Origin of the sequence: Streptomyces sp. NPDC018031 (assembly GCF_044327625.1) — a bacterium.
Lineage (GTDB): Bacteria > Actinomycetota > Actinomycetes > Streptomycetales > Streptomycetaceae > Streptomyces.
Genome location: NZ_JBIRFT010000003.1, coordinates 440,771 through 496,644 on the forward strand (window position 1 = coordinate 440,771; position 55,874 = coordinate 496,644).

Here is a 55,874-nt window from a genome sequence, read left to right on the forward strand (position 1 = left end):
GGTCCGCCAGGGAATGCCCTGGTCCGTGATGTGCGCGGTCATCCCCGCCCCCCGGACCGGGTCGTCGGCGACCACCTGGGACAGGCACAGATGGCTGCCCGGCGCGGCCTGGTCGATGATCGAGCGGAGCACCCGCCGGGGCTGGTCGGCGTCGGTGAGGTGGTGCACCACGGAGAGGAACAGCACCGCCACCGGCTCGCCGAAGTCGATCAGGCGGCGTACCTCCGGGTGGTCCAGGAGCGCCTGCTGGTCACGCATGTCGCCGGTGATGACGGTGGTGCCGGCGTCGTCGGCCAGCAGGGCCCGGCCGTGTGCGAGCACGATCGGGTCGATGTCCACGTAGACCACCCTGGCGTCGGGGGCGAAGCGCCGGGCGACCTGGTGGACGTTGTCGTCGGTGGGCAACCCGCAGCCCATGTCGATGAACTGGCGGATCCCCGCCTCCCGCGCCAGATAGCGCACCGCCCGGAAGAGGAACCGGCGGTTCTGGCGGGCGATGTCCACACACTCGGGGAAGCTGGGCAGGGTGCCTAACAGGAAATCGCGGTCGATCTCGTAGTTGTCCTTGCCACCGAGCATCCAGCCGTAGGCCCGCGCCGAGGTCGGCCGGTCGTTGAGCCGCAACGGGATCTCGGGACGGTTCTCAGGGGTCACGCCACACTCTCCACCTTCTCCCGCCGGGCGCGGGGCCGGGTCACCGCACCGAGCCTACCCGGGATGATCATCGGCAGACGGCGCGTCCACCGGCGGACGCGCCGGCCGAACCGCCCGGCGCGCGGGGGCCGTTGAGGTCGGCCGGCGGCGCGCACCGGCAGTCGGCGAGGACGGGTCGGCGACGGTCGGCAGGCACCGGCGAGCGGCGGGAACGGGTCAGCGGCGGTCCGGGGGGCCGTGACCGGCGCCCCGGGCACTCCGCCCGTCGCTCCGGTCGCACCCGGGGCCCGGACGGCGAGCGGCCCGCCGGGGGCGGCGGCGACCGCCGGGGGTCGCGGCCGGGCCCGGTCAGAGCGCTGCCACGCCCCGCTCCCGCAGGGCCCGGCCGTACTGCTGGAGGACCCACAACTCGTTCTGCACCGCGTCCAGTTGACCCGGGTCGCCGTGCGCCCCGGCCAGCCGGGTGAAGGTGCCCTGGAGGTCACGCACCCGCTGGTTCACCGCGGCCAGCCGGACCGCGACCAGCTGCACGCCCGCGTACGCCTCGTCGGGGTCCCGGCGGGTGTGCGGCGGCTCGACGGCCAGCTCGGTCACCATGGCGCGCACCGTGTCGTCCGGGGCCGCGTCCCGGACCCGGGCCAGGTAGTCGCCGTCGGCGGTGCCCGCGCCGCCCGCGTCCTCGATGGCGCGGCGCACCGCGGCGTACGGAGCGGCGGTGAACTCGTCCACGCCGTACGCGTCGAAGGCCGGGGACACCAGGTCGGGGCGCTGGAGGGCGAGCTTGAGCAGTTCCCGCTCGACGCGGTGCGCGGGGCTGCGCAGGTTCAGGGCGGGGCCGCGGGGGGCGGGCGGGGCCGCCGGGGCCGCCGGCGCGGGGCCGCCGTGCTGGGCGGTCCGGGCGCGCTGGTCGCCGCGCCGGCCGGGGGACGCGCCGCGCTCCCGTGCCCAGCGGGCGAGCTGGGCGACGCGCTTGACCACGAACTGGGTGTCGAGGATGCCGAGCATCCCGGCGAGCGAGACGGCGTACTCGTGCTGGATGGAGCTGTTCTTGATGTTGGCGACGATCGGTGCGGCCTCCTCCAGCGCGGCGGCGCGGCCCTCCGCGGTGTCGAGGTTGTGCCGGGCCACGATGTGCCGGATGGCGAAGGCGAAGAGCGGGGTGCGGCTGTCCACCAGGGTCTTGACCGCGCCGTCGCCCTCGGCGAGCCGCAGTTCGCAGGGGTCCATGCCGCCGGGAGTGATGGCGATGGAGGTCTCGGCGGCGAACTTCTGGTCGTCCTCGAAGGCGCGCAGCGCGGCCTTCTGCCCGGCGGCGTCGCCGTCGAAGGTGAAGATCACCTCGGCGCCGGAGTTGTCCATCAGCAGCCGCCGGAGGATCTTGATGTGGTCCCCGCCGAAGGCGGTGCCGCAGGTGGCGATGGCGGTGGTGACCCCGGCCAGGTGGCAGGCCATGACGTCGGTGTACCCCTCGACGACCACGGCCTGGCTGGTCCGGGCGATGTCCTTCTTGGCGAGGTCGATGCCGTACAGGACGTGGGACTTCTTGTAGATCGGCGTTTCGGGGGTGTTCAGGTACTTGGGCCCGTTGTCGTCCTCGCGCAGCTTCCGGGCGCCGAAGCCGACCACCTCGCCGGTGATGTCGCGGATCGGCCACATCAGACGGCCGCGGAACCGGTCGATGGGGTTGCGGCGGCTCTCCTGGGCGAGGCCCGAGACGATCAGCTCCTTGTCGGTGAAGCCGCGGCCGCGCAGGAAGCGCACCAGGTGGTCCCAGCCGGCCGGGCTGTAGCCGACACCGAAGTGCTGGGCGGCGGCCTGGTCGAAACCGCGTTCGGCGAGGAAGCGGCGGCCGATCTCGGCCTCCGGGCCGTCCAGCTGCTCGACGTAGAACTGGGCGGCCGCCTTGTGCGCCTCCACGAAGCGGGTGCGCTCGCCCTGCTGGCGGCCGGGGGTGGCGCTGCCCTGCTCGTAGCGGAGGGTGATGCCGGCCTGGGAGGCGAGCCGCTCGATGGTCTCGGCGAAGGAGAGGTGGTCGATCTTCATCACGAAGTCGACGGTGTCCCCACCCTCCTGGCAGCCGAAGCAGTAGAAGAGCCCCTTGCTCGGGCTGACCTGGAAGGACGGCGACTTCTCGTCGTGGAAGGGGCACAGCCCCTTCAGGTTCCCGCCGCCGGCGTTGCGGAGCTGGAGGTACTCGGATACCACGGCGTCGATCGGGACCGCGTCCCGGACCGCCCGCACGTCGTCATCGTTGATCCTGCCTGCCACGCGTGAATTCTACGGTGGGCCGGGGACACCGGGTCCGCCGCCGGGGCCCCGCCGCCGCGGGCCGCGGCGGCGGGGCCCCGGCAGGCCGGCGGCGGGACGCGCCGGAGCCAGGGCGGGCACCGCTGGAGCCGGGGGCGGGAGCGCCGGAGCCTGGCCGCGCGCCGCCGGAGCCAAAGCACACACCACCGGAGCCTGGGCGGGCACCGCCGAAGCCGGGGCGGGCGGGCCCGCCACAGCCTGGCCGCGCGCCACCGAAGCCGAGGCAGGCACCACCGAAGCCTGGCCGCGCGCCGCCGGAGCCAAAGCACACACCACCGGAGCCTGGGCGGGCACCGCCGAAGCCGGGGCGGGCGCGCCGGAGGCTCGGGGCGGCGGGCTCAGCCGAGGGAGTCCAGTGGCACGGACGGGTCGGCCAGGGCGACGGGGTCGAGCCGGGCGCCGGAGCGGATGAGCCGCTGGATGGATTCGGTGACGTCCCACACGTTGACGTTCATCCCGGCCAGCACCCGCCCCTCGCGCAGCCAGAAGCCGATGAACTCCCGCTTGCCCACGTCGCCCCGGCAGATCACCTGGTCGTAGGCGCCGGGCGGCGCGTAGCCGGAGTACTCCAGGCCGATGTCGTACTGGTCGGAGAAGAAGTAGGGCACCCGGTCGTAGGACACGTCCTGGCCGAGCATGGCGCGGGCGGCGGCCGGGCCTCCGTTGAGGGCGTTGGCCCAGTGCTCCACCCGCAGCCGGGTGCCGACCAGCGGGTGGTCGGCGGCGGCCGCGTCGCCGGCGGCGAAGACGTCCGGGTCGGAGGTGCGCAGCGCGGCGTCCACGGCGATGCCGCCGCCGTGCCGCCGGTCCACGATGTCCAGCCCGGCGGCCTCGGCGAGCGCGGTGCGGGGGGCGGCGCCGATGGCGGCGAGCACCGCGTGCGCCGGGTGCTCCTCGCCGTCGGAGGTGCGGGCGGCCAGCACCATGCCGTCCTGCCCGATGATCTCGGTGAGCCGGGCGCCGAAGTGGAAGCGGACACCTTGCTCGCGGTGGATCTCGGCGAAGAGGGTGCCGAGCTCCGGCCCGAGGACCCCGTGCAGCGGGGTGGGCTCGGGCTCCACCACGGTGACCTCGGCGCCGTAGCCGCGGGCGGCGGCGGCGACCTCCAGGCCGATCCAGCCGGCCCCGGCGATGACCAGCTGGCCGTTGTCCCGGCCCAGGGCGGCGAGCACGCCGCGCAGCCGCTCGGCGTGGGCGAGCCGCCGCAGGTGGTGGACCCCGGCCAGGTCGGTGCCGGGGATGTCGAGCCGGCGCGGTTCGGCGCCGGTGGCCAGCAGCAGCCGGTCGTAGTGGATGCGGGTGCCGTCGCCGAGGGTGACCGCCTTGGCGGCCCGGTCCAGGCGGACGGCGGGCTGGCCGAGGTGCAGCTCGATGTGGGCCTGGGCGTACCAGGCGGGCTCGTGCACGAAGACGCTGTCGCGGTCCTCGTTGCCGGTCAGGAAGCCCTTGGACAGTGGCGGTCGCTCGTAGGGGTGGTCGCGCTCGTCACAGATGAGGATCACCCGGCCGGTGAACCCTTCCGCGCGGAGGGTCTCGGCCGCCTTCGCCCCGGCCAGGCCCCCTCCGACGATGACGAATGTCAGGTGTGCGTCGACCACTTGCTGCCTCCTCGCCGCCGCGCGCAACTCTGCGTCCGGCTACCTGCTGGTCACTTGTCCCACCCGTGAGCGTCCCGCACCGAGCCGCCCTTAAGGAAGAGGCAGTACGCCGGACGGGCCAGTGGGCGGGGCCCCCGGCCCCGGCGTACGGCGGGGTCAGCCGGCCGGCGGTGCGGTCAGCCGGGCGTGCAGGGAGCGCGCCGAGGCGTCGGTGAGCGCCGCGATCTGGTCGACGACCACCCGCAGCCGGGCCGTGTCGTCCGCCGCCCGGGCGAAGAGCGACCGGAACTGCGGGTCGAGCCCGTCGGGGGCGCGGGCGACCAGCCGCTCGCCGAGTTCCGCGATGATGACGCGCTGCTCGGCCCGGAGCAGCTCCTGGTCCTCGCGCTGCATCACATAGCGGTCGGCGACCGCTTTCAGCACCGCGCACTCCAGCCGGGTGTCGCGCGGCACCACCAGTTCGGCGCGGTAGCGGGTGAGGCGGCCGGTCCCCCAGGTGGCGCGTGTGGCCGCCTCGGCGGCCAGGCAGAAGCGGCCGATCAGCTGGCTGGTGGCGTCCTTCAGCCGGGCCTGGGCGACCGCGGTGCCGTCGTAGCCGTGCGGCCACCACTCCTGGTCCAGCAGCCGGTCCAGCGCCGCGGCGAGTTCCTCGGGGTCGGCGCCGGGCGCGTACCGGTCGGCGGCGACCGCGAACACCTCGCGCCGCTCGGGTTCGGCGAGCAGGCAGGCCGGGTCGAGGTGGCCGGCGTGCAGGCCGTCCTCCACATCGTGCACCGAGTAGGCGACGTCGTCGGACCAGTCCATGATCTGGGCCTCGAAGCAGGTGCGTTGCCCCGGGGCGCCCAGCCGGATCCAGTGGAAGACCGGCAGGTCGTCCTCGTAGACGCCGAACTTCCGGGAGGCGGGGTCGGCGGGGTGGCCGCCCCGGGTCCAGGGGTACTTGGTGGCGGCGTCCAGGGCGGCCCGGGTGAGGTTGACGCCGACGCTCACCGCCTCGCCGGTCTCCGGGTCGGTGATGAACCGTTTCGGCTCCAGGCGGGAGAGGAGCCGCAGCGACTGGGCGTTGCCCTCGAAGCCGCCGCAGCCGGCCGCGACCTCGTCGAGCGCCTGCTCACCGTTGTGCCCGAACGGCGGGTGCCCCAGATCGTGGGCGAGGCAGGCGACCTCCACCAGATCCGGGTCGGCGCCCAGGGCGGCGCCCAGCTCCCGGCCGACCTGGGCGCACTCCAGGGAGTGGGTCAGCCGGGTGCGGGGGGAGGCGTCCCAGGAGTGCGCGCTGGTGCCGGGGGTGACCACCTGCGTCTTCCCGGCCAGCCGGCGCAGCGCGGCCGAGTGGAGGACCCGGGCCCGGTCGCGCTGGAACGCGGTACGGCCCGGCCGCTTGTCGGGTTCGGCGGCCCAGCGCTCGACGTCGGCGGCGTGGTAGCCGAGCGGGCCGGCCGTCCACGGCACACCGGCCGCCGGGGCCTCGACGCCCGAGGCGCCGGCGGCGCGGGCGGGCGGGCGCGAGCCCGGGGCGGCGGCGGGGGGACGCCCGGCGCCGCCGGGGTGGTCCTCGCGGCCGGTGTCGCTGGTGGACAGGGTGCCCGCGAGGTCGAACGTCGGCTCCTCGGCCGGGGCCGGCCGGGCGGGGCCGGGCGTCCGGGTGGACGGGGCCGGCCGGCCGTGGCGCGGCTCGCCGCGGCCGCGCTCACCGGTGCCGCCGGCCGGACCGGCGGGGTCCTCGGCGTCGTCGGGTCCTGCTGGATCGGGTGCCGTCGGTGATGTCCCGTTCATACAGCGACGGTAACCGCCTCGGGTGCGATGGGGGCGGTGGCGAGCGCCTCGGTGTACCGGTGCAGGACCAGTCGTGCCAGGGCCGGGTGGTCGCCCAGCGGGTCCGCCGCGACCCCCGGCGCGGCGGCGGCGCACTGCGCGGAGAACCGCCCGGGGGCGACGAAGCAGGAGGCCACGGCCGGCCGCGGGCGGCCGTGCGCGCCCAGCGCCCGTACCGCCCCGTCGACGGTCGGTCCGGCGCCGCCGGCGTAGCCGGGGAGCACCGGTATCCCGCCGAGCCGCCGGCTGAGCAGGGCGGCCGTACGGGCGGTGTCCAGGGCGGAGTCCGGGTCGCGGGAGCCGGCGGCCGCCAGCACCACCCCGGCCCCGGCCGCGGCGGGGGTCCGCCACCCGGCCTCGACCAGCCGGGCGTGCAGCGCCTCGGCGAGCAGCGGGTGCGGACCGAGCGGGCGGGCGGTCCGCAGCGTGAGCCGGGCGCCGGGGCTCCGGGCCCCGGGCACCGCCGCCGGCCGCGGTGCGGTGGCCCCTGCCGGCCCGGTGGCCCCCGCCGGTGCGGCGGCCCGGGCGGGCCGGTCCGCGGCGAGCGCCGCCGCGGCCATCGCCGGGAGGTCGTGCTTGACGTGGTACCCGCGCGACAGCAGCAGCGGCACCAGCACGGCCTCGCCGCGCAGCCCCGCCAGGGTCTCGGGGAGCAGCGGCCGGTCGATCTCGATGTGGCCGAGACGCACCGGCAGGTCCGGGCGGAGCGCCCGGACCCGGTCCAGCAGCGCGGTGACGGTGCGCAGCGCACGCGGGTCGCGGCTGCCGTGGGCCACGGCGACCAGGGTGGGCGGGCGGCGGGCGGTGCCCGGGCCGAGCCGGCCGAGCCGGGCGGAGAGCCGGGTGCTGATCTGGTTCATGAGCTGCGCCGTACTGTCGAGGGGGCCGGATCCGGCTGGACCGGCGGGGCCGGGGTGGGGCGACGCCGTCATGGAAGGAGCCTGGCAGCGGCACGTTGCCCCGCCGTTGCACCGCGGTGACGGGTGGTTTCGCCGACTTCACGGCTCCCCGCGGCCGGCGCTGAGGTGCGGTTACCGGGTCCGTAACGCGGGCGGGCCGCGGGTGTAACACGGGCGTAGCACGCTGCCGTCCATGAGCGAGGTCACCGACACCCACTGCCCGTACTGCTCCCTGCAGTGCGGGATGTCGCTGCGCACCGGCCCGGAAGCCGGCCGGGGCGGCGCCACGCCCCCCGGCGGCGGGCCGGCGGCGGGGCCGGACGTGGTGGAGGTGGTGGAGCGGACCTCGTTCCCCGTCAACCGGGGCGCGCTGTGCGGCAAGGGCCGCACCGCGCCCGCCGTGCTCTCCTCCCGGGTGCGCCTGACCGAGCCGCTGGTTCGACGACGCCCTGGCCCTGGCGGCCTGGAACCGGCCACCTGGGAGGAGGCCCTGGACACGGTCGCCCGGGGGCTGCTGCGGACCCGCGCGCGGTACGGCGCGGACGCGGTCGGCGTGTTCGGCGGCGGCGGGCTGACCAACGAGAAGGCGTACGCGCTGGGCAAGTTCGCCCGGGTCGTGCTGCGCACCTCGCAGATCGACTACAACGGCCGGTTCTGCATGTCCTCGGCGGCGGCCGCGCACCAGCGGGCGTTCGGCCTGGACCGGGGGCTGCCGTTCCCGCTGGCCGACGTGGCCCGCACCGGCTGCGTGATCCTGGTGGGCTCCAACCTCGCCGAGACCATGCCGCCCGCGCTGCGCTACCTGACCGAGCTGAAGGAGAACGGCGGCACGCTGATCGTGATCGATCCGCGCCGCACCCGCACCGCCGACCACGCCGACCTGCACCTGGCGCCCCGGCCGGGCACCGACCTGGCGCTGGCGCTGGGCATGCTCCACCTGGTGGTGGCCGAGGGCCGGGTGGACGAGGAGTTCGTGGCCGCCCGTACCAGCGGCTGGGAGGAGGCGCGGGCGTCGGCCATGGCCCACTGGCCGGAACTGGTCGAGCGGATCACCGGGGTGCCCGTCCCCGAGCTGCGGCGCGCGGTCGACATGTTCTGCGCCGCCGGTACGTCCATGGTGCTGACGGCGCGCGGCCCGGAGCAGCAGTCCAAGGGGACCGACACGGTCGGCGCGTGGATCAACCTGTGCCTGGCGACCGGCCGGGCCGGCCGCCCGTTCTCCGGCTACGGCTGCCTGACCGGTCAGGGCAACGGCCAGGGCGGGCGGGAGCACGGCCAGAAGGCCGACCAGCTGCCCGGCTACCGCAAGCTCACCGATCCGGCGGCCCGGGCCCATGTCGCGGCGGTCTGGGGGGTGGACCCGGCGGACCTGCCCGGCCCGGGGCGCAGCGCGTACGAGCTGCTGGACGCGCTCGGCGGCGACGCCCGGGACGGCGGGGAGCGCAGCCCGGCCGAGGACGGCGGGAGCCGGTCGGGAGGTGTCCGGTCGCTGCTGCTGATGGGTTCCAACCCGGTGGTCTCCGCGCCGCACGCCGGGCACGTGGAACAGCGGCTGCGCTCACTGGACTTCCTGGCGGTGGCGGACGTGGTGCTCTCCGAGACCGCCGCGCTCGCCGACGTGGTGCTGCCGGTGACCCAGTGGGCGGAGGAGACCGGCACCATGACCAACCTGGAGGGCCGGGTGCTGCTGCGCCGCGCGGCGCTGACCCCGCCCCCCGGTGTCCGCTCCGACCTGGAGGTGCTGCACGGCCTGGCGGCGCTGCTGGGCTGGGAGAAGGGGTTCCCCACCGACCCGGAGGAGGTCTTCGACGAGCTGCGCCGCGCGTCGGCGGGCGGCCCGGCGGACTACTCGGGGATCACCTACCGGCGGATCGCCGAGGAGGACGGCGTCTTCTGGCCGTGCCCTGAGGAGCCGGCGGACCCGGCGGACGGGACGGACCCGGCGGACGGCCGCGCCACCGGGACGGACGGGCGTGCCGCCGGGCCGGGCGGCCCCGCCGCCGGGACGGACGCCGCGGGTGCCGCCCACCGCCCGGGGCACCCCTCGGGCCCGGCCGGTCCTCCCCCGGCCCACCCCGGTACGCCCCGGCTCTTCCTCGACCGGTTCGCGACCGAGGACGGCCGGGCCCGCTTCGTACCGGTCGCCCACCGCCCGTCCGCCGAGGAGCCGGACGCGGAGTACCCGGTGCTGCTCACCACCGGCCGGGTGCTGTCGCAGTACCAGTCCGGCGCGCAGACCCGCCGGGTCGCGGAGCTGAACGCCGCCGCGCCCGGCCCGTTCGTCCAGTTGCACCCGCTGCTGGCGGAGCGGATCGGGGCGGCCGAGGGCGACCCGGTGGCGGTGGTCTCCCGCCGCGGCCGGGCCGTCGGTCCGGCGCGGATCAGCCGGGACATCCGGCCGGACACGGTGTTCATGCCCTTCCACTGGGCGGGCGAGGGCCGGGCGAACAGCGTCACCAACCCGGCGCTCGATCCCACGTCGCGGATGCCGGAGTTCAAGGTGTGCGCGGTGCGCCTGGAGCGGTGCGCCGGGTCATGAACCGGCCGGCGGGTCCGCCGGCGGGCAGAACTCGGCGGACACCACGTTCTTGCCGCCGCCGACGAAGTCGCCGTTGAAGTTCAGCGCGATCATGTGCCGGCCGTCCTTGGTGCCGAACGCCTGCGTCGAGGAGCCGTGGATGCCGCCGGAGTGGCCCCACACCTTGACGCCGCAGGTCGTCTCGTACTCGATGAGGCCCAAGCCGTAACGCTGCCGCGGCAGGTTGCCCTCGGTGGAGACGGTGGTCGTCATCTGGGCGAGCTGGGCGGGCCGCAGCAGCTTGCCGCGGAACAGCGCGGTGTAGAAGCGGTTCAGGTCCCCGGAGTTGGTGACCATCTCGCCGGCCGCCCAGGCCCAGGACGGGTTGAGCTCGGTGACGTCGTAGGTCTTCCCCGGGTCCTCCTCGAAGGTGGAGTAGTGCCGGGTGGGCGCGGGGATCTCCGGGTCGGTGCCGGGGAAGTGGGTGGCGCGCATCTTCAGCGGCCTGGTGATGCGCCGCTCGACCTCCTCGGCGTACGGGTTGCCGGTCACCTTCTCGATGATGAGCCCGACCAGGAGGTAGTTGGTGTTGGAGTACTTCCAGGAGGTGCCCGGCTCGAACTGCGGCGGGTTCTTCAGCGCGAGGGCGATGACCTGCTGCGGGGTCCAGTCGTCGTACCGGGTCTCCAGGAAGTCGATGCCCATCACCGTCTTCTGGAAGGTGGCGTCGTCGGTGAAGTTGAAGATGCCGCTGGTGTGGTTGAGCAGCTGGCGGACGGTGATCTTCGTGCCGTCGTGGCCGTTGCCCCGCACCAGGCCCGGCAGATAGCTGTCGACGGTGGCGTCGAGGTCGACCCTGCCCTCCGCCTGGAGCTGCAGCATGACGGTCGCCACCAGCGACTTGGTGGTACTGCCCGCCCGGAACCGGTCGCCGTTGCCGCGCGGCTCCCGCGTGGTGAGGTTCGCGACGCCCGCGGTGTCCTTCCACACGCCGTCCGCGTCGCGCGCCTCGGCCACGATGCCGGGCACACCCGCCGCGACGGCCGTGTCCATGGCGGCCCGGGTCGCGGCGTGCCCGCCGTCCTCCGCGGCGGCGGGTGCGGCGCCCGCCGCCGGGGCCGTCAGCACGGCCGCACCGACCGCCGCCATCGCGGTCACGCTCACCAGCGTGGTGCGTATCAGGCGTGTCGACATCCTCATCAACCCTCTCCGGTCCGGCCTTTGACGATCTTTCTTCCCGCACCACACACCGTCGGCCCGGGCCGGGACAACGCCTCGGCACAGAAAGTCGATCAATGTGTCAGGGGTCACACGCCGGGGTCCGGGCGCCGCCCTGACCGGTCATCCGGCCTGCGTCCGCCGCGCGGCGGGGAAGCCGTGGGCCCGGGCGCCGACCACCACGAGCAGGACCGGCACCAGCAGGACCAGGACGCTCCAGGGCAGCGAGCCGGCGCCGAGGACGTCCAGCAGGACCCCGCCCGCGACCCCGCCGCCGGCCATGGCCACGTTCCACAGGGTGACCAGCATGGCCTGCGCGGCGTCCGCCGACTCCCCGCCCGCGTCACCCGCGGCGGTCTGCAACAGCGTGGGGACCCCGCCCCAGCCCAGGCCCCACAGCGTCACCGCGACGTAGACCGGCGCGGTGCCGTCGGCGAACAGCGCCAGCACCGCGGCGCCCACCGCGACCAGCAGCGCGCCGGCCACCGTGAGGGCCCGCAGCCGGCGGTGGATCAGCACGCCCACGACCCAGATGCTCACCAGGGAGGCGGCCCCGAAGGCCAGCAGCACGAGGTCGGTGGAGCCGCCCATGCCCAGCCGGTCGAGGAAGGTGGCGATGTACGCGTAGAGGACGGTGTGCGCCAGCACGAAGACCAGGGTGACGAAGAGGACCGGCGCCACGCCGGGCACCCGCAGCGCGGACCGGACCGGGGCGCGGGAGTCCTGCCGCCGCCCGGGGTGGTCCGGGACGGCGGCGGCGATCCAGCCGAGCAGTACGACGGTGAGCGCGGTCATGCTCCAGAACGCCGCCTGCCAGCCGAGGGCCTGGCCGAGGAACGTCCCGGCGGGCACCCCCAGGGACAGCGCCACCGGGATGCCGGCCATGGCGATCGCGATCGCCTTGCCCTGGAGGTGTGCGGGTGCCAGCCGCCGGGCGTAGCCGGCCAGCAGAGCCCAGGCCAGCCCCGCGGCGACCCCGGCGACGAACCGGGCCACCATGGTGAGCAGGTAGTCGGTGGAGACGGCGGTGACCGTGTTGGCGAGCGCGAACCCGGCCATCGCCACGAGCAGCAGGCGCTTGCGCGGCCAGCCGGCGGTGGCCGCGGTGAGGGGGATCGCGGTGAGGGCGGTCCCGATCGCGTACACCGTCACGGTCTGCCCGGCCGCGGACTCGCCGACGCCCAGGTCGGCGCTCATCCCGGGCAGCAGACCGGCGGGCAGCGTCTCGGTGAGGCTGGTGACGAACACGGCGGTGGCCAGCGCGAGCAGCGCCGCCATGGGGAGTCGCGGATTCTCCGGCGGTGCGGCGGGGGCGGCCTGACCGGTCGTCGGCCGGGGGGTGTGAGTGGTCATGCCGCGTATGCTCGAACCATCACATTGATGTGAAGGTCAACGCGACCCCATGTGAGGTGGACCACATGCGCATCGGAGAGCTGTCGGAACGCACCGGCACGCCCCGCAGGCTGCTGCGGTACTACGAGGAGCAGGGCCTGATCGTCGCCGACCGCGCCCCGAACGGCTACCGCCGGTACGACGAGTACAACGTCGACCGGGTCATGCAGATCCGGGGACTGCTCGACGCCGGGCTGCCCACCCGCATCATCAAGCAGATCCTGCCCTGCCTCGACAAGCCGCGCGCCATCCACTTCCCCGACGCGACACCGGAGATGCTCGCCACCCTGGAACACGAACGCGACCGGATGGACCAGCGCATCCGCTGCCTGGAGCGGAACCGGGACGCCATCGCCGAGTACCTCGACGTGGTGCGCGCCAACCGGAGCCCGGAGGCGGCGGCCGGCCCGGTGGCGACCCCCTGAGAGCGGCCCGCCGGCCGGCCGCGCCGCCCTTCGGCGTGTCCGGGAACGCCCCGGCCGCGGCGGCGTCCGACGTTCCCGGTGCACCGGCGCAACCGGCGCATCCGCGGCATCCGGCGGCAGAACGCGACCGAGCCGGCCCCGGCCCGGCATTTCGCTGGACAACCCCCGGGCGCCGGTGATCACACTGGCCGCCATGACCACTCTGATCCGCCACATCACCGTCGACTGCGCCGACCCGTACGCCCTGGCCGGGTTCTGGTCCGGGGTCCTCGACGCCCCCATCTCCGACGAGGACCAGCCCGGTGACGACGAGGTCCTGGTGACCGCCCCCGGAGCCGGGCTGCTGTTCATCCGGGTCCCCGAGAAGAAGACCGTGAAGAACCGGGTCCATCTCGACCTCCAGCCCCAGGAACGCAGCCGCGACGAGGAGGTCGACCGCGTCCTCGCGCTCGGGGCCACCCTGGTCGCCGACCACCGCCGCCCCGACGGCAGCGGCTGGGTGACACTCGCCGACCCGGAGGGGAACGAGTTCTGCGTCGAGCGCAGCGCGTCCGAACGGACCGACTGACGCGGCGGGCGGACGAGGACGCACCGCCGTCCGGCCCAGGGGCCACCGGTCTTCCGCTCACATCTCCGGGGGCCGGTCCCCCGCCGGGCTTCGAGGCGCGTACGGGGTGCGTCGTCGGGCCCGCTCGCGGGCTCGATATCCCGCACGGGCTTCGCACCGGTCGTCCAGCGGTGGCAGCGGTAACAGGTTGCGAACGAGGCTCAGCCGGAGCGGGCGTTCGGCGTGGCTCGGGTGACGACGCGCAAGGCGACCGCGGCACTGCGCAGCGAGGGGCTGATCACGACGAGGCAACCGCGTGACTACGCAGCGCGCTACGGTTGCAACGACCGTGGTTTTCAAGAGCTTTAAGCGGCTGCCGTCGGAGGACCCAGTGGGCACACGCACGCCGAACGAAGGGTTGGCGAGGCTGTACCGCGAGACCGGATGGACGCTGCGGCAGTTCGTCCAAGCGGTGAACCGTCTCGGGACGGAGTGCGGGACCCCGCTGCGGTACCGCGAGCCGTCCGCTCATGGCTTGGGGGCAGCTTGCCCAAGGAGCCCGTCCCGGCGCTGATCGTGGAAGCCCTGGCCCGCCGGCTCGGACGACCGGTCACGATGGCCGAAGCCGGATTTCCGCACCCTCCGAGTGAGTCGAACAGCCATCCGGGCACCAGTACCGTTGAGGATCTGGTCGATCTCGGGAGGCAGGACGTGGTGGATCCGTCCCGTAGAAGCGTCATCGGCGCAAGCCTGTTTACCGTTGCGCTGACCATTCCGGATTGGCCCGACGTGGTGGGACGCATGGAAGCGGCACAGACGGGCGCGGCTCCACGCATAGGGATGCCAGAAGTCCATATGGTCACGGCCATGACGGAGCGAATTTCCGAGCTTGACGACCAGTTCGGCGGACGCCATGCGCGCCCCATGGCTGCCGCATTCCTGGTCAGCTCGGTTGCTCCCTATCTGCGGGCCGAGGCTCCCGAGAATGTCCGTAAGGCCATGATGTCGGCGGCGTCTGACCTTTGTTACCTCACGGGGTACATGGCGGTAGACGAAGGACTGCATGGGCTCGCACAGCGCTACTACCTGAAGGCGCTGGAGCTTGCCGGCGCGTCGGAAGACCATCTGACGTACTGCACCACACTCCGCGGGATGAGCGTCCAGGCTGTGGACCTCGGCCATGGTCGGACAGCGATGCGGCTTGCTGATGCCGCTGCTGCCGCGTCCCCTGCCGCCGGTCCGCGCATGCGTGCCTTTCTCGCGGGGCAGCAGGCCCATGCCGCTGCGCAGACCGGGGACCACGCACGCGCTCTGACCTATCTACGCGAAGCCGAAACGTCAATGGACAAAGCCGAGTCCAGGGAACGAGCATTCGGCTCCTATGACCCGGCAGCACTCAACTACCACACCAGCCAAGTGCGCTTCGAAATGGGGGACATGCGTGGAGCTGTCGAAGCGATGCAGCAGTCGGACAAGCTGCGTTATGACATCTACCGACGCACTCGCGTGAAAGAGCGTGCGATCCTCGCCGAGCGCCAATTCGCCGTTGGCCACCTGGAAGCGGCGTGCGCGACGTGGTCCAGCGCGCTGAATGACTACCCACTCGTCCAGTCCGGGCGAGCCGACCAGCGCATGAAGAAGATGCTCAGCCTGCTGCGTCCACACGTGAAGAATCAGGTGGCGCGAACGCTGCACGAGCGGGCAAGGACGATCGTTCCCGCTCACCTCCGGGGCTGACGCCGCATCGACCTCCACCGGAACGGTCTGATGAGCAGCGCAAGGCGCATCCGCTGGACCTCGCCGCGCCGGCCCGACCCGGAAGCCGCAGGTTCACACGCCCCTGCGGCACTGCTCGCACCGGCCGGAATACGCCCTCGTGGTCGCCGGTTGCAGCGGAACATGCACCAGCCTCAGGAGCCGCCCAGCGGCATACACCCACTGCTTGCCGGGCGCTTCAGCCCCTACCGGTTCGATCCGTCGGCGATTGTCGACGACCACGCCCTCGGGCTGCTGCTGGAAGCCGCGCGATGGGCACCGTCGGCAGGGAACTCCCAGCCGTGGGGCTTCTTCACCGGCAGGCCCGGTGAGCCGGAGCACGACCGGGTGCTCCCTCACCTCGCGCCGAGTTCGGCCCGCTGGGCGACGGATGCGGGCCTGCTCGTCGTCACGCTGACGCGTCGGCACGTCGATGGGACGCAGCTGCTCTACTCCGAGTTCGCGGACTACGACCTCGGCCAGGCCGTCGCACACCTGACCGTTCAGGCCCAGGCGATGGGCCTGGCCGCGCACCAGTTCCGGGCCTTCGACCTGGAAGGGCTCACCAAGGAGTTGGACCCCAACCCGGGCTGGATGATCGTCTCCATGGTCGCGGTGGGCAAGGCCGCCGACGGACCTCCGGAGGGGCGCGTCCGGCGCAGCGTCGCGCAGTTGCGCTCCGCGCCCTGGTCACCGGCGGAGTAGCAGCCGCGTCGTGATCACGGAGCGGCCCGGGCGAGGTCCTTGATCCGCATCATCGGCGTGCCGCGGATGGGGCCTGACCCCGTGGATACGATCAGCAAGCCACCAGCTGTCCGTATTGCGGCATTTCAGAGAGCCCATCGTACCCTGGGACCCGGAAGCCGCAGCCCGGACGTCATCTCTCTTCGCACGTAGTACGGGAATGAGCGTCGTTGACGATCCGGGAACTCGGGTCCACCAACGGCATCGTGGTGGACAGGCAGCACGCCGCCCCCGCTAACCTCCGGCATGGCTCGCGCAGTTTCCGCAACCGACGCTGAAGGGGCTGCCCGTGAAGGCCGACCACTCCACCCCCGTACTGGACATCCGCGTCGGCGGCTTCCGTATGACGATGCAGCGCGTGCCCGTGAAGCTCCTGACGCTGCTGACCGCTGCCGCGTGCTCGGGCTTCACTGCGTGGCTCACGAGCCGGTGACGTCCCGTTCGCCGGCTGGGGACACCCGGGAGCGGGGTTCGCGCCCGGGTGCCCGGCGGTTCACTCGTCGCGCCGTTCGGCCAGGGTGTGGGCGACGAGCGCGTTGGCGTGACCGTGGCCCAGGCCGTGTTCGGCCTTGAGCCAGGCGACGAGTTCCATGTGCTTGGTCAGGGGCGATGAGCGGATGAGGTCCTGCCAGTGCGCGATCGGGTGGCCGTACTTCTTCTCGATCGAGGGGAAGTAGCTGGCGGGGCCGTTCACCGGTGCGGTCATGTCGTGTCTCTCCCATGTGCGTCTCGAGTGGTCCGAAGGATCTTCGTGGTGCTCGCCGTCGAACGGCGGGCCGGGCCGTCGGTCACGGCCGGGCGGCCGGTGCCGGGCCGGACAGCCGGATGCTGACCGCCGTGAGCCAGAGGAGGCCGAGCCCCGCTCCGGCGGTGAAGGCCAGTACGGAGGCGGAGGAGGCGGCGAAGCCTGCGAGGACGCCGACCGGCACCAGCCGGCAGGCGACGCCCCATCCGCGTCGGTGCTGCGCCGTGAAGTGCCGGGCGAGCACGAGGAAGGCGGCGCACAGCGCGAGGAACCCGACCCCGGCGCTGAGCATGTGGAGGGCGCCCTGTGTGCTCAGTGAGGCCGGCGCGACCTCGGGGGCCCCGGCGGGGAATCCGGCGCCGGGGTCGGCCGGGAAGACGGCCGCGGCGAGGAACGAGGCGCCGAACAGGCCGATCAGGCGTGGCGCCCAGGTGCCGCCGGGGGTGTCGCGCAGTCTCTCCCGCATTCCGGCCGCGCAGGCGAGGGACAGGACCCCGGTGGCCACGAAGGCGGTGACCTGGATCCAGCCCAGGGAGCCGAGGCTGAGCTGGCTGAGCGCGTTGCGGGTGAAGTCGAAGCCGTCGCGGGTCAGGCCCTGGACCAGGCCGGCGCCGAGGAACAGCGGGCCTGCCGCGATTCCGCCGGCCAGCAAGGCGCGCTTCCCCGGTGCCGCGGAGGCGGCGGGCGCCGGCCCCGCGAGGGTGGAAGGAGTGGTGGTCGGAGCGGTGATCGTGTGGGTCATGGGGCTCTTCCTCGGTCGCTGCTCACCAATGCGAGAACTAGACGGTTCAGTACTCGGGAACTGGACGGTACAGTACTCACACAGGAACTAGACTGTCCAGTACTCTCGATCGAGGAGGTCGGCATGGAAGCGAACGAGCAGGGCAGGTCGGCGCGCAAGCGGCAGGCGATCATGGAGGCCGCGACCCGGACCTTCATGACGAAGGGGTACTCCGGCACCAGCATGGACGACATCGCCAAACAGGCTGCGGTGTCCAAGCAGACCGTCTACAAGCACTTCGCCGACAAGGAGAAACTGTTCGCCGACATCGTCCTGGCCACCACCGACCGCATCGACGGCATGGTCGACCTGGTGTCCGGCTTCCCCGCCGACGGGGACACACTGGAGGAGGATCTGACCCGGCTGGCCCGTCAGTTCCTGACCGCCGTCACCCAGCCCCAGGTCCTCCAGCTGCGGCGCCTGGTCATCGCCAACGCCGACACCTTCCCCGAACTGGGCGCCAGTTGGTACGAGCAGGGCTTCGAACGGGTGCTGGTCACGCTGGCGGCCACCTTCGAGCGCCTGGCCGACCGCGGGCTGCTCAAGACCGACGACCCGATGCTGGCCGCCCACCACTTCTCCGGGCTCCTGCTGTGGATCCCGGTGAACAAGGCCATGTTCACCGGCAGTTCTCAGCACACCGAGGCCGAACTCGACCACTACGCCGCGGCCGGCATCCGCGCCTTCCTCGCCGCCTACCGCTGATCCGGCTGACCCGGCGGGCCCCGGACGCGGGGTCAGCCGCCGTGGACGATCTCCCGCTCCCAGGCCCGGCGGGGCTGGGCGTGCAGTCGCCAGTAGTGCTCGGCGATGTCCTCCGGATCGAACGCCGTGCCCGGGGCCACCGGGCCGGCCACGGTCACGGTGGCCACGTGGACACCCGAAGGGCCGTACTCCTCGTCCAGGAGCGCGACCAGCGTCCGCACGCCGGCCTTGCCGAGGGACAGGCTCGTGTACTCCGCCTTGGGTTCGGGCATGCCGCCGGTGACGATGAAGGTCCCGTGCCCGCGGTCGGCCATCCCCGGCGCGACGTGCGCGGCGGCGGTGAGCGCTCCGACCACGTTGACCGCCCAGGCGTCCAGGTGGGCCCGTACGGACAACTCCCCGGGGGAGTCCGGCCGGATGAGCGCCGCGTTGTACACCACGACGTCCGGCGGCCCGAGTTCCTCCGCCATCGCGTCGAGGGCGGCCCGCAGCGCCGTCTCGTCGGTACTGTCGGCGACCCGCGCCGTGACGCGCGGGCCGACGGGCTCGACGGCGGCGGCCACCGCCGTCGCCGTCCGGCGGGTGCGGGCGATGACGCCGACGGGCATCCCCTCGCGCGCGAACCGGCGGGCGACCGCCTGCCCGATCCCCGTCCCCGCTCCGATCACCACGGCTCCCGGCATGACCGCCTCCTCATCACTCGTCAGTGGCTCGGAGTCACGCTAAGGTCTCACATCCATGTGAAGGTCAAGCGCGGGAACGGAAGCGCATGAAGATCAGTGAGGCGGCACGCCGGACCGGGGTCAGCCAGCGGCTGCTGCGCTACTACGAGGAGCAGGGGCTGCTGCGGCCCCGGCGGCTGCCCAACGGCTACCGCGAGTACACCGAGCGGGACGTGGCGGCGGTCCGGCACATCCGCGCACTGCTGGACGCCGGGCTGAGCACCGCCGTGATCGCGCCTCTGCTCGACTGCGTCCACGAGGGCCCGGCCGGCACGGTGCTGTCGTCGTGTCCGGGGACGGTCACCCGGCTCCGCCGCGAGCAGGCCCGGGTCGCCGAGGCGATCGGGCGGCTGCGGACCTCCCAGCGAGCGCTGGACTCCCTGCTGACCGCCGCCTTGCACGGCGCCGGGCCGGACGCACCCGCCGGCCCGGTCACGCGGCGCTGAGCACACCCGGGGCGACCGGGCCGGGTGCCGGGCGTCCGGTCCGCCGCCCGGTCAGGGGCGGAACGTCGCCCGCACCGCCTCGGCGATGCGCGCCCCCTGGCCCGGGGTGAGCGCCGGGACGTCGCCCCCGCCGAACCGGTCGGCGGCCCGCGCGTCGACCGCCGCCTGGTCCCCTTCGGCCCACCGGGCGTCGTTGCGGACGTTCTGCTTCCGGCTCACGGCCTTGTCCCCGTCGGCCGCCAGGGGCCGGGTGGACCTCCCCGGTGACACCCGCACGATCGGCACACGACTGCCACGCGGGCGGCACCCGCGGCGCGGGCCGGGCCGGGCCGCGCCCGTTCGGCGGCGGCGGCGTCAGTGGTGCCAGGCCCGGCCACCGGTGTTGTGGATGAAGCGCTGCAGCACCTTCAGGGTGGTCAGGTACTCCTCGTCGGAGATGCCCGCGTGCCGTTCCGCCCACAACCGGTCCTGGACCGCCGCGGCGCGGGCGTAGAAGTCCTCGCCCTCGGCGGTGAGTTCCAGGTGCCCGGCCGCGTCCTCGGTGAGCCAGCCGTGCGCGATCGCGGCGTCGATCTCCGATCCCAGCAGCCCGTCCCCCACGTCGAGGTAGCCCTCCAGGGTGGCGGTCACCTCGCTCCGGGTCCTGACCCGCTCCGCCCTGGCGACCTGGGCCAGCACCCACCACTGCGGCTGGGTGAGGCCGAGTTCGGCCAGTGTGGCGCGGGTCCGGTCGACGACCGCCTTGTACGCGGCCCAGCTCCAGTAGCCGATGGGCTGCTTGATCAGCTCGGTGTCGCTGTGCGAGTACTCCATGGTCCGCGCTCCCCGCTCGGGCCGGTGTCCGCCGGCCGGTGTCCGTGATGACACCACCGAACCTAGGACTTGAACCTTACTTGAGGTCAAGCGGAACGGTCAGCCGCGGTGCGCGTCGACCTCCCGGAGGTACCCGGCGCGGGTCTCCTCGTCCAGGAAGGAGGCGCGGAAGGAGTTGCGGGCCAGTTCCCGCAGCGTCTCCCGGTCCAGGCCGAGCGCGTCGCGCAGCGCGGTGAAGTTGTCGTCGGCGTAGCCGCCGAAGTACGCCGGGTCGTCCGAGTTGACCGTCACCAGCAGCCCCGCCGCCAGCATCGCCGGGAGCGGGTGGTCGGCGAGCCGGTCGACCACCCGGAGCCGCACGTTGGACAGCGGGCACACCGTCAGCGGCACCTGGTCCGCGACCAGCCGGGCGACCAGCGCCGCGTCCTCCAGGGAGCGCACTCCGTGGTCGATCCGGTCCACGCCCAGCACGTCCAGCGCCTCCCAGACGTAGGCGGGCGGGCCTTCCTCCCCGGCGTGGGCCACGCACTTGAGGCCGGCCTCCCGCGCGAGCCGGTACACCTCGCGGAACTTCGCGGGCGGGTTGCCCACCTCCGCCGAGTCCAGGCCGACCGCGGTGATCCGGTCCAGATACGGGCGGGCCGCCTCGAACGTGGCCAGTGCCGACTCGGCGCTGAGGTCGCGCAGGAAGCACATGATCAGACGGGTGGTGATGCCGTGCCGCCGGGGCGCCGCGTCCAGCGCGCGGCCGAGCCCGTCGATGACGGTGCCGATCGGGACGCCGCGGGCGGTGTGGGCCTGCGGGTCGAAGAAGATCTCGGCGTGCCGGACGCCCTGCTCGCGGGCGCGGGCCAGATAGGCGTCGGCGAGGTCGGCGAAGTCGTCCTCGGTGCGGAGCACCGCCATCAGCGCGTAGTACAGGTCGAGGAAGGACTGCAGATCGGTGAAGGAGTAGGCGGCGCGCAGCTCCTCCTCGGTGGCGAACGGCAGGATCACGCCGTTGCGCTCGGCGAGCGCGAAGGCCAGGCCCGGCTCCAGGGTGCCCTCGATGTGGAGGTGGAGTTCCGCCTTCGGGATGGCGCCGGAGGCGGCTGCGGAGGCGGGGCCGGGGGCGGCGGCGTCGGGGATGGGGGGCACGGCGGGCTGCACCTGCTCTGCGTCGGCCCGGGACCGGCCGGGACCGGTCGCCGGGGTCGGTGGAAGCGCCGCGCGCCCCCGGGGAGCGTCGCGGATTTCCGGTGAAAGCCCAGGATAGGCACGGTGGACCGGGCCTTCGCGGACGGGCTCACGGCGCCCCGGACGCAACCCGGCCGGGCCGGGGAGCGTCACACTCGGTGACGTCGATCAGAGGGGGCGGGCATGGAACCCACCGAGCCGGAGGAGCGCCGCGACCCGGCGGTGCGCACGGGCCCGGTCCGCGCGCGGCGGATCCGGCTGCCCCGCCCGCGGCTGCCCCGGACCCGGCGCGGGCAGCGGCGGGCCGTGCGGATCGCCGTGTCGCTGTGCGTGCTCGGCCTGCTGCCGGCGACCTGGGTGCGGCTGAGCACCGACGGGCGGGTCCACACCGTCGCCGACGTGCCGTCCGCCCCGGTCGCGATGGTCTTCGGGGCCGGCCTGTGGCGGGGGGAGCCGTCCCCGTACCTCGCCCACCGGCTGGACGCGGCGGTGGAGCTGTACGAGCGGGGGAAGGTCCGCGCGATCATGGTCACCGGGGACAACAGCCGGGCGGACTACGACGAGCCGGACGCCATGCGCGCCTACCTGGTACGCCACGGGGTGCCGGGCCGGCGGATCGTCAGCGACTACGCGGGCTTCGACACCTGGGACTCCTGCACCCGCGCCCGGCGGCTCTTCGGGGTGGACCGGGCGGTGCTGGTCAGCCAGGGCTTCCACATCCGGCGGGCGCTGGCGCTCTGCGAGGCCGCCGGGATCGACTCCCACGGCGTCGGGGTGGAGGAGCCGCGCGACGGCACCTGGCTGTACGGCGGGCTGCGGGAGGTACTGGCGTCGGGCAAGGCGGTGCTGGACGTGACGTTCCGGCCGGACCCGCACTTCCTGGGCCCGCGGGAGCCGGGCGTCGCGGACGCCCTGGCCGCCCCCTGACCCCGGCCGGGTGTCAGGCGATGGTGGTCTGCTCCAGCACCCAGCCGAGGTAGGCGTCGCTCCCGTGGGTCACCGGAGTCGCGATGATCTCCGGGTTGTCGTAGTCGTGCGCCTCCCGGATGTGCGCCTCCAGTTCGTCGTAGCGCGCCGCGGTGGTCTTGAACAGCACCTGCCACTCCGACTCGGTCTCGACCACGCCCTGCCAGCGGTACACCGAGGTCACCGGCTGGCTGATCTGCGCGCACGCCGCGACCCGCGCCTCCACCGCCCCGCGCGCCAGCGCCTCCGCCTTCTCGGGGCTGTCCGTGGTGGTCAGTACGGTCAGGAAGTCCGCCATGCCGCTGGTCCTCTCGTCCCGGGTGCGGGCGCCGCCGGCCGGCGGGCCGGTGTCCGACCGGGTCGGTCGGACGCCACGCACGGCCCGCGACTGGCGGGGTACACGCTAGCCGGTGACGATTGAAGACGTACCGCTGAAACGAGGATGGCCCATGGACGACCTCACCAAGCTCGCCCGCCACCACCTGGACCTGGCCCGGGCCGACCCGCACGGCCGCAGCGCCCACCTCTTCCTGCACGGCGGACCGCTGCGCCAGAGCGTGATCGCGCTGACCTCGGGCACCGAGCTGGACGAGCACAACGCGCCCCCGGCGGCCAGCCTCCAGGTGCTGCACGGGCACGTCCGGCTGACCACCTCCGGCAGCGAGCAGGACCTGATCGCGGGCCAGGTGCAGCTGATCCCCCAGGAGCGGAACGGGCTGCGGGCGATGCAGGACTCGGTGGTACTGCTGACCGCGGTGACGGCGACCACCGGCTGCCCCACCCCGGCCGGGTGAGGGGCGGCGCGGGCGCCGGGCCCGCCCCGCCACGCCTGCCCCGGCCGGACGGCCCGGCGGCGCCGGCGAGCGGCTCGCGGTGGCGGTCCGCCGGCGGCGGGCGGCGGGCCGCGCCTGCCGGTCGCGGAGCGCCGGCGCGCTCGCTGGACGCACGCGCATGCGCACGAGTCTGCCGCGCATGGTCCGGTCGGCCGCCCGCCGGTTGACTGAAGCCATGACGAACAGCAACGACATCCTGGTTCTGGGCGGCACCGGCAAGACGGGGCGGCGGGTCGCGGCACTGCTCGCCGAGCGCGGTGTGCCGGCGCGTGCCGCGTCCCGCGGCGGCGCCACCCGATTCGACTGGCTCGACGACTCCACCTGGGGCCCCGCCCTGGACGGCGCCGGCGCCGTCTACCTCGTGTACCTGCAGGATCTGAGCAGCCCGGACGCCCCGGGTCACATCCAGGCGTTCCTGCGGCTGGCCCGCGAGCGCGGTGTGCAGCGGGTGGTGATGCTGTCCGCCCGGGGGTGGGCGGGCGCCGGACCGGCGGAGGAGGCGGTGCGCGCGTCGGGGCTCGCCTGGACGATCCTGCGGCCCACCTGGTTCGCGCAGAACTTCAGCGAGGACATGTTCGCGCCGTACGTCCTCGGTGGCGAGCTGCGGCTGCCGACGGCGGCCGGGCGGGAGCCGTTCATCGACGTGGCGGACGTGGCGGAGGTGGCGGTGGCCGCGCTCACCGGCGACGGGCACGCCGGGGAGGTCTACGAGCTGTCCGGGCCCCGGCTGCTGGGCTTCGGGGACGCGGCGGCGGCGATCGCCGCGGCGACCGGCCGGGAGTTGCGCTACACCCCGATCTCCTCGGAGGAGTTCATCGCCGACCTGATCGCTGCCGGGCTGACCGCCGAGGAGGCCCCGGTCGTCGACGGGCTGCTGGGCATCATCGCCCGCGACGAGAACGCCTATCTGTCCGACGGCGTGCGCCGGGCGCTGGGCCGGGAGGCGCGGGACTTCACGGCGTACGCGGCGGACACGGCGGCCGCGGGGGCCTGGCGGGGCTGAGCCCGCCCCCGCGCTCCCGCCGGGGCCGCGGGCCCCGGCCCGGGGCGTCCCCGGCACCGGCGGCGGGTCGGCCACCGGCGGCGGGCGGGCCGGGGCACGGCCGCCCGGTCACGCCAGCCACTGGTCGTACGCCAGCTTGCACACCAGCGACACGACGACCACCACCAGCACCGCCCGTACGAAGCCGCTCCCCCGCTTCAGCGCCATCCGCGCGCCGACGGTGCCGCCCGCCAGGTTGAAGACCGCCATCAGCGCGGCCAGCCGCCACAGCACCGTGCCCTGGACGGCGAAGGTGACCAGTGCGCCCAGATTGGTGCAGACGTTGACCACCTTGGCGGTCGCGGAGGCGGTCACCAGGTTCATCCGGAGGGTGGCGACCAGCGCGATGACCAGGAAGGTGCCGGTACCGGGGCCGAACAGCCCGTCGTAGAAGCCGATGCCCCCGCCCGCGACGAGGATGCCGGCGATGATCCGCTGGCGGGTGACCGGGCCGGTGGCGGGTGCGGTGCCGAACGCGGGCCGGAGCAGGACGAAGGCGAGCACGGCGAGGAGCACGCCCATGATGAGCGGCCGGAGCACCTCGCTGTCGATGCCGGCGGCGAAGAACGCCCCGGCCAGCGAGCCGAGGGCGGCGGCCAGCCCGATCCGCACCGCGGCGCGGACGTCGACCAGGCCCTTGCTGACGTAGGTGGCGGCCGCCGCCGAGGTGCCGACCACCGCGACCGCCTTGTTGGTGCCGAGGATGTAGGCGGGCGGCAGACCGGGGACGCCGACGAGCAGCGCGGGGAGTTGGAGCAGCCCGCCGCCGCCCACCACGGCGTCGATCCAGCCGGCCGCCGCGGCGGCCAGGCAGAGCAGCACGATCGCGGTCATGGATATGTCAGGCATGATCGCGACCCTAAGCCGCCCCCGGCGGCCGGCCGTCGCGGGCCCGCCCCCGGGACACCGCCGGGCCGGGGCCCGCGGTGGCCGCGGGACGCTCACAGCGCGGCGCGCCGGGCGCTGAGGGCAGCGTTGCCGCGCGGAAACGGAGGTGATGCCGCCGGGAAACAGGCACATCGCACGCTTCCAGGCATGAGGGTGACTGGAGAGCCGGACGACTGCCACCGGGTGGTGGTGATCGGCGGCGGCATGGCGGGGGCGCGGCTCGCGCAGCAGCTGGCCCGGGTGCCGGAGGTGGCGCTGACCGTGGTCGGCGAGGAGCCGCACCCGCCGTACAACCGGGTGCTGCTCGCCGAGGTGCTGGCCGGGCGGTACGCGCCCGAGGTCATCGCGCTGCCGGCCGCCCCGGCGGACCGGCTGAGCGGGGTGCGCGCGGTCCGCGTCGACCGGGATCGCCGCGTCGTGCGGGTGGACGACGGCCGCGTGGTGCCGTACGACACGCTGGTGCTGGCCACCGGCTCCAACCCGGTCCTGCCGCCGCTGCGCGGACTGTTCCGCCCCGACGGCGGCGCCCCGGAGGCGCCCGGCGGCGGCCGGGAGCTGCCGGCGGGCGTGCACGCCTTCCGGACCATGGACGACTGCCTGGCGCTCGGCGCGGCGGTGCGGCCCGGTTCGCGGGCCGTGGTGATCGGCGGCGGCCTGCTGGGGGTGTCCGCCGCCCGTGCGCTCGCCCAGCGCGGCGCCCAGGTGGTCCTGGCGCACCAGGGCGAACACCTGATGGAGCGCCAGCTGGACAGCGGCGCGGCACGGCTGCTGCACGACCACATGTCGGCGCTCGGCGTGGAGGTGCACACCGAGTGCCGGGTGCGCGGGCTGCGGACCGGACCGCCCGGCCGGGACGGCGAGGCGGCCGCGGCGGACGCCGGGGCCGCGCCGCCCGCGGGCACCGACCCGGCGGGCGCCGGGCGGCCGCCGGTCGCGGTACGGGCCGTGGAACTGGCGGACGGCTACGCCCTCGACGCCGACCTGGTGGTGCTCGCCTGCGGCGTACGGCCCCGGGTCGGGCTGGCCCGGGCCGCCGGCATCACCACGGCACGCGGTGTGGTGGTCGACGACGAACTGCGCACCAGCGACCCGGACGTGTACGCGATCGGTGACTGCGCCGAGCACGACGGGGTGCTCTACGGGCTGGCCGGCCCCGCCCAGGAACAGGCCGATCTGCTGGCCCGGGTGATCGCCGCGCGGGTCGCCGGCCCGCCGGCCGCGGCCGGTCCGGCGGGAGCCGGCCGGCCCCGCTACACCGGCACCCGGGCGCTCACCCGGCTCACCCTCGCCGGCCCCGGCCCGGCACCCGGCGCGGACGCGGCGGCGCCCACCGCCCCCGGCGTACTCGACCTGGCCGCGTTCGGCGATCCGACGCCCGGGCCCGGCGACGACGTCGTCCGTCTCTCCGACGCCACCCGCAACGCGTACCGGAAGGTCGTGGTCCGCGGCGACCGGCTGGTCGGCGGCATCCTCTTCGGCGATCTCGGCACCGTCGGCGCGCTCGCCCGGACCTGGGAGGGCGACGAGCCGCTGCCCTCCGCCCCCCTTCTCCACCTGCTCACCAACGATGGAGGCCCTCGATGACCCCACGGACCCAGCCGACGAAGCCGACGCCGGCGGACCGGACAGCTCCGGCGAAGCCGACGATCGTCCTGGCCGGGCACGGCATGGTCGGCCAGCGATTCCTCGAGGCCCTCGCGGACCGGGGCGTCACCGGCGCCGCGCGCGTGGTGGTGTTCTGCGAAGAGCCCCGTCAGGCGTACGACCGGGTCCAGCTGACCTCGTACTTCTCCGGGCGGACGGCCGAGGACCTGTCGCTGGTGCCGGACGGCTTCATGGCCCGGCACGGCATCGAACTGCACCTGGGCGACCCGGTGGAGGCGGTGGACCGGCAGGCGCGGACCGTCACCTCGCGGGCCGGGGTGACGGTCGGCTACGACACCCTGGTGCTGGCCACCGGCTCCTACCCGTTCGTGCCGCCGGTGCCCGGCAAGGACGCCACCGGCTGCTTCGTCTACCGCACCATCGAGGACCTCCTCGCCATCGAGGAGTACGCCACGGGCCGCCGCTCCGGTGTGGTGGTGGGCGGCGGGCTGCTCGGTCTGGAGGCGGCCGGAGCGCTGAAGGGCCTCGGGCTGACCACGCACATCGTGGAGTTCAACCCGCGGCTGATGGCCCTCCAGGTCGACGAGGGCGGCGGGGCGGCGCTGCGCCGCACCGTGGAGGAGATGGGGCTGGTCGTGCACACCGGCGTCGGCGGCAAGGAGATCGCCGTGGACGGGGACGGCGCGGTGGCCCGGATGGAGCTGTCCGACGGTTCGGCCATCGACACCGACCTGGTGATCTTCTCGGCGGGCGTGCGGCCCCGGGACCAGCTGGCCCGGGAGTGCGGTCTGGACGTCGGCGAGCGGGGCGGGATCACCGTCGACGAGCGGTGCCGGACCAGCGACCCGGCGGTGTTCGCGATCGGCGAGTGCGCGCTGGCCTCCGACGGCCGGGTGTACGGACTGGTGGCGCCCGGCTACGAGATGGCCGAGGTGGCGGCCGGCACCATCGCCCGGGAGCGGGCGGCCGCCGGAGCCGCCGCCGCGGCGGACGCCGGTTTCACCGGGGCGGACACCTCCACCAAGCTGAAGCTGCTCGGGGTGGACGTGGCCTCGTTCGGCGACGCGCACGGCGCCACGCCCGGCTGCCTGGACGTCGTGTACGCCGACTCCCGCGCCGGCGTCTACAAGAAGCTGGTGATCGGCTCCGGCGGCGAACTGCTGGGCGGGGTGCTCGTCGGGGACGCCGACGCCTACGGGACGCTGCGCCCGCTCACCGGGAGCGTGCCGCCGGTCGCCCCGGAGCAGCTGGTACTCCCGGCCGGACTCGGCGCGCCCGCGGCGATCGGCCCCTCCGCGCTGCCCGACGAGGCGGTCGTCTGCAACTGCCACAACGTCACCAAGGGCAGCATCCGGTCGGCGGTGACCGAGCACCGGTGCACCACCGTGCCCGAGGTGAAGAAGTGCACCAAGGCGGGCACCGGCTGCGGCAGCTGCGTGAAGGTGCTCACCACGCTGGTCAACGAGGAGCTGGAGGCGAGCGGCGTCAGCGTCGACAAGGGGCTGTGCGGCTGCTTCGCCTACACCCGCGCCGAGCTGTACGAGATCGTCCGCAGTCTGCGGCTGACCAGCTACGCCCAGCTGCTGGACAGCCACGGCCGGGAGGAGGCGCGGCGCGGCGACGGCTGCGAGGTCTGCAAGCCCACCATCGGGTCGATCATCGCCTCGCTCGCCCCCACCCTCGGCGCCAGCGGTTACGTCCTGGACGGCGAGCAGGCCGCCCTCCAGGACACCAACGACCACTTCCTGGCGAACCTCCAGCGCAACGGCTCGTACTCGATCGTGCCGCGCATCCCCGGCGGTGAGATCACCCCGGAGAAGCTGATCGTGATCGGCGAGGTGGCCCGGGACTTCGGGCTCTACACGAAGATCACCGGCGGTCAGCGGATCGACCTGTTCGGCGCCCGGGTGGACCAGCTGCCGGTGATCTGGGCCCGGCTGGTGGACGCCGGTTTCGAGTCGGGGCACGCCTACGGCAAGGCGCTGCGCACCGTGAAGTCCTGTGTGGGGCAGACCTGGTGCCGGTACGGCGTGCAGGACTCGGTGCGGATGGCCATCGACCTGGAACTGCGCTACCGGGGGCTGCGGTCCCCGCACAAGCTGAAGTCGGCGGTGTCCGGGTGCGCCCGCGAGTGCGCCGAGGCGCGGGGCAAGGACTTCGGGGTGATCGCGACGTCCAACGGCTGGAACCTGTACGTCGGGGGGAACGGCGGCGCCGACCCGCGCCACGCCGACCTGCTCGCCCAGGACCTCGACGACACGGAACTGGTCCGGCTCGTCGACCGGTTCCTGATGTTCTACATCCGCACCGCCGACCGGCTGGAGCGCACCTCCGCCTGGCTGGAGCGGATCGAGGGCGGCCTGGACCACGTACGGGACGTGGTCGTCCACGACTCGCTGGGGATCTGCGCGGAGCTGGAGGCGCTGATGGCCGACCACGTGGCGCACTACCGGGACGAGTGGGCGGCCACCCTGGAGGACCCGGAGCGGCTGCGCCGGTTCGTCTCGTTCGTCAACGCCCCCGACGCGCCCGACCCCACCGTGCGCTTCGTGCCCGAGCGCGACCAGGTCAAGCCCGACCTGACGCTGCTGTCGGGCCCGAGCATCCCCGTCCGTACCGAACGCGCCCTGGAAGGGAGCACCAGCCGATGACCCTGGCACCGGAGAGGACCTCCGTCCGCGTCGAACTCCTCGTCGACCAGCGCTGGTTCGCGGTGTGCGAACTGGCCGATCTCACCCCGGGGCGCGGCGTCGCCGCGCTGCTCCCGGACGGCACCCAGGTCGCGGTCTACCTGGACCGGGCCGGTCGGGCCTACGCGATCGGCAACCGCGATCCGTTCACCGGCGCCCAGGTGCTGGCGCGCGGGCTGCTCGGCGCGGCCGGCGGACGGCCGTTCGTCGCCTCGCCGCTGCTCAAGCAGCGTTTCGACCTGGCCACCGGGCGCTGCCTGGACGACGAGACGGTCACCGTCACCGCCTACGAGGTGCGCACGGTCTGAGCGGCGCGGCCGGCGGCGGTCCGGCCGTCGGCGGTCACCGGCCCGGCCCGCGGCCGTCGGCGGGGCCCCCGGGCCGGCCGCCGCGCGGACCGCCGGGGCCGGCCGTCCCGAGCAGCCGGCGGGCGCCGTCGCCGTCGACCCGGTCGCCCACCGCGGCGAGCACCGCCGCACCGCAGCGCAGCAGGCCCCGGCGGCGGGACAGCCGCGCGCCGCGGTCCAGCTCGTGCCAGAGCAGCGGGTTCGCGGCCAGGACCTCCGGATCCAGCTCCACCCGGTGGCCGAGGACGTCGCGGAGGACCAGCCGGGGGGCCACGCCCTCCGGGCGGCTGACCGAGGTCAGCAGGTCGGTGCGGACCAGCCGCTCGCGGAACATCCCGCGGCTGGCCAGCACCCCTCCCCCGCGGTGACCCGCGGCGGGTACAGCACCGACACCTGGCACACCGCGATCGCCACCCAACAGGCGGTGCGGGGCGGGGTGAGGGTGCCCACCGAGAGATCCAGCAGCACCAGGGCGGCCAGTACGGCGCACGAGGAGCCCACCGCCGTCCGCACCCGGCCCGGCCAGTGCCGGTCCCGGGCGAGCACCGGCCGGGCCGGGCGAGCGGATGCGCCCGGCCCGGCGGGGGCCGTGGCCCCGGCGGTGTCGTCGTTGTCGTCATCGGCAGCCGGGCCGCGCCCGGATCCGCGTCGCATGTCCCGGACGGTAGGGCAGGTGTTCGGGTCGGCGCCCGGGGGTTGACGCGTCGCTGACCTGCCGTTGACCGAACTTGACGCGACGTTGACAGGCGTCGGTCGACCCGCCGCACACCCGCCCCACCGGCCCCGCCCGTCATGGGGTGCGCACCGGCGGGCCGGCCCGGCGCCGACCCGCCGGCCCCCGCCCGGTCCGCCCGGTCCGCCGACCTCCGCCCGCCCGGTGCGCCCGGCCCACCCGGTGCGCCCCGTCCGCCCGGCCCGCCCGGTCCGCCCGGTTCACGGGTACCGGCCGGGGGCCCCGGCCGGTCGGGCGGTCACACGTACATACGTCGGCAATGCCCCTGTCGTAATCCCCCTCCATGGTTGATCGTTGAGACGTACGGCGCACGCACGGCTCGATCTGACAGCGAGGGGGCACCGCCATGTCCATCAGTCGTCGGGGACTGCTCGGTTCGGGCACCGCGATCGCGTTGTCCGGCGCACTGGCCGCCTGCGGCTCGAACACCGGCCGGGACGACGGCGGTCCGGGTGGCCGGCCGCGGCTGGAGCAGTGGTACCACCAGTACGGCGAGCCGGGCACCCAGCAGGCGGTGGAACGGTACGCCGACGCCTACCGCGAGGCGGACGTCCGGGTGCAGTGGCGGCCGGGCAACTACGACCAGCAGACCGCCGCCGCCCTGCTCACCGACTCCGGCCCGGACGTCTTCGAGGTCAACGGGCCCACCCTGGACCAGATCCGGGGCGGCCAGGTGGTCGAGGTGACCGACCTGCTGGACGGGGTGCGCGAGGACTTCAACCCGGCGGTGCTGGCGCCCAAGACGTACCGGGACCGGATCTGGGCCGTCCCGCAGGTGGTCGACACCCAGTTGCTGTACTACCGCAAGAGCCTGCTCGCGAAGGCCGGGGTAGAGCCGCCGAAGACGCTGGACGCGCTGATCGACGCCGCCGCGGAGCTCACCACCAGGGACGTCAAGGGGCTCTTCCTGGGCAACGACGGCGGGCCCGGGGTGCTGATGGCCACCCCGCTGTACGCGGCGGGCCTGCCGGTGATCACCGAGGACGGCGCGGTGGGTTTCGACGACCCGGCGGCGGCCCGCACCCTGGGCAAGCTGCGCCGGCTGCACCGGGACGAGTCACTGCTGCTGGGCGCGCCGTCGGACTGGTCGGACCCGTCGGCCTTCGTCCAGGGGCTGACCGCGATGCAGTGGTCCGGGCTGTGGGCGCTGCCCCTGATCAGGAAGGAGCTGGGCGAGGACTTCGGGGTGCTGCCGTTCCCGGCGGACGGCGCCGGCGGCGCACCGGCGGTGCCGGTGGGCGCGTACGGGTCGGCGGTCAGCGCGCGGAGTGCGCGCCGGGCCGAGGCCAAGGCGTTCGTGAAGTGGCTGTGGGTGGACCGTACCGAGTACCAGGAGGACTTCGCGCTCTCCTACGGGTTCCACATCCCGGCCCGGCTGTCGCTGGCGAAGAAGGCGGCGGCGCTGCGGGAGGGGGCGGCGGCCGAGGTGGTGCGGTTCACCACCGACCACGGGTACGCCCAGCCGCTGCTGTGGACCACCGCGAGCCAGACGGCGTTCAAGGACGCCCTCAGCCGGATCCTCAAGGACGGCGCGGACCCGGACGGTGAGCTGCGGTCGGTGGTGCGGAAGACCGAGGCGGAGCTGCGGCGCGTCCGGAAGGGCGGCTGATGGGACCGGTGCTGCGGGACCTGCCCGGGGAACGCCGCCGGCCCGCCCCGCGCGGGGTGCCGGCCGGCCCGCGGCGGCGGTCGCTGCGGCGCAGGCTGCTGGGGCCGCACAACCGCCATCTGTGGTTCTGGGTGTTCGTCGGGCCGTTCGCGATCGGGCTGACCCTGTTCACCTATGTGCCGCTGGGCTGGAGCCTGTGGCTCAGCTTCTTCGACGCGCACAACACCGTGTCGCCGTCCGCCGCCGACTTCGTCGGGCTGGACAACTACGCCACGATGCTGCGCGACGACGCGTTCACCGACAGTCTGGTGACCTTCGGGCTGTTCACCGCCTTCATCGTGCCGGCGACCTTCGTGCTGTCGCTGGCGCTCGCCCTGATGGTCAACCGGCTCCGGCGGGCCCAGGCGTTCTTCCGTTCGGTGTTCTTCCTGCCGGTGGCGTGCAGCTATGTGGTGGCGGCGCTGATCTGGAAGATGTCCATCTTCAACGGGGTCCGCTTCGGGCTGGCCAACACGGTGCTGGACTGGTTCGGGATGGACCAGGTCGCCTGGCTGTCGACCACCGACCCGCCCTGGTACTGGCTGGTCATCGCGACGCTGCGGCTGTGGCTCCAGGCGGGCTTCTACATGGTGCTGTTCCTGGCCGGGCTGCAGCGGATCTCGCCCCGGCTGTACGAGGCGGCGGCGGTGGACGGCGCCCGGCCCGGCTGGCAGACGTTCCGCCACATCACGTTCCCGCAGCTGCGCGCCACCTCGGTGGCGGTGGTGCTGCTGCTGGTGATCAACGCCTTCCAGGCGTTCGACGAGTTCTACAACCTGCTCTCGGACGCGCGGGGGTACCCGCCGTACGCCCGGCCACCGCTGGTCTACCTCTACTACACGGCGCTGGGCCAGGAGCAGAACCTGGGTCTGGGCAGCGCGGGCGCGGTGATCCTGGCGCTGATCATCGCGGTGGTCACGGTGGCGCAGGCCCGCTGGTTCGGCCTGGGCCGGAAGGAGGAGTAGCCGGTGCGGGACGCCTGGGTACGGGTGGGGCGGGCGCTGCGGCTGGTGCTGCTGGTCACGCTGGCCCTGCTCTTCCTCATCCCCTTCTACCTGCTGGTACGCAACGGTCTGGCGCGCGAGGCGGACATCACGGCGGCGGACTGGACGTTCTTCCCCCGCGACGTGCGGTGGTCCAACGTCGGTGAACTGTTCGACGACCCGAGCGTGCCGATGGCGCGGGCGTTGCTGAACTCCTCGCTGATCGCGGTGGCCACCACGGTGGGGACCCTGCTGCCGGCCTCGCTGGCCGGCTACGGGCTGGCCCGGATCCCGTACCGGTACGCGAACGCCGTCTTCTACTGGATCCTGGGCACCCTGATGGTGCCGGCGGCGGTCACCTTCGTACCGAGCTTCGTGCTGGTCTCCTCGCTGGGCTGGATCTCCACGATGCGCGGTCTGGTCGTGCCGACGCTGTTCAGCGCCTTCGCCGCGTTCGTCTTCCGGCAGTACTTCCTCGGGTTCCCCAGGGAGCTGGAGGGCGCGGCGCGGGTGGACGGGCTGGGCTACTGGCGCACCTTCTGGCGGGTGGTGGTGCCCAACTCCCGTCCGGTGTTCGCGGCGGTCGGCACCATCGTCTTCATCGGGTCGTGGAACTCCTTCCTGTGGCCGCTGGTGATCGGGCAGGACCGGGACGCCTGGACGGTGCAGGTGGCGCTGTCGACGTTCACCACCGCGCAGACGGTGCGGATCCACGAGCTGTTCGTGGCCGCGGCGGTGTCGATCCTGCCGCTGCTGGTGGTCTTCCTGCTGCTGCAGCGGTACATCGTGGCCGGGGTGGAGCGTTCCGGCATCGACGACTGAGCGCGGCGGGCGGTGCGGTGGTGCCGGAGGCCCGGGGCCGAGCGGATGGTGCGCCGGGTCCGGGGCGCGGGTGTCAGCGGGTGGCGGGGCGGCCGAAGGTTGCTCCGGGGGCCGTGCCGGGGCCTCGGAATCATCCCCGCCACTTCACCGCTTGTTGAAGTCATGTCAACTCTGCGCTTCTAGGGTCCCCTCCACGTCACCTCGCCGCCGACCGGCGCCGAGGCCAGACCTCACCTCGTGGAGTGACCGTGGAACGTCGCACTTTCCTGCGCGGAGCGGTGATCGGCACCTCGGCCGCCGCCTTCGGCGGCACCCTGATGCACGGCGCCGCCTACGCGGCCCCGGCGCAGCCCGGCTCCGGCCCGTACGGAGCGCTGCGCCCGGCCGACGCCAACGGCATCCTGCTGCCCAGCGGCTTCACCAGCCGGGTCATCGCCCGGTCCGGGCAGCGGGTCGGCAGCACCTCGTACACCTGGCACAACGCGCCGGACGGCGGCGCCTGCTTCGCCGACGGAGCCGGATGGATATACGTCTCCAACTCCGAGATCAACCCGGGCGGCGGGGCGAGCGCGGTGAAGTTCGGCTCCACCGGTGCCATCACCGGCGCGTACCGCATCCTTTCCAACACCCGGCAGAACTGCGCGGGCGGCCGGACCCCGTGGAACACCTGGCTGTCCTGCGAGGAGGTCAGCCTCGGCGCGGTGTACGAGACCGACCCGTTCGGGGTGCAGCCGGCCGTCCGCCGGGACGCGATGGGCAAGTTCAAGCACGAGGCCGCCGCGGCCGACCCGGTGCGCAGGGTCATCTACCTGACCGAGGACGAGAGCGACGGCTGTCTGTACCGGTTCACCCCCACGACCTGGGGCGACCTCTCCTCCGGCACCCTCCAGGTGCTCAAGGCCGGCACCGCCACCTCCGGCTCGTACACCTGGGCCAACGTGCCCGACCCGGACGGCTCCCCCACCGCGACCCGCAACCAGGTCTCCGGCGCCAAGCGGTTCGCCGGCGGTGAGGGCTGTCACTACGCCAACGACACCGTGTGGTTCACCACCAAGGGCGACAACCGGGTCTGGCAGCTCAACGTGGCCGCCGGCACCTACGAACTGGCCTATGACGACTCCCTGGTCTCCGGCACCCCGCCGCTGACCGGCGTCGACAACGTCACCGGCAGCTCCTCCGGCGACCTGTTCGTCGCCGAGGACGGCGGCAACATGGAGATCTGCATCATCACCCCGGACGACGTGGTGGCCCCGTTCCTGCGGATCTCCGGGCAGTCCGGGTCGGAGATCACCGGCCCCGCGTTCTCCCCGGACGGCAAGCGGCTGTACTTCTCCAGCCAGCGCGGCACCACCGGCAGCTCCTCCGGCGGCATCACCTACGAGGTGACCGGGCCCTTCCGGTCCTGACCGGTCCTCACCGGGCCGGCCGGAGACCGCTCACCGGCCGCGCCGCGCGGGGTGCGTCATACGCGCCGGTGCCGCCGGGCCCCGCCCGGGTCCGGCGGCACCGGTGGTCCGGCGGGCCACCGGCGGCCGCGGGTCAGCGCTCACCGGACGCCGGAGGCCCCGGACGCCGCCCCGGCGAGCTCGACCGAAGATTCGTTCATGCGCTCCACCGGCGCACCACCGCGCAGCAGGGCGGCGCCCAGCGGGGTGAGCGTGTGCAGCACCGCACCGCCCTGCCGCAGCGTCAGCAGCAGCCCGGCCTCCCGCAGCACCGTGGCGTGCTGGCTGGCGGAGGCGAGTGACACCCCGACCCGGCGCGCGAGTTCGCTCGTGGTGCAGCCGCCGCCGACCCCCTGGAGCACCGCGGACCGGGTCTGCCCGACCAGCTTGCTCAGCGAACCGGTGCGCGCGGCGACCGTCGGGGGCTGCCGCAGCGGGCGCGGCGGGGCGCAGGCGGGGGTGTGCTCGACAGGGTAGACCAGCACCGGCGTCAGTTCGGGGCTGAAGAACGTCACCGGGGTGCGCCGGCAGAAGAAGGACGGCAGCAGCAGCAGGCCCCGGCCGCCGAGGAAGAGGTCCCGGTCCACCGGGTAGTCGACCTCCAGGACCGGGGAGCGCCACCGCATGGTGGGTGGCAGCGAGGCGAGCAGCCCGTCCGCGCCGCCGTCCAGCAGCGCGCGTCCCCGGGTGGCCCGGTCGGCCTCGATGCGCGCCTGGATGTGCTGCCAGTACGGGGCGATGGCGGCCCGGTGGTAGGCGCGCAGGGCGCCGATCAGCCGGTCGAGGGCGCGGCTGCCGCCGTCGGCCAGGTCGTGGATCCAGCCCGGCAGCAGCGGGCGGCCGGCGGCGAGCCGGCCGATCTCGGTGCCCAGCCGGGCGCCGGGGGTAGCGCGCAGCGCCTCCATCGCGGTGTCCGCGCCGATTATTCCTTCGGCAGGTGTCAGGAAGTCGGGGAAATAACCGCGGAGCGGAATCAGGGGCGCGAGAAGGCGCGTTTCACCGTTCAAACGGGTGCGGGTTTCGGAGCGCCATTCTCCGTATACGAGCTCCCCCTGTTTGTCCCGGAGCCGGTGGAAACTGAGGACGGTTTCCCAGAGAGCGTCCGGACGGGTCGCCATCCGCAACCGCGCCAGATCGAGTCCGCTGAAGTGAACGCGTAGCACCAGACCCCCACAAAAGTGACATCCGTGGCCACCCCCCGATCACGGACGAGTATGCACACTAACACAGGCAGTCACCACGCCCTTTTGGCCACAGTTGAAACGGGTCGCGGGATCAGTGTGACAAGCGGAATGCTGTAACCAGGAAAGCGCGGGTAAACACCACGATGACAGTGGCGTACGTCCGCAATTCAACAGGCGGTGCTCAGGTCCCGGATGCTCGTTCCCGTGGGGGGTGACGAGTGCGTACCGGCCGCTGAGCACTTTGTTGCCGCTCGGGCCGATGCGGGCGGCAACAGCTCCCGTGGGGGGAGTGAGAGGGGGCGGCACCTCCGCACAGAGTGCCGCCCCCTTGCAAGCCGGAGCCGCGGCCGGGGGGTGAGGGTCAGAGCGTCCCCGCGACGGCTCCGGTGGCTGGGCCTCCAGGGGGCCGGGCCCCCTGGAGTTCGATTCCCGTCCTGACGTTCAGCCCGCCTCAGCGGCTGTCGCTGCCACTGCTCTGCGCCGCCGCCCGGCCGGCCTCCAGCCGCGCCACCGGGATCCGGAACGGCGAGCAGGAGACGTAGTCCAGGCCGACCTCGTGGAAGAAGTGGACCGACTCCGGGTCGCCGCCGTGCTCGCCGCAGACGCCGAGCTTGAGGTCGGGCCGGGTGGCCCGGCCGGCCTCCGCCGCCGAGCGGACGAGGGAGCCCACACCGTCCCGGTCGATGGTCTCGAACGGACTGACGCCGAAGATGCCCTTCTCCAGGTAGGCGGTGAAGAAGCTCGCCTCCACGTCGTCCCGGGAGAAGCCCCACACGGTCTGGGTGAGGTCGTTGGTGCCGAACGAGAAGAAGTCGGCGGACTCGGCGATCTGACCGGCGGTCAGCGCGGCGCGCGGCAGCTCGATCATGGTGCCGAGGGTGAGCCCGAGGGTCACTCCGTGGGCCTGCTCGACCTCCGCGATGACCTGCTCGGCCTCCTCGCGGACGATCTCCAGCTCCTGCACCGTGCCGACCAGCGGGATCATGATCTCCGCCCGCGGGTCGCCATTGGCGGCCACCCGCTCGGCCGCGGCCTCCGCGATGGCCCGCACCTGCATGGTGAACAGGCCGGGGATCACCAGGCCGAGCCGGACGCCGCGCAGACCCAGCATCGGGTTCTGCTCGTGCAGCCGGTGGACCGCCTGGAGCAGCCGCAGCTCGTTCTCGTGGGCCTCCTCGCGGGCCTCGGCGAGGGCCACCCGCACCGACAGCTCGGTGATGTCGGGCAGGAACTCGTGCAGCGGCGGGTCGAGCAGCCGCACGGTGACCGGCAGCCCGTCCATCGCCTCGAAGAGCTCGACGAAGTCGCCCTTCTGCAGCGGCAGCAGGGCCTGCAGGGCCTGGCCGCGCTCGTCGTCGGTGTCGGCGAGGATGAGCCGCTCGACCAGCTCGCGCCGCTCACCGAGGAACATGTGCTCGGTGCGGCACAGGCCGATGCCCTGGGCGCCGAACCGGCGGGCGCGGGCGGCGTCCTCGGCGTTGTCGGCGTTGGCCCGTACCCGCAGCCGGCGTACCCGGTCCGCGTAGGCCATGATCCGGTGCACCGCCTTGACCAGCTCGTCGGCGTCCTCGGCGCCGGCGTGCATACGGCCTTCGAAGTACTCCACGACGGGCGACGGGACGACCGGGACCTCACCCAGGTACACCGCGCCGGTGGAGCCGTCGATGGAGACGACGTCGCCCTCTTCGACGACCGTGCCGTCGGAGGCGGTCATCCGGCGCCGCTTGGTGTCGACCTCCAGCTCCTCGGCGCCGCAGACACAGGTCTTGCCCATGCCGCGGGCCACCACGGCGGCGTGCGAGGTCTTGCCGCCGCGGGAGGTCAGGATGCCCTCGGCGGCGATCATGCCGTCCAGGTCGTCGGGGTTGGTCTCACGGCGGATGAGGATGACCTTCTCCCCCGACCGCGACCACTTGACGGCGGTGTAGGAGTCGAAGACGGCCTTGCCGACCGCGGCGCCCGGGGAGGCGGCGATGCCGCGCCCGATCCGCTCGGCGTCCGCCTTCTCGTCGAAGCGCGGGAACATCAGCTGGGCGAGCTGCGCGCCGGTGACCCGCTGCAGCGCCTCCGCCTCGTCGATCAGGCCCTGGTCGACCAGCTGGGTGGCGATCCGGAACGCGGCGCCGGCGGTGCGCTTGCCGACCCGGGTCTGGAGCATCCACAGCTTGCCGCGCTCGATCGTGAACTCGATGTCGCACAGGTCCTTGTAGTGCGTCTCCAGCGTCTCCATGATCTGCATCAGCTGGTCGTACGACGCCTTGTCGATGCCCTCCAGGTCGGCGAGCGGGACCGTGTTGCGGATGCCCGCCACGACGTCCTCGCCCTGCGCGTTCTGCAGGTAGTCGCCGTAGACGCCCTGGTGGCCGCTGGCCGGGTCGCGGGTGAAGGCGACACCGGTGCCGGAGTCCGGGCCGAGGTTGCCGAACACCATGGAGCAGACGTTGACCGCGGTGCCCAGGTCACCGGGGATGCGCTCCTGGCGGCGGTAGAGCTTGGCCCGCTCGCCGTTCCAGGAGTCGAAGACCGCCTTGATGGCCAGGTCCATCTGCTCGCGCGGCGCCTGCGGGAACTCGCGGCCGGTCTCCTTGGCCACGATCTCCTTGAACTGCCCGACCAGACCCTTGAGGTCCGCCGCGTCCAGGTCGACGTCGACCGTCACGCCCTTGACGCGCTTGGTCTCCTCCAGCGCCTCCTCGAAGAGGTCGCCGTCGACACCCAGGACGGTCTTGCCGAACATCTGGATGAGGCGGCGGTAGGAGTCCCAGGCGAACCGCTCGTCGCCGGCCTGGGTCGCGAGCCCGGCCACCGACTCGTCGGAGAGCCCGATGTTGAGGACGGTGTCCATCATGCCCGGCATGGAGAACTTGGCGCCGGAGCGGACGGAGACCAGCAGCGGGTCGTCGGCCTGGCCGAGCTTCTTGCCCATCTTCGCTTCGAGGGCCTCGAGGTGCGCGCTCACCTCGTCACGGAGTGCCGCCGGAGCCTCGCCGCTCTCCAGGTAGACCCGGCACGCATCGGTGGTGATGGTGAAGCCCGGAGGGACGGGAAGGCCCAGGTTGGTCATCTCGGCGAGGTTGGCACCCTTCCCGCCGAGCAGGTCCTTCAGATCCTTGTTGCCCTCGGTGAAGTCGTAAACGAACTTCTGCTGATCTTGTGTTTCCGACACGGGACTCGAACTCCTCCGGACGGCTGCCCTGACGGCGAGGAACATACCCAGATCGAAGGTGTCTGGGTACGTCCACTCGGCTGTCATACGGCCGTAACCACCCGTCCGCCGCTAGATCGAAAGTCATCCCGGGGGCCGACACCATCAGGCCATGCGTTCAAGAGATGAACACATCATCACGCTGAGATGAGGAACGGGCGATCACTTTTGACACAGCGTGACACCTGAGTGCCGGACTCGAAGATTTCAAGGGTGGCACCCAGTGCCACCCTTATGAAAGGTGCACCCTGTCGAGTTCCGCTCATATGAGCAAACCCGTCATCAGACGTGGCGAGAATCACGCCTTGCCGCCTGGCCGGATTCCATCATCCGGACCCGTAACAGCGGCGGAACAGCGGCGTCATCCGCCCGATGTGTCCAGCTCTGCGTCTTCGGTGACGCACACGCGCTCGTTCGGGTCGTCCAGCCAGCCGTCCGGGAGGACCACCCGGTTCCGCCCGGAGGTGCGGCCCCGGGGACCATCCGCGCCAAGGGGCCATTTCTGGTCCAATTCGAGCCCGCTCATAAGAGCGTCCAATTCGTCCAGAGATGAGGTGATAGCCAGGCGCTTCCGCGCATCGGAGCCGATCGAGAAGCCCTTGGTGTACCAGGCGACGTGCTTGCGGAAGTCGATGACACCGCGCTCCTCGTCCTGAAGCCACTCCGCCAGCAGTTCCGCGTGCCGCCGCATCACCGCGGCGACCTCCCGGAGCGTCGGCGCGGCGGGGCGCCGGGCCTCCCCGTCCGCGCCCTCGAACGCGGCGACCAGGTCGCCGAAGAGCCAGGGCCGGCCCAGGCAGCCGCGCCCCACGACCACCCCGTCGCAGCCGGTCCGGCGCATCATCCGCACGGCGTCCTCCGCCGACCAGATGTCCCCGTTGCCGAGCACCGGGATCTCCGGCACGGTCTCCTTCAGCCGGGCGATGGCGTCCCAGTCCGCGGTGCCGCCGTAGTGCTGGGCCGCGGTGCGCCCGTGCAGGGCGATGGCCGTGACCCCCTCCTCCACCGCGATCCGGCCGGCGTCGAGGTAGGTGATGTGGTCGTCGTCGATGCCCTTGCGCATCTTCATGGTCACCGGCAGCGGTCCGGCGGCGGTGACCGCCTCCCGGAGGATGGCGCGGAGCAGGTTCCGCTTGTACGGGAGCGCCGAGCCGCCGCCCTTCCGGGTCACCTTGGGCACCGGGCAGCCGAAGTTGAGGTCGATGTGATCGGCGAGGTCCTCGTCCACGATCATGCGGACGGCCTTGCCGACGGTCAGCGGGTCGACCCCGTACAGCTGGATGGAACGGGGCTTCTCGGAACCGTCGAAGTGGATCAGCCGCATGGTCTTGGCGTCCCGCTCGACCAGGGCCCGGGTGGTGATCATCTCGCTGACGAACAGCCCCTTGCCGCCGGAGAACTCCCGGCACAGGGTGCGGAACGGCGCGTTGGTGATCCCGGCCATCGGGGCGAGCACCACCGGCGGCTGGACCAGGTGCGGTCCGATCCGCAGCGCGTGCTCCCCGGCGGGCGCCTCCGGACGGGGTCCGGGGGAGGTCGCCGGGGGATGGTTCGTCAGGCTCATGGGGACGGCTTCCTCGGGTCGTGGCCGGGCGCGGCGGAGGGTACGGACGGCAGGACGGATCCTCCATTGTCCCGCACCCCGCCCGGGGTCCCGCCAGGGCCGGACGTCCCGGGCCCCGGCCCTGCTCGCGCACGGGCCGTCCGGTGCGGACCGCCCCCGTCGGGCTTGCCGGTGCGGACCGCCCCCGCCGGCGCGGCTCACCCCGGCCCCGGCCCCCGTCTGCCCGGCTCCCCCCGGCCCCGGCTCCCGTCGGCGCCGCGTGTACCGGCCCGGACACCGTCGGCGCGGCGCACCCCCGCTCGTCACCCGTCGCCCCGGTCCGGCCCCCCGGCCCGGCCCGGGGGGCCGGACCGCCCGCGGCACCGGCGGCACCCGGTGTCACCGGGCGGCGGTCAGGACGGCGGTCGGCCGCCGTCCGCCCGCAGCCCGCGCAGCAGCCGGTCCAGCGCCCGCTCGGTGTCCGCCGGGGCCCGGGGATCCGCCGACCGGGCCAGCCACAGCGCCGCCTCGTTCATGGCCCCCGACAGCAGCCGGGCGAGCGGTTCGACCGGCTGCCCGGGGATCAGCCCGGCCGCCACGAGCCCCTCCAGGGCCTCGGTCAGGTGGCGGGCGGAGGAGTCCTCGTCCATCGCCCGCCACTCGTCCCAGCCCAGTACCGCGGGCGCTTCCACCAGCACGATCCGGCGCACCGTCGGATCGGCGGCCGCGGCGAGGAAGGCGTGGCACCCGGCCCGCAGCTGCTCCCAGGGGTCCTGGTGGGCCTCCGCGGCGGCCGCCACCCGCACCCCCAGCTCGCCCTGCACCTCGGCGACCACGGCGCGGAACAGCCCCGCCTTGCTCGCGAAGTGGTGGTAGGCGGCGCCCTTGGTGACTCCGGCGGAGCGCGCCACCTCGGCGAGCACCACGTCGTGGTAGCCGTCGCCGGCGAACCGCCGCCGCCCCTCGGTCAGCAGCGCCCGCCGGGTCGCCGCCCGTTGCTCGGCCCGTGTGGCAGCCATCCTCATCCGTCCTTCCGTTCGCATACCCGGAGTATGCTAACGTCCCGTTCACATACCTCGGGTATGCGAAACTGCCGACGCGATACGGGAGCCCCGCCATGAAGACCGAACTCAGCAGCTTCTATCCGGTGATCGCCACCCGTGACGTGGCCGCGGCACGCGACTTCTACACCCGCCACTTCGGGTTCGAGGCGACCTTCGAGTCCGACTGGTACGTGAGCCTGCGCCGCCCGGACGCGCCGCACTACGAGCTGGCCCTGCTCGACCACACCCATCCGACCCTGCCCGAGGGCCACCGCGTCCCGATCGGCGGCGGCCTGCTGCTGAACTTCGAGGTGGCCGACGTGGACGCCGAGCACCACCGGCTGGTCCGGGAGGCGGGTCTGACCGAACTCCTCACCCTGCGCACCGAGGAGTTCGGCCAGCGGCACTTCATCGTGGCCGCCCCGGACGGCGTGCTGATCGACATCATCACCGTCACCCCGCCGACCGCGGAGTACGCCGCGCAGTACGCCGCCGGCCAGGCACCCGGGGCCTAGCGCGGGTCTCCTTCGAGACGGTGATGTCCCGCATCGGCATGCCTCGCACGGGCCCCGGCCGGAACCGGCCGGGGCCCGTCATCCGTCATCGTGTCTCGCCGGGCTTGTCCACGGTTGCCTCGACCAACGCCGCCAGCTCATGCTCGAACCGCGGATCGGGCCCGAGCCGCGTGGCATCCCAGCCGGTCCCCCGGAAGGCATAGGTCTCGGGGTCCAGGAAGAGGTAATCGGCCGTGTCCTTGCCGGGGCCCCGGTGGACGTACCTGACGGCCAGGCTGCTCCGGCCGGCGGCGTCGTCGACCCGCTGTTCCAGCACTTCGACTCCGGGAACGAGGGCGAGTGCCCGGTACAGGGCCGCGTTCAGCTCGGGCGGCAGCGCGACCCCGTAGGAGAGGATGTTGGAGAGCCTTCGGAAATCGAGGGCCTTCGGCGGCCCGGTCTTCTCGTCGAGGAATGTGTCGACGAGGGTGTCGAAGGACGCGTCGGAGTGGACCCGCGCCAGCAGCTTCCGCGGGTCGGTGGGCAGTTTGACGATGTCGTCATACCACTGTTCGTAGGATTTGGGCCCCTCGACCTTGTGGCCGGCCGACGGGGTGTCGTCCACGACAACGATCTTGCCGTGGCGGCGGTAGGCGTACTGCTTCCCGTCGTACCTTTCCCAACCCTCGTCCTCGAAGTATCGCGGCGTCCGGACCGCCGTCTTGTTGTAGATCCACTGGTCGGAACGCGGCCGGGTGACCTTGTGGTCCCGCACCGAGTCGGCGGCCCGCTCCATCACCTGGGCCACGTTCACGGTCCGCGCCTGGGGTTCCCGGGCCGCTCCCTGGTCCCCGGGCGTGACGGCGAGCAGGCCGGCGACCACGCTCGCCGCCACCGCCGCCGGGATCGCCAGCCGCCAGGGCCGCCCTGACCCGGTCAGCCATCGCGGGGCCCGGCCGCGGTCCGGCCCGTCCGCGGCGGCCGCCGCGGCGAGGAGGTCGCGGCGGCCCTGGGCCAGCCGTGCGACGCCGGGCTCCGGCGCCGATGGCCGCATGTCACGTACTGCCTGCAGTTCATCCATGGGTTGCTACCTCCTGGACAAGAGTGGGGTCGATTCCGCCGAGCGCCTGGCGCATCTTTCTGCGGGCCCGGTTCAGCCGGGACCGCACGGTGCCCACCGGGATCCCGAGCGCCTGGCCGACCTCGTCATAGGTCAGTTCGGCCCAGGCGATGAGCAGCAGCACATGGCGGTCCCCCGCCGACAGGGCGGCGAGTGCCGCGGCGAGCTGCTTGCCGGACGCCTGCGCGCTGACCCGTCCGTCGATCCGGTCGGTGTACGACTCGGCCACCGGGTCCACACCCGTACGGGAGAGAGCCCGGTAGGCGCGCACCTCGGCCCTGCGGTGCTTGCCGATCAGGTTGGCGGTGATGCCGTACAGCCACGGCAGGGCGTCGGGGCGGCTCAGGTCGTAGCCGCCGCGCCGGCGGAAGGCGATGAGAAAGGTGTCGGCGACGATGTCGTCGGCGAGGTTCTGGCCGAGACGCCGCGTCACATAGCGGTGGAGAGTGGCCGCGTGGCGGTCGTAGAGGGTCGCGAAGACCTCCGGGCTCGCCGCGGACTCTTCGATCAGTGCGGCGTCGTCGGTACGTGCCCGGTCTGGCGCGAGCCGGGAATGGGCGGTCACTGATGCTCCGTTCGTTCCGTCGTCCCGGGACTGAACCCTGCCGAGACGTTCACCCCCTTTTCCCCGAACCCCGGACCCGGGTTCACGGGGGCGTCGGGCCGTTGGAGCGGGCGGCCGCCCGGGGCACGGCGCCGGCTCGAACCCCTCGTGGCTGCGGGCGAGGCCGAGCGAGTCGGAGCAGCGGTGGGCCTTGGTGCGGCGCTTGTCGCTGGTGAGCCGGACCAGGGGTGCGGCCGCGGGCGCGGGCGCGCTCGATGGCCCAGTGCGGCAGCTCGCGGCCCAGCCCGCCGCCGCGGCGGTCGGGGATGCGGACCGCCTCGGTCAGGGCGCGCTCCTCGCCGCGGCGGTCCAGGCGCGGGGCCCTACGCCGACCGAAGACGAAACCCGGCGGGCCGGTGTCGGGCGCCGGTCACCGCCCGGCGGTGGGCCGGGGCGCCGGACGCGGCCGCCCGACCGGACCGGATGGTGGCCCGGGGCCGGCCGTCATCCGGTCCGGTCGGCCCCGGCCTGGCGTGCGCACAGTCCGCCCAGCCGCTCCAGGCGCTGCCGGGACTCCTCGTCCACCGGGGTGTAGGCGAGCAGCCGGGGGCCCGCGCCCGGCCCGGTCCACAGGCCGGTGTAGCTCATCCGCAGCAGCCCCACCCGCGACTGGCGGAAGAACTTGATCTTCTCCGTGGGGCGCAGCACCTCGTGCCGCTCCCAGATCTCCCGGAACTCCGGGGACGCCTCCCGCAGCCGGGCCAGCAGCGCCTTCCACGGGGGCTCGGCCAGGTGCTCGGCCATCGAGGCGCGGAACTTCGCCGCCATCGCCCGCAGCGTCTCGTCCAGGTCGACCAGGCTGGCGCGCCACTCCTCGTTGGTGAAGGCGAGCCACAGGCAGTTGCGGTCCTCCGGCGGCAGCGCGTCCAGGTCGCACATCAGCCGCCCGTAGGTGGTGTTGTAGGCGAGGATGTCGAACCGGCTGTTCTGCACGCAGGCCGGGAACGGGTCGAGCTGGTCGAGCACCATCCGCAGCGCCGGCGGCACCCCGGTGCACTCGCCGCCGGGTGCGGGGTCGGCGGCACCGCCCAGCGCGAACAGATGGGCGCGCTCGCTGCGGTCCAGCAGCAGCGCCCGCGCGATGGAGTCCAGCACCTGGGCGGACACCTGGATGTCCCGACCCTGTTCCAGCCAGGTGTACCAGGTGACGCCGACGGTGGAGAGCTGCGCGACCTCCTCCCGGCGCAGCCCCGGGGTGCGCCGGCGGGGGCCGCGCACCAGCCCGACCTGCTCGGGGGTGATGCGCTCGCGGCGGCTGCGGAGGAAGGCGGCGAGTTCGGCGCGGCGGACCGCGGCCTCTGCGGACCGGACGACGGTGGTCATGGTCCCAGGGTGCACCGCCCGGCATCCCGTTGCCAGGTAGTCGTTGTACCAGGATAAGAAGACTCTGGTACCTGGTTGAGCGGAACGGGAGGGTGCTGGGGTGAGCGAAATCCGCGTACACCCTTCCGTCTCCCGACCGCCTCCGGCCAACCCGGAGGACGCGCCGGGCCTGTCCCCGCTGGGGCTGGCCACCGTACTGCTCGGGGCCGCCCTGCCGCTGATCGACTTCTTCATCGTCAACGTCGCGCTGCCCGCCATGGGCCGGGACCTGCACGCCGGCGAGGCCATGCTGGAACTGGTGGTGGCCGGCTACGGCGTCGCGTACGCCGTACTGCTGGTGCTCGGCGGGCGGCTCGGCGACACCTTCGGCCGCCGCCGGCTCTACCTCGCCGGGATGGCGGCGTTCGGGGTGACCTCGCTCGCCTGCGGGCTGGCGCCGGACGCGGGGAGCCTGGTGGCGGCCCGGGTGGCGCAGGGCGCGTCCGCCGCCCTGCTGCTCCCCCAGGTGCTGGCCACCATCCAGGCCACCACCAGCGGGCCGCGCCGGGCGCGGGCGCTGAGCCTGTACGGGGCGACCGCGGGGCTGTCCATGGTGGCCGGGCAGATCCTGGGCGGGCTGCTGGTGGCGGCGGACGTGGCGGGCACCGGCTGGCGGGCGGTGTTCCTGGTGAACGTGCCGGTCGCGCTGGCCGGGCTGGCGCTGGCGGCGCGCACCGTGCCGGAGACCCGGTCGGAGCGGCCGGCGCCGGTCGACGTCCCGGGCACGCTGCTGCTGGGCGGCTCGCTGATCGCCCTGCTGCTGCCGCTGACCGAGGGCCGGGCGGCCGGCTGGCCGGTGTGGACCTGGCTCCTGCTGGGGCTGTTCCCGCTGCTGGCGGCGGCGTTCTGGGTGGTGGAGCGGCGGGCCGACCGGGACGGCATCGTGCCGCTGGTGCCGCCGAGCCTGCTGGCGCTGCCGGGGCTGCGCCGGGGCCTGGGGCTGGTGCTGCCGTTCTCGACGGGCTTCGGCGGCTTCATGTTCGTGATCGCGGTGGCCCTGCAGCAGGGGCTGCGCTTCGGGCCGGTGGCGGCCGGGCTGGCGCTGGTGCCGATGGCGGCGGCGTTCTTCGCGGTGTCGCTGGCCGGGCCGAGGCTGGTGGCCCGGTTCGGCTCCCCGGTGGTCACCGTCGGCGGGCTGATCCAGGCGCTGGGGCTGGCGGTGCTGGCGGTGACCGTGCTGCGCGGCTGGCCGGACCTGTCCGTCGCCGAGCTGGCGCCGGGGATGCTGCTGGCCGGGCTCGGACAGGGGCTCCAGCTGCCGGTGCTGTTCCGGATCGTGCTGGCGGACGTGCCGGCCGAGCGGGCGGGCGTGGGCAGCGGGGTGATGGTCACCACCCAGCAGTCGGCGCTGGCGCTGGGGGTGGCGACGCTCGGCACGCTGTTCCTCTCCCTGGAGCCGTCGGTGGGGATGCGGGACGCGCTGCTGTGGACGCTGGGGGCGCAGCTGGCGGCGGTGGTGCTGACGACCGGGCTGAGTCTGCGGCTGCCCCGCACGGTGATCTGAACCCCGGCCGCACGACCGGGCCTGCGGATCACCGGGGGCACCGGGGTCGGGCCCGGGTCCCGGCGACCGGATCCTGGGGTCTCGGTCCCGGCGTCCGGGTCCCGGCGTCCGGGTCGTGGGGGCCGGGGGTTCACCGCGGAGCGCGCCGGTCCGTCCGCCGGGCCGGTCGGGGCCGCCGCCCCGGGGCCCGGGCACGGCGAGGCCCCCGGTTCCACGGGGGAACCGGGGGCCTCGCCGACGCCGGGGGCGGTCAGCAGCCGATCAGTCGGCCGCCCAGGTAGCTCTGGATCTGGTCCAGGGAGACCCGCTCCTGCTTCATGGTGTCGCGCTCGCGCACGGTGACCGCGTTGTCGTCCAGGGTGTCGAAGTCGACGGTGACGCAGAACGGGGTGCCGATCTCGTCCTGGCGGCGGTAGCGGCGGCCGATGGCGCCCGCGTCGTCGAACTCGATGTTCCAGTGCTTGCGCAGGTCGGTGGCGAGCCCCTTGGCCTTCGGGGACAGCTCCGGGTTGCGGGACAGCGGCAGCACCGCGACCTTGACCGGCGCCAGGCGCGGGTCGAGGCGCATCACGGTGCGCTTCTCCATCTTGCCCTTGGCGTTGGGCGCCTCGTCCTCGACGTAGGCGTCGAGCATGAAGGCGAGCATGGCGCGGTTGACACCGGCCGCGGGCTCGATGACGTAGGGGGTCCAGCGCTCGCCGGCCTCCTGGTCGAAGTACGACAGGTCCTGGCCGGAGGCGGCGGAGTGCGCCTTGAGGTCGTAGTCGGTGCGGTTGGCCACACCCTCCAGCTCGGAGAACTCGGTGCCGCCGAAGTTGAAGCGGTACTCGATGTCAGCGGTGCGCTTGGAGTAGTGGGACAGCTTCTCCTTGGGGTGCTCGTACCAGCGGATGTTCTCCTCGCGGATGCCGAGGTCGCGGTACCAGCTCCAGCGCTGCTCCATCCAGTACTCCTGCCACTGCTCGTCCTCGCCGGGCTTGACGAAGAACTCCATCTCCATCTGCTCGAACTCGCGGGTGCGGAAGATGAAGTTGCCCGGGGTGATCTCGTTGCGGAAGGACTTGCCGACCTGGGCGATACCGAACGGGGGCTTGCGCCGCGAGGTCTGCTGGACCTGCATGAAGTTGGTGAAGATGCCCTGCGCGGTCTCGGGGCGCAGGTACGCGACCGAGCCGGAGTCCTGGGTCGGGCCCAGGTGGGTGGAGAGCAGGCCGGAGAACTGCTTGGGCTCGGTGAAGCCGCCCTTGTTGCCGCAGTGCGGGCAGTTGATGTCGGCCAGGCCGTTCTCGGGGGCCTTGCCGTGCTTGGCCTCGTACGCCTCTTCCAGGTGGTCCGCGCGGAACCGCTTGTGGCAGGAGGTGCACTCGGTGAGCGGGTCGGTGAAGGTGGCGACGTGACCGGACGCCTCCCAGACCTCACGGGCCAGGATCACCGAGGAGTCGAGGCCGACGACGTCGTCGCGGGAGGTGACCATGGAGCGCCACCACTGCCGCTTGATGTTCTCCTTCAGCTCCACACCGAGCGGCCCGTAGTCCCAGGCGGCCCGCTGACCGCCGTAGATCTCGCTGCAGGGGTAGACGAAGCCACGGCGCTTGCTGAGGCTGACGATGGTGTCGATCTTGTCGGCGGCCACGGTGCTCTCTTCATTGATGACGACGAAGCAATGCCTCAGATTACCGGCGCGTGCACCCCCTGGATCAAATCGAATGGGTACGAGCGGTCACCGACCGCTCTTGTTGACAATGGTTTCCAATTTTGTTGAAAATGAGAGTCATGAACGTACGCCGCCTGATACCCACCGCCTCCCTCGCCGGAGCCACCGCGCTCGCCATGGTCGCGCTGTCCGCCTGCGCCGCCGACGAGTCGTCCGGGCGGACGAAGGACGGCAAACTGGATGTCGTGGCGTCGTTCTACCCCATGCAGTTCCTCGCCGAGCGGATCGGCGGGGAGCACGTCGAGGTGACCGCCCTGACCGAGCCGGGCACCGAGCCGCACGACCTGGACCTCAAGCCGCGGCAGATCGGGCGGCTGAGCGACTCCGGGCTGGTGGTCTACCTCAAGGGCGTCCAGCCGGCCGTGGACGACGCCATCGCGGAGAACGGCCCGAAGCACATCGCCGAGGCCACCTCCTTCACCGAGCTGGAGGACCACGGCAGCGCCGTCCACGGCCACGACCACGGCGAGGAGCACGGCGAGGAGCACGGCCACGACGACGACGGCGCCGCGGACCCGCACGTCTGGCTGGACCCGGTGAAGTACGCCGAGGTCGCCGAGGGCGTCGGCAAGGCGCTGCAGAAGGCCGACCCGGACCACGCCGCGGACTACCGGAAGAACACCGCGTCCCTGGTCAAGGAGCTGAAGGCGCTCGACGCCGAGTTCGAGAAGGGGCTCGCCGGGCGCGCCACCGACACCTTCATCACCACCCACTCGGCGTTCGGGTACCTCGCCGAGCGCTACGGCCTGGCCCAGGAGTCGGTGTCCGGGCTGGACCCGGAGTCCGAGCCCAGCCCGGCGCGGATCAAGGAGCTGCACGAGGTCGCCGAGCACGACAAGGTCGGCACCGTCTTCTTCGAGACGCTGGCGAGCGACCGGACCGCGCGGACCCTGGCGGACGACCTCGGCCTGAGGACTGATGTACTCGACCCCCTGGAAGGCATCACCGACGAGTCCGAGGGCGACGACTACTTCGCGGTGCAGCGCGCGAACCTCGAGGCCCTGCGGCAGGCGCTGGGCGCCAAGTGATGGAGGCGGCACACATGGAGGAGCCGGTCATATCCCTGAGCGGGGCGACCGCCTCGCTGGGATCCCGACCCGTACTGCGCGGCATCGACCTGGCCGTGCACCGCGGCGAGGTGGTCGCGCTGCTGGGGGCCAACGGCTCCGGCAAGTCGACCGCGGTACGCGCCGTGGTCGGCCAGGTCCCGCTCACCGGCGGGGAACTGCGGCTGTTCGGCAGCCCGCAGCGGCGCTTCCGCGACTGGGCGCGGATCGGCTACGTCCCGCAGCGCACCACCGCGGCCAGCGGGGTGCCCGCCACCGTCCGCGAGGTCGTCTCGGCCGGCCGGCTGGCCCGTACCAGGCTGGGACTGCCGCGCAAGGCCGACCGGGCGGCGGTGCACCGCGCGCTGGAGCTGGTCGGCATGGCCGACCGGGCCCGGGACTCGGTGAACGCGCTCTCCGGCGGCCAGCACCAGCGGGTGCTGATCGCCCGCGCGCTGGCCGGTGAACCGGAGCTGCTCATCATGGACGAGCCGATGGCCGGGGTCGACCTGGCCAGTCAGGAGATCCTCGCCGGGACGCTGCGCGAACAGGTGGCGGCGGGCAGCACGGTACTGCTGGTGCTCCATGAACTCGGCCCGCTGGAGCCGCTGATCGACCGCGCGGTGGTGCTGCGCGACGGGTGTGTGGTGCACGACGGCCCGCCTCCCGAGGCGGTCGGGCAGCATGCGCTGCCGGGCCACGACCATGTGCACCCGCACGCGCCGCACGACGCCGAACCGATCCGGACAGGGCTGCTGAGCTGATGGAATTCCTCGACTACGCCTTCATGCAGCGCGCCTTGATCGCGGCCGTGCTGATCGGCGTCACCGCGCCCGCCGTGGGCATCTACCTGGTGCAGCGGCGGCAGGCGATCATGGGCGACGGGATCGGCCACGTCGCTCTCACCGGCGTCGCCCTGGGCTTTCTGACCGGCGCCAACCCGGTGTGGACCGCGGTCGCCGTCGCCTCGCTCGGCGCGATCCTGATGGAGCTGATCCGCTGGTACGGCAAGACCCGCGGCGACCTGGCGCTGGCCATGCTCTTCTACGGCGGGATGGCCGGCGGGGTGCTGCTGATCAACCTCGCGCCGGGCGGCTCCAACGCCAACCTCACCACGTACCTCTTCGGGTCGATCACCACGGTCTCGCAGGAGGACGTGGTGGCCATCACCGGACTCGCCGCCTTCGTGGTCCTGGTCACCATCGGCCTGCGCCGCCAGCTGTTCGCGGTCTGCCAGGACGAGGAGTTCGCCCGGGTGACCGGCCTGCCGGTGCGGCTGCTCAACCTGCTGCTCGCGGTGACCGCCGCGGTGACCGTCACCGTCGCCATGCGGGTGGTCGGGCTGCTCCTGGTCAGCGCCCTGATGGTGATCCCGGTGGCGGCGGCCCAGCAGGCCACTCGGGGGTTCGCGATGACCCTGGCGCTGGCGGTCGGCATCGGTGTGACCGTGACCCTCTCCGGCACCGTCTACTCGTACTACGAGGACGTGCCGCCCGGGGCGACCATCGTGGTGCTGGCCATCGGCGTCTTCGGGGTGATCACCGCGCTCGCCGCGCCGTTGGCGAGGCGGCGCGCCCGGCGGGCGGAGGGCCCCCGGGAGTCGTGCACCCTGGACTCCGGGGCCGCGCCCGGCCGCCGCTCCGCGGAGGACGACGTCCGGGTCCAGCCCGGCTGAGTCCGGCCGCGCCCGGGCCGACCCGGCCGGACCGGCCCGGACCCGGTCCAGCCGGGTTCGGCCCTGCCGCAACCTGTCACCTGGCACAATGACCACGCAAGGTGCGAACAGGTGAGACGAGCAGGCGAGCTTGAGGAGGCAACTGTGGCGACCGCGGGTCCCCCAGTACGCGGCCGGTCCACCAGGCAGCGCGCGGCGGTAGCGGCTGCGCTGGACGAGGTGGACGAGTTCCGCAGTGCGCAGGAGCTCCACGACATGCTCAAGCACAGAGGCGATTCGGTCGGCCTGACCACGGTGTACCGGACGCTTCAGTCCCTGGCCGACGCGGGCGAGGTGGACGTCCTGCGCACCACGGACGGCGAGGCCGTCTACCGGCGGTGCAGCAGTGACGACCACCACCACCATCTGGTCTGCCGGAGCTGCGGCAAGGCGGTCGAGGTGGAGGGTCCGGCGGTGGAGAAGTGGGCCGACTCCATCGCCGCGGAGCACGGCTTCGTGGACGTGGCGCACACCATCGAGATCTTCGGCACCTGCGGGGAGTGCGCGGCGGCCGCGAAGGAGTAGCGGCCACCCGGCCGGACCGCGCGGGGTGCGCCCTCGCGCGGTGACCGCGCGGTTCCAGGGTCCTACGGGCCGTGGCCGTCCTCGTCCCTCGGGGCGGACGGCCGCGGCCCGCGGTCGTTCCCGGCCGGGGCGTCCCGCCGGGGGGTGGTACGCCGACGGTCCGGGCGCCGCCGGACGCCCGGACCGTCGAGGGCTCGTACCGTCAGGCGCCCAGCCGCTGTGCGCTCACGATGAGGTAGCCCAGCTCGGGCATCTCCATGCTCTCGGTGTCGGCCGGCTTCAGCTTGGCCATCATCTCCTTGCCGATCTTGGCCTCCAGCTCGGCCATGTTCTTCATGGCCGCCTCCATCAGGCGCTTGGTCGACTGCTTGGAGGTGTTCTCGCTGACGTCGAGCACCTCGGTGCAGCGCAGCCCGGCCTCCCGCAGCACCGCGGGGTAGTCGTCGAAGGACGCCGGCGGCTGGGTGAGGTAGGACTGAAGGATCTTCTCGATCACCGGGCGGCGCTCCTCGGTGATCGGCTCCCGCTCGAAGTTGTCGGTCAGCGTCAGCCGGCCGCCCGGCCGCAGCACCCGGGCCGCCTCGGCGAAGGCCGCGGCGCGCGAGGGCATCTGCATGACGGACTCCAGCATCCACACCGCGTCGAAGGAGGCGTCCTCGAAGGGGAGGGCCATCGCGTCGCCGTGCTGGAAGCCGACCTTGCCGCTCACGCCCTCGCTCTCGGCGAGCGCGTTGGCCTTCTCGACCTGCTTGACGCTGACGTTGATGCCGACGACCTCGGCGCCGGTGGCCTTGGCCAGCCGGACGGCGGGGCCGCCGACACCACAGCCGATGTCGAGCACCCGGTCGCCGGGGCCGACGCCGAGCCGCTTGATCATCATGTCGGTCAGCCGGTCCGCGGCGTCCGGGAGGGAGGTGGTGTCCTCCAGGCTGTCCCAGTAGCCGACGTGGACGTTCGGCCCGTACAGGGCGGCGTCGAAGGCGCCGGCCAGCTGGTCGTAGAAAGCGCCGACCTGAGCGGTCACCGACGGGGCGGATTCGGACGTCGTCATTCTTTTTCTCCTGCTGTGGGTATTTCCATGGAACGTGTGGAACCTACGGAACCTAAGGGCATTTCAGGTGGTCGCGAGCCTAGCAGCATGCCCCGCCCGGGAGGCATGCTGCCGCCGGAATTATCAATTCCGTTCCATCTGCTCGGCCAGCCAGTCGTGGACCGCTTCCGCGGCCGTCGGCGCATGGGTCTCCAGCATGGTGAAGTGGTCACCGGGAACCTTGACGGTGACGTGCTCCGGACCCCATATCGAGGATTCCGGGACACCGGTGGCGGGCGCGGAATCCGCGCTCGCCGGGATGGACTCCTCGGCCTCGACGGAGAGCACCGGGACGCCCACCGGAACCGGCGCCCAGTCCGCGAACAGCCGCATGTAGGCACCCATGGCGGTCAGCCTGGTCTCGTCCATCGCGCCGAACATCTTCTCCCGCTCGAACATCTTGCCCGTGAGCGTGGACTGGACATATCCCAGCGCCTCACCGCGAGGTGCGTAGGTGTCCATGAGGACGACCCCCGCGACGGGATTTCCGCGATCCCGGAGGAAATGCGCGACGATATGCGCGATCCATCCCCCGGACGACCGCCCGACAAGCGCGAAGGGATTGTCTCCGGCGCACTTCAGTACCGCTTCCGCCTGCATTTCCGCGATGGCTTCGATATTCGCCGGGAGCTTTTCCCCCCTGACGAATCCGGGCTCCGGCAGCACCGCCACATCGCGGCGCCCCCGGAAACTCGCGGCGAACCGGGCGTACTCCCGCGGCCCCGAGATCGCGACCAGGGACGGGAAGCAGATCAGCTGCGGTGCCGTGCCGCCCCGGGACAGCCGCACCACCTTGGGGGCGGTGCCGACCTCCGCCGCGGTACGGAACGAGGGGCGCAGCCGGGCCGCCGCCATCAGCAGCTGGGTGCCGGCGACGTGCTCCCCGTCGGCGACCGCCTGCCGGAACAGGCCCTCGATGGTGGAGCCGGTTTCGACCGGGGCGGCCGCCGCGGCCTGGCCCGGGTGGGTGCCGCCCGGAGGCGTTCCGGGAGCGCCTTCCTGCTCCGGGCCGCCGGAGGCGCCACCGGCCAGCTGCCCGCGCAGGTACTCCGCGAGGGCTTCCGGCGTGGCCTGGTCGAAGACCGCGGTCGGCGGCAGGTTCAGCCCGGTGGCCTGGTTGAGCCGGTTGCGGATCTCGACCGCGGTCAGCGAGTTGAGGCCGAGTTCCAGGAACGACCGGCCGTCCTCGACCGCCTCCGGAGAGGCGTGCCCGAGCACCGTCGCGACCTGGGTCCGGACCAGTTCCAGCAGCACCTTGGTGGCTTCCGGCGCGGCCAGTCCGGCCAGGCGCCGCCGCAGCGACTCCTCCGGCTCCACCTCGGCCCTGGCCGCCGCGGCGCGGCGGGCCGGGACCCGTACCAGGCCCCGCAGCAGCGGCGGGACCCCGCCGGTGCCGGCCTGGGCGCGCAGCGCCGCGAGGTCCAGCCGGACCGGCACCAGCAGCGCGTCCTCGACGGTGGTGGCGGTGTCCAGCAGGGCGAGTCCCTCCTCGGAGGTGAACGCCGCCACGCCGGCCCGGTTCATCCGCCGCACGTCGCTGTCGTCCATGGTGCCGGTCATTCCGCTGCGCTCCGCCCACAGGCCCCAGGCGAGGGAGGTGGCGGGCAGGCCGGCTGCCCGGCGGTGGGCGGCGAGGGCGTCCAGGTAGGCGTTGGCGGCGGCGTAGTTGGCCTGCCCGGCCCCGCCGAAGACGCCCGCGGCGGAGGAGAACAGCACGAACGCCGTCAGCTCCAGCCCGGCGGTCAGCTCATGGAGGTTGACCGCCGCGTCCACCTTGGGCCGCAGCACGGTGTCGACACGCTCCGGGGTCAGCGAGCCGATCACCCCGTCGTCCAGCACACCGGCCGCGTGCACCACTCCGCGCAGCGGGTGCCCGGCCGGGATCGAGCCGATCAGCCCGGCCAGCGCGTCCCGGTCCGCCGCGTCGCACGCCGCCAGCGTCACCGAGGCGCCCAGTGCGGTCAGTTCGCGTTCCAGCTCCACCGCGCCGGCGCTGTCCCGGCCGCGGCGGCTGAGCAGCACCAGGTGCCGTACCCCGTGGGCGGTGACCAGGTGCCGGGCCACCAGACCGCCGAGCACACCGGTGGCGCCGGTGATCAGCACCGTGCCCGCCGGGTCCCAGACCGCGGACCCGGTGGCGGCATCGGTGGCGTCGTCGGTGGCGGGCCCGGGGGTGCCGGCGACCGGCACCCGGCCGAGCCGCGGCGCGGTGACCGCACCGGCCCGGACCGCCAGCTGCGGTTCGCCGGTGGCCAGGGCCGCGGGCAGCGCGGCCCAGGACGCTTCCGCGCCGTCGAGGTCGAGCAGCACGAACGCGTCCGGGTTCTCGGACTGGGCGGACCGCGCCAGCCCCCACACGGTGGCGAGCGCCGGGTCGGCCAGGGGCTCCTCCGGCCGGACCGCCACCGCGCCGCGGGTCACCAGCACCAGCCGGGAGCCGGCGAACCGCGGGTCGGCGGGCCAG

Annotated in this window: 51 protein-coding genes (2 of these 51 running past the window's edge); 24 read left to right on the forward strand and 27 right to left on the reverse strand. The window is 73.5% G+C overall.

All coding sequences use genetic code 11. The annotated features are described in order from the left end of the window. The 5 genes from ACH4B3_RS12120 to ACH4B3_RS12140 all read right to left on the reverse strand — a co-directional run. On the reverse strand, positions 1-654 hold the 5' portion of the coding sequence (locus tag ACH4B3_RS12120; RefSeq protein ID WP_398462689.1) for an SAM-dependent methyltransferase. It extends 198 nt beyond the left edge of the window; the window shows 654 of its 852 coding nt (coding positions 1-654); the start codon lies at positions 652-654; its stop codon lies off the left edge, out of view. Between the two features lie 348 nt (positions 655-1,002). Next, positions 1,003-2,922 (reverse strand): DNA primase, encoded by a 1,920-nt coding sequence (gene dnaG, locus ACH4B3_RS12125; RefSeq protein ID WP_398462690.1) that lies wholly within the window; start codon positions 2,920-2,922, stop codon positions 1,003-1,005. A 377-nt stretch (positions 2,923-3,299) separates the two neighbouring features. Then, the gene (locus tag ACH4B3_RS12130; RefSeq protein WP_398462691.1) at positions 3,300-4,559 is read right to left on the reverse strand and encodes an NAD(P)/FAD-dependent oxidoreductase; all 1,260 of its coding nucleotides are present in this window, start codon (positions 4,557-4,559) and stop codon (positions 3,300-3,302) included. A gap of 156 nt (positions 4,560-4,715) precedes the next feature. Then, positions 4,716-6,335, reverse strand: a complete 1,620-nt coding sequence (locus tag ACH4B3_RS12135) for a deoxyguanosinetriphosphate triphosphohydrolase (protein WP_398462692.1) — start codon at positions 6,333-6,335, stop codon at positions 4,716-4,718. Next, positions 6,332-7,306 carry a sirohydrochlorin chelatase gene (locus ACH4B3_RS12140; protein WP_398462693.1) on the reverse strand — a complete coding sequence of 325 codons (975 nt, stop codon included), beginning with the start codon at positions 7,304-7,306 and terminating at the stop codon, positions 6,332-6,334. Before ACH4B3_RS12140 ends, ACH4B3_RS12135 begins: the two co-directional genes overlap by 4 nt. Positions 7,307-7,466: 160 nt before the next feature. On the opposite strand from ACH4B3_RS12140, the gene ACH4B3_RS12145 reads away from it, so the two are divergent. Further along, positions 7,467-9,812: a molybdopterin oxidoreductase family protein gene (locus ACH4B3_RS12145; RefSeq protein WP_398462694.1), complete on the forward strand. Its 2,346-nt coding sequence runs from the start codon at positions 7,467-7,469 to the stop codon at positions 9,810-9,812. On the opposite strand, the gene ACH4B3_RS12150 is transcribed toward ACH4B3_RS12145, so the two are convergent. Both ACH4B3_RS12150 and ACH4B3_RS12155 read right to left on the reverse strand, forming a co-directional pair. Further along, positions 9,807-10,985: a serine hydrolase domain-containing protein gene (locus ACH4B3_RS12150; RefSeq protein ID WP_398462695.1), complete on the reverse strand. Its 1,179-nt coding sequence runs from the start codon at positions 10,983-10,985 to the stop codon at positions 9,807-9,809. The genes ACH4B3_RS12145 and ACH4B3_RS12150 overlap by 6 nt on opposite strands. 147 nt (positions 10,986-11,132) lie before the next feature. Further along, the gene (locus tag ACH4B3_RS12155) at positions 11,133-12,362 is read right to left on the reverse strand and encodes an MFS transporter (RefSeq protein ID WP_398462696.1); all 1,230 of its coding nucleotides are present in this window, start codon (positions 12,360-12,362) and stop codon (positions 11,133-11,135) included. 65 nt (positions 12,363-12,427) lie between these two features. Here ACH4B3_RS12155 and ACH4B3_RS12160 point away from each other — a divergent pair, with 65 nt between their 5' ends. The 5 genes from ACH4B3_RS12160 (at position 12,428) to ACH4B3_RS12180 (ending at position 16,305) form a co-directional block, all read left to right on the forward strand. Next, on the forward strand, positions 12,428-12,826 hold the full coding sequence (locus ACH4B3_RS12160; RefSeq protein WP_398462697.1) for a MerR family transcriptional regulator: 399 nt from the start codon (positions 12,428-12,430) through the stop codon (positions 12,824-12,826). 193 nt (positions 12,827-13,019) lie between these two features. After that, positions 13,020-13,394 carry a VOC family protein gene (locus tag ACH4B3_RS12165; protein ID WP_398462698.1) on the forward strand — a complete coding sequence of 125 codons (375 nt, stop codon included), beginning with the start codon at positions 13,020-13,022 and terminating at the stop codon, positions 13,392-13,394. A gap of 525 nt (positions 13,395-13,919) precedes the next feature. Then, a complete protein-coding gene (locus ACH4B3_RS12170) occupies positions 13,920-15,110 on the forward strand; it encodes a transcriptional regulator (RefSeq protein WP_398462699.1) in 1,191 nt (396 codons plus the stop codon). A 162-nt stretch (positions 15,111-15,272) separates the two neighbouring features. Then, a complete protein-coding gene (locus ACH4B3_RS12175; RefSeq protein ID WP_398462700.1) occupies positions 15,273-15,833 on the forward strand; it encodes a nitroreductase family protein in 561 nt (186 codons plus the stop codon). A 328-nt stretch (positions 15,834-16,161) separates the two neighbouring features. Beyond that, complete coding sequence (locus ACH4B3_RS12180) at positions 16,162-16,305, forward strand: hypothetical protein (RefSeq protein WP_398462701.1); 144 nt, start codon at positions 16,162-16,164, stop codon at positions 16,303-16,305. Between the two features lie 60 nt (positions 16,306-16,365). On the opposite strand, the gene ACH4B3_RS12185 is transcribed toward ACH4B3_RS12180, so the two are convergent. Both ACH4B3_RS12185 and ACH4B3_RS12190 read right to left on the reverse strand, forming a co-directional pair. Next, positions 16,366-16,578 (reverse strand): DUF4287 domain-containing protein, encoded by a 213-nt coding sequence (locus tag ACH4B3_RS12185; RefSeq protein WP_398462702.1) that lies wholly within the window; start codon positions 16,576-16,578, stop codon positions 16,366-16,368. 82 nt (positions 16,579-16,660) lie between these two features. Next, on the reverse strand, positions 16,661-17,359 hold the full coding sequence (locus ACH4B3_RS12190) for a DUF998 domain-containing protein (protein WP_398462703.1): 699 nt from the start codon (positions 17,357-17,359) through the stop codon (positions 16,661-16,663). A 123-nt stretch (positions 17,360-17,482) separates the two neighbouring features. On the opposite strand from ACH4B3_RS12190, the gene ACH4B3_RS12195 reads away from it, so the two are divergent. After that, positions 17,483-18,103, forward strand: coding sequence for a TetR/AcrR family transcriptional regulator C-terminal domain-containing protein (locus ACH4B3_RS12195; protein WP_398462704.1), 621 nt, complete (start codon positions 17,483-17,485; stop codon positions 18,101-18,103). A gap of 32 nt (positions 18,104-18,135) precedes the next feature. Here the strand turns inward: ACH4B3_RS12195 and ACH4B3_RS12200 are convergent, their stop codons facing one another. Continuing rightward, the gene (locus ACH4B3_RS12200; RefSeq protein WP_398462705.1) at positions 18,136-18,786 is read right to left on the reverse strand and encodes an SDR family NAD(P)-dependent oxidoreductase; all 651 of its coding nucleotides are present in this window, start codon (positions 18,784-18,786) and stop codon (positions 18,136-18,138) included. 86 nt (positions 18,787-18,872) lie between these two features. Here ACH4B3_RS12200 and ACH4B3_RS12205 point away from each other — a divergent pair, with 86 nt between their 5' ends. Further along, positions 18,873-19,271, forward strand: coding sequence for a MerR family transcriptional regulator (locus ACH4B3_RS12205; protein WP_398462706.1), 399 nt, complete (start codon positions 18,873-18,875; stop codon positions 19,269-19,271). A gap of 51 nt (positions 19,272-19,322) precedes the next feature. Here the strand turns inward: ACH4B3_RS12205 and ACH4B3_RS12210 are convergent, their stop codons facing one another. The 3 genes from ACH4B3_RS12210 to ACH4B3_RS12220 form a co-directional block, all read right to left on the reverse strand. Then, positions 19,323-19,490 (reverse strand): hypothetical protein, encoded by a 168-nt coding sequence (locus ACH4B3_RS12210; protein WP_398462707.1) that lies wholly within the window; start codon positions 19,488-19,490, stop codon positions 19,323-19,325. Between the two features lie 135 nt (positions 19,491-19,625). Continuing rightward, positions 19,626-20,084, reverse strand: a complete 459-nt coding sequence (locus ACH4B3_RS12215) for a MarR family winged helix-turn-helix transcriptional regulator (RefSeq protein WP_398462708.1) — start codon at positions 20,082-20,084, stop codon at positions 19,626-19,628. A gap of 99 nt (positions 20,085-20,183) precedes the next feature. Beyond that, entirely contained in the window at positions 20,184-21,212 is a 1,029-nt protein-coding gene (locus ACH4B3_RS12220) for an adenosine deaminase (protein ID WP_398462762.1), read from the reverse strand. 231 nt (positions 21,213-21,443) lie between these two features. On the opposite strand from ACH4B3_RS12220, the gene ACH4B3_RS12225 reads away from it, so the two are divergent. Beyond that, a complete protein-coding gene (locus ACH4B3_RS12225; protein ID WP_398462709.1) occupies positions 21,444-22,187 on the forward strand; it encodes a vancomycin high temperature exclusion protein in 744 nt (247 codons plus the stop codon). Positions 22,188-22,200: 13 nt separating this feature from the next. On the opposite strand, the gene cutA is transcribed toward ACH4B3_RS12225, so the two are convergent. Next, positions 22,201-22,524, reverse strand: a complete 324-nt coding sequence (gene cutA, locus ACH4B3_RS12230) for a divalent-cation tolerance protein CutA (protein ID WP_398462710.1) — start codon at positions 22,522-22,524, stop codon at positions 22,201-22,203. Between the two features lie 151 nt (positions 22,525-22,675). Here cutA and ACH4B3_RS12235 point away from each other — a divergent pair, with 151 nt between their 5' ends. Beyond that, a complete protein-coding gene (locus ACH4B3_RS12235) occupies positions 22,676-23,020 on the forward strand; it encodes a cupin (RefSeq protein ID WP_398462711.1) in 345 nt (114 codons plus the stop codon). Between the two features lie 214 nt (positions 23,021-23,234). Continuing rightward, a complete protein-coding gene (locus tag ACH4B3_RS12240) occupies positions 23,235-24,062 on the forward strand; it encodes an NAD(P)H-binding protein (protein ID WP_398462712.1) in 828 nt (275 codons plus the stop codon). A gap of 108 nt (positions 24,063-24,170) precedes the next feature. Here the strand turns inward: ACH4B3_RS12240 and ACH4B3_RS12245 are convergent, their stop codons facing one another. Next, positions 24,171-24,950, reverse strand: a complete 780-nt coding sequence (locus tag ACH4B3_RS12245) for a TSUP family transporter (RefSeq protein ID WP_398462713.1) — start codon at positions 24,948-24,950, stop codon at positions 24,171-24,173. Between the two features lie 186 nt (positions 24,951-25,136). On the opposite strand from ACH4B3_RS12245, the gene ACH4B3_RS12250 reads away from it, so the two are divergent. From ACH4B3_RS12250 to nirD, 3 genes are read left to right on the forward strand one after another with little or no spacing between them, the layout of a single operon-like run. Continuing rightward, positions 25,137-26,573: an NAD(P)/FAD-dependent oxidoreductase gene (locus tag ACH4B3_RS12250; RefSeq protein ID WP_398462714.1), complete on the forward strand. Its 1,437-nt coding sequence runs from the start codon at positions 25,137-25,139 to the stop codon at positions 26,571-26,573. Next, complete coding sequence (nirB, locus tag ACH4B3_RS12255) at positions 26,570-29,245, forward strand: nitrite reductase large subunit NirB (protein WP_398462715.1); 2,676 nt, start codon at positions 26,570-26,572, stop codon at positions 29,243-29,245. Before ACH4B3_RS12250 ends, nirB begins: the two co-directional genes overlap by 4 nt. Further along, entirely contained in the window at positions 29,242-29,592 is a 351-nt protein-coding gene (gene nirD, locus ACH4B3_RS12260) for a nitrite reductase small subunit NirD (RefSeq protein WP_398462716.1), read from the forward strand. The genes nirB and nirD overlap by 4 nt, the downstream gene beginning before the upstream one ends. Positions 29,593-29,626: 34 nt before the next feature. Here nirD and ACH4B3_RS12265 read toward each other — a convergent pair whose 3' ends face one another. Further along, positions 29,627-29,983, reverse strand: a complete 357-nt coding sequence (locus tag ACH4B3_RS12265; RefSeq protein WP_398462717.1) for a hypothetical protein — start codon at positions 29,981-29,983, stop codon at positions 29,627-29,629. Beyond that, entirely contained in the window at positions 29,929-30,285 is a 357-nt protein-coding gene (locus ACH4B3_RS12270; protein WP_398462718.1) for a hypothetical protein, read from the reverse strand. Before ACH4B3_RS12270 ends, ACH4B3_RS12265 begins: the two co-directional genes overlap by 55 nt. Before the next feature lie 425 nt (positions 30,286-30,710). On the opposite strand from ACH4B3_RS12270, the gene ACH4B3_RS12275 reads away from it, so the two are divergent. From ACH4B3_RS12275 to ACH4B3_RS12290, 4 genes are all read left to right on the forward strand, one after another. Then, positions 30,711-31,973 (forward strand): ABC transporter substrate-binding protein, encoded by a 1,263-nt coding sequence (locus tag ACH4B3_RS12275; RefSeq protein ID WP_398462719.1) that lies wholly within the window; start codon positions 30,711-30,713, stop codon positions 31,971-31,973. After that, a complete protein-coding gene (locus ACH4B3_RS12280; protein WP_398462720.1) occupies positions 31,973-32,977 on the forward strand; it encodes a carbohydrate ABC transporter permease in 1,005 nt (334 codons plus the stop codon). The genes ACH4B3_RS12275 and ACH4B3_RS12280 overlap by 1 nt, the downstream gene beginning before the upstream one ends. A gap of 3 nt (positions 32,978-32,980) precedes the next feature. Beyond that, entirely contained in the window at positions 32,981-33,817 is an 837-nt protein-coding gene (locus ACH4B3_RS12285; RefSeq protein WP_398462721.1) for a carbohydrate ABC transporter permease, read from the forward strand. Positions 33,818-34,065: 248 nt separating this feature from the next. After that, entirely contained in the window at positions 34,066-35,223 is a 1,158-nt protein-coding gene (locus ACH4B3_RS12290; protein WP_398462722.1) for an alkaline phosphatase PhoX, read from the forward strand. 140 nt (positions 35,224-35,363) lie between these two features. On the opposite strand, the gene ACH4B3_RS12295 is transcribed toward ACH4B3_RS12290, so the two are convergent. The 4 genes from ACH4B3_RS12295 to ACH4B3_RS12310 all read right to left on the reverse strand — a co-directional run bounded on the left by ACH4B3_RS12295 (position 35,364) and on the right by ACH4B3_RS12310 (position 42,213). Then, positions 35,364-36,425 carry an ArsR/SmtB family transcription factor gene (locus ACH4B3_RS12295; RefSeq protein ID WP_398462723.1) on the reverse strand — a complete coding sequence of 354 codons (1,062 nt, stop codon included), beginning with the start codon at positions 36,423-36,425 and terminating at the stop codon, positions 35,364-35,366. 472 nt (positions 36,426-36,897) lie between these two features. Beyond that, positions 36,898-39,612: a pyruvate, phosphate dikinase gene (gene ppdK / locus ACH4B3_RS12300; protein WP_398462724.1), complete on the reverse strand. Its 2,715-nt coding sequence runs from the start codon at positions 39,610-39,612 to the stop codon at positions 36,898-36,900. A gap of 400 nt (positions 39,613-40,012) precedes the next feature. Next, the gene (gene dusB / locus ACH4B3_RS12305; RefSeq protein WP_398462725.1) at positions 40,013-41,215 is read right to left on the reverse strand and encodes a tRNA dihydrouridine synthase DusB; all 1,203 of its coding nucleotides are present in this window, start codon (positions 41,213-41,215) and stop codon (positions 40,013-40,015) included. A 392-nt stretch (positions 41,216-41,607) separates the two neighbouring features. Next, positions 41,608-42,213: a TetR/AcrR family transcriptional regulator gene (locus tag ACH4B3_RS12310; RefSeq protein WP_398462726.1), complete on the reverse strand. Its 606-nt coding sequence runs from the start codon at positions 42,211-42,213 to the stop codon at positions 41,608-41,610. A 98-nt stretch (positions 42,214-42,311) separates the two neighbouring features. Between ACH4B3_RS12310 and ACH4B3_RS12315 the strand changes: the two genes are divergently transcribed. After that, a complete protein-coding gene (locus tag ACH4B3_RS12315) occupies positions 42,312-42,752 on the forward strand; it encodes a VOC family protein (protein WP_398462727.1) in 441 nt (146 codons plus the stop codon). 85 nt (positions 42,753-42,837) lie between these two features. Here ACH4B3_RS12315 and ACH4B3_RS12320 read toward each other — a convergent pair whose 3' ends face one another. The 3 genes from ACH4B3_RS12320 to ACH4B3_RS12330 form a co-directional block, all read right to left on the reverse strand. Beyond that, the gene (locus tag ACH4B3_RS12320; RefSeq protein WP_398462728.1) at positions 42,838-43,812 is read right to left on the reverse strand and encodes a CU044_5270 family protein; all 975 of its coding nucleotides are present in this window, start codon (positions 43,810-43,812) and stop codon (positions 42,838-42,840) included. Further along, on the reverse strand, positions 43,805-44,416 hold the full coding sequence (locus tag ACH4B3_RS12325) for an RNA polymerase sigma factor (protein ID WP_398462729.1): 612 nt from the start codon (positions 44,414-44,416) through the stop codon (positions 43,805-43,807). The genes ACH4B3_RS12320 and ACH4B3_RS12325 overlap by 8 nt, the downstream gene beginning before the upstream one ends. Before the next feature lie 483 nt (positions 44,417-44,899). Continuing rightward, on the reverse strand, positions 44,900-45,778 hold the full coding sequence (locus ACH4B3_RS12330; protein WP_398462730.1) for a helix-turn-helix transcriptional regulator: 879 nt from the start codon (positions 45,776-45,778) through the stop codon (positions 44,900-44,902). Between the two features lie 100 nt (positions 45,779-45,878). Between ACH4B3_RS12330 and ACH4B3_RS12335 the strand changes: the two genes are divergently transcribed. After that, on the forward strand, positions 45,879-47,321 hold the full coding sequence (locus ACH4B3_RS12335; protein ID WP_398462731.1) for an MFS transporter: 1,443 nt from the start codon (positions 45,879-45,881) through the stop codon (positions 47,319-47,321). Between the two features lie 250 nt (positions 47,322-47,571). On the opposite strand, the gene ACH4B3_RS12340 is transcribed toward ACH4B3_RS12335, so the two are convergent. Then, positions 47,572-48,954 carry a glycine--tRNA ligase gene (locus ACH4B3_RS12340; protein WP_398462732.1) on the reverse strand — a complete coding sequence of 461 codons (1,383 nt, stop codon included), beginning with the start codon at positions 48,952-48,954 and terminating at the stop codon, positions 47,572-47,574. A 140-nt stretch (positions 48,955-49,094) separates the two neighbouring features. Here ACH4B3_RS12340 and ACH4B3_RS12345 point away from each other — a divergent pair, with 140 nt between their 5' ends. The 4 genes from ACH4B3_RS12345 (at position 49,095) to ACH4B3_RS12360 (ending at position 52,320) form a co-directional block, all read left to right on the forward strand. Next, positions 49,095-50,063, forward strand: a complete 969-nt coding sequence (locus ACH4B3_RS12345) for a metal ABC transporter substrate-binding protein (protein WP_398462733.1) — start codon at positions 49,095-49,097, stop codon at positions 50,061-50,063. 14 nt (positions 50,064-50,077) lie between these two features. Next, complete coding sequence (locus ACH4B3_RS12350; protein ID WP_398462734.1) at positions 50,078-50,845, forward strand: metal ABC transporter ATP-binding protein; 768 nt, start codon at positions 50,078-50,080, stop codon at positions 50,843-50,845. Then, positions 50,845-51,756 (forward strand): metal ABC transporter permease, encoded by a 912-nt coding sequence (locus ACH4B3_RS12355; RefSeq protein WP_398462735.1) that lies wholly within the window; start codon positions 50,845-50,847, stop codon positions 51,754-51,756. The genes ACH4B3_RS12350 and ACH4B3_RS12355 overlap by 1 nt, the downstream gene beginning before the upstream one ends. Before the next feature lie 144 nt (positions 51,757-51,900). Continuing rightward, positions 51,901-52,320 (forward strand): Fur family transcriptional regulator, encoded by a 420-nt coding sequence (locus tag ACH4B3_RS12360; protein WP_398462763.1) that lies wholly within the window; start codon positions 51,901-51,903, stop codon positions 52,318-52,320. 202 nt (positions 52,321-52,522) lie between these two features. Here ACH4B3_RS12360 and ACH4B3_RS12365 read toward each other — a convergent pair whose 3' ends face one another. Both ACH4B3_RS12365 and ACH4B3_RS12370 read right to left on the reverse strand, forming a co-directional pair. Then, a complete protein-coding gene (locus ACH4B3_RS12365) occupies positions 52,523-53,371 on the reverse strand; it encodes an SAM-dependent methyltransferase (RefSeq protein WP_398462736.1) in 849 nt (282 codons plus the stop codon). Positions 53,372-53,494: 123 nt separating this feature from the next. Next, positions 53,495-55,874, reverse strand: the end of a protein-coding gene (locus ACH4B3_RS12370) for a type I polyketide synthase (protein WP_398462737.1). Its footprint extends 15,020 nt past the window's final position; 2,380 of the gene's 17,400 nt are visible here — the last part of the coding sequence; its start codon lies beyond the right edge, outside the window; the stop codon is at positions 53,495-53,497.

Excerpts from the sequence above, each read along its gene's own strand:
- ACH4B3_RS12175 (WP_398462700.1), top strand. The coding sequence starts at position 15,273 with ATGCACCAGCCTCAGGAGCCGCCCAGCGGCATACACCCACTGCTTGCC.
- cutA (WP_398462710.1), bottom strand. The coding sequence starts at position 22,524 with ATGGCGGACTTCCTGACCGTACTGACCACCACGGACAGCCCCGAGAAG.
- dusB (WP_398462725.1), bottom strand. The coding sequence starts at position 41,215 with ATGAGCCTGACGAACCATCCCCCGGCGACCTCCCCCGGACCCCGTCCG.
- ACH4B3_RS12365 (WP_398462736.1), bottom strand. The coding sequence starts at position 53,371 with ATGACGACGTCCGAATCCGCCCCGTCGGTGACCGCTCAGGTCGGCGCT.
- ACH4B3_RS12270 (WP_398462718.1), bottom strand. The coding sequence starts at position 30,285 with ATGCGACGCGGATCCGGGCGCGGCCCGGCTGCCGATGACGACAACGAC.
- ACH4B3_RS12250 (WP_398462714.1), top strand. The coding sequence starts at position 25,137 with ATGAGGGTGACTGGAGAGCCGGACGACTGCCACCGGGTGGTGGTGATC.
- ACH4B3_RS12165 (WP_398462698.1), top strand. The coding sequence starts at position 13,020 with ATGACCACTCTGATCCGCCACATCACCGTCGACTGCGCCGACCCGTAC.
- nirB (WP_398462715.1), top strand. The coding sequence starts at position 26,570 with ATGACCCCACGGACCCAGCCGACGAAGCCGACGCCGGCGGACCGGACA.
- ACH4B3_RS12195 (WP_398462704.1), top strand. The coding sequence starts at position 17,483 with ATGGAAGCGAACGAGCAGGGCAGGTCGGCGCGCAAGCGGCAGGCGATC.
- ACH4B3_RS12200 (WP_398462705.1), bottom strand. The coding sequence starts at position 18,786 with ATGCCGGGAGCCGTGGTGATCGGAGCGGGGACGGGGATCGGGCAGGCG.
- ACH4B3_RS12135 (WP_398462692.1), bottom strand. The coding sequence starts at position 6,335 with ATGAACGGGACATCACCGACGGCACCCGATCCAGCAGGACCCGACGAC.
- ACH4B3_RS12160 (WP_398462697.1), top strand. The coding sequence starts at position 12,428 with ATGCGCATCGGAGAGCTGTCGGAACGCACCGGCACGCCCCGCAGGCTG.
- ACH4B3_RS12245 (WP_398462713.1), bottom strand. The coding sequence starts at position 24,950 with ATGCCTGACATATCCATGACCGCGATCGTGCTGCTCTGCCTGGCCGCC.
- ACH4B3_RS12155 (WP_398462696.1), bottom strand. The coding sequence starts at position 12,362 with ATGACCACTCACACCCCCCGGCCGACGACCGGTCAGGCCGCCCCCGCC.
- ACH4B3_RS12205 (WP_398462706.1), top strand. The coding sequence starts at position 18,873 with ATGAAGATCAGTGAGGCGGCACGCCGGACCGGGGTCAGCCAGCGGCTG.
- ACH4B3_RS12190 (WP_398462703.1), bottom strand. The coding sequence starts at position 17,359 with ATGACCCACACGATCACCGCTCCGACCACCACTCCTTCCACCCTCGCG.
- ACH4B3_RS12315 (WP_398462727.1), top strand. The coding sequence starts at position 42,312 with ATGAAGACCGAACTCAGCAGCTTCTATCCGGTGATCGCCACCCGTGAC.
- ACH4B3_RS12240 (WP_398462712.1), top strand. The coding sequence starts at position 23,235 with ATGACGAACAGCAACGACATCCTGGTTCTGGGCGGCACCGGCAAGACG.
- ACH4B3_RS12330 (WP_398462730.1), bottom strand. The coding sequence starts at position 45,778 with ATGACCACCGTCGTCCGGTCCGCAGAGGCCGCGGTCCGCCGCGCCGAA.
- ACH4B3_RS12355 (WP_398462735.1), top strand. The coding sequence starts at position 50,845 with ATGGAATTCCTCGACTACGCCTTCATGCAGCGCGCCTTGATCGCGGCC.
- ACH4B3_RS12350 (WP_398462734.1), top strand. The coding sequence starts at position 50,078 with ATGGAGGAGCCGGTCATATCCCTGAGCGGGGCGACCGCCTCGCTGGGA.
- nirD (WP_398462716.1), top strand. The coding sequence starts at position 29,242 with ATGACCCTGGCACCGGAGAGGACCTCCGTCCGCGTCGAACTCCTCGTC.
- ACH4B3_RS12345 (WP_398462733.1), top strand. The coding sequence starts at position 49,095 with ATGAACGTACGCCGCCTGATACCCACCGCCTCCCTCGCCGGAGCCACC.
- ACH4B3_RS12275 (WP_398462719.1), top strand. The coding sequence starts at position 30,711 with ATGTCCATCAGTCGTCGGGGACTGCTCGGTTCGGGCACCGCGATCGCG.
- ACH4B3_RS12225 (WP_398462709.1), top strand. The coding sequence starts at position 21,444 with ATGGAACCCACCGAGCCGGAGGAGCGCCGCGACCCGGCGGTGCGCACG.
- ACH4B3_RS12185 (WP_398462702.1), bottom strand. The coding sequence starts at position 16,578 with ATGACCGCACCGGTGAACGGCCCCGCCAGCTACTTCCCCTCGATCGAG.
- ACH4B3_RS12320 (WP_398462728.1), bottom strand. The coding sequence starts at position 43,812 with ATGGATGAACTGCAGGCAGTACGTGACATGCGGCCATCGGCGCCGGAG.
- ACH4B3_RS12280 (WP_398462720.1), top strand. The coding sequence starts at position 31,973 with ATGGGACCGGTGCTGCGGGACCTGCCCGGGGAACGCCGCCGGCCCGCC.
- ACH4B3_RS12140 (WP_398462693.1), bottom strand. The coding sequence starts at position 7,306 with ATGACGGCGTCGCCCCACCCCGGCCCCGCCGGTCCAGCCGGATCCGGC.
- ACH4B3_RS12215 (WP_398462708.1), bottom strand. The coding sequence starts at position 20,084 with ATGGAGTACTCGCACAGCGACACCGAGCTGATCAAGCAGCCCATCGGC.
- ACH4B3_RS12150 (WP_398462695.1), bottom strand. The coding sequence starts at position 10,985 with ATGTCGACACGCCTGATACGCACCACGCTGGTGAGCGTGACCGCGATG.
- ACH4B3_RS12145 (WP_398462694.1), top strand. The coding sequence starts at position 7,467 with ATGAGCGAGGTCACCGACACCCACTGCCCGTACTGCTCCCTGCAGTGC.
- ACH4B3_RS12310 (WP_398462726.1), bottom strand. The coding sequence starts at position 42,213 with ATGGCTGCCACACGGGCCGAGCAACGGGCGGCGACCCGGCGGGCGCTG.
- ACH4B3_RS12235 (WP_398462711.1), top strand. The coding sequence starts at position 22,676 with ATGGACGACCTCACCAAGCTCGCCCGCCACCACCTGGACCTGGCCCGG.